Below are 54,916 nucleotides of genomic sequence, written 5' to 3'. Positions count from 1 at the left end.
TGCGTGTTCCGCAACGTCGCGCGCGCGACACGCGCGCTGTCGCGCTATGTCGACGCCCGCCTTGCGACCCGACGCATTCGCAAGCATTTCGGCGCACACGACGCCCCGACCACAACCCTCATTGAGGAGCATCTGGAATGAGCGATACCCTGAAACCCGGCCTGAGCCTCACCCGCAGGTACGACATCGACGCTGCGCGCACGATCGCATTCATGGGCGACGAGTGCAGGGTGTATTCGACCCCCGCGTTGCTGTACGACATCGAAGTCTGCTGTCGCGACCTGCTGCTCGCGCATATCGGGCCCGACAAGGACTCGGTCGGCACGCGGGTCGAACTCGACCATGTGGGCGCGACGCTGCTCGGCATGTGGGTGGAGATCACGGTCACGCTGGCCACGGTCGAGGGCCCGGCCGTGGTGTTCGAGTTCAGCGCCCGCGACGCGCTGGAGAAGGTCGCACACGGTCGTCACAGCCGCTTCGTGGTCAGAATCGAGAAGACCCGACAGCGTCTGCTGGCCAAGCTCGCGAAGGCGCAGGAGGGGTGAGGCTGTCTTTGGTGGCGTGGCGAACGGCACCCTCCCTTCGGTCGCCACGCCCCTCTTTTCACCCGATGACGGGCAACTGATACAATCGCGCCTTCCCGGACGACCGATGACCCGATTCGATGACGCGTGCGCGCAACAAGCCGAACGACAAGCCGCAGCCGGGCGCGATCGGCTACGGCATCCTTCCCGAGCTGATCGGCTACCGTGTGCGTCTCGCACAGGTCGCGATCTTCCGGGACTTCTGCACGCGCGTCGGCGATGCCGAGATCACGCCGACACTGTTCGGCGTGCTGGTGCTGGTCGATGCCAACCCCGGCATGATGCAGACCCAGCTCGCGAACGCGATGCACCTCGACCGTTCGAGTGTGGTCTCGATCCTGGACAAGCTCGAGGGCAAGCAGGTGCTGGAGCGGGTCCGTTCGCCGGACAACCGGCGCTCCAACGCGCTGCATCTGACCGACAAAGGCAGGCAGTGGCTCTCGCAGCTGCTGCCCGAAGTACGCGCACACGAGCAGCGTCTCACCAGCCGGCTCGGGCCGGACGAACTCGCCACGCTTCGCGACCTGCTCGACCGACTCGGCAGCGGCCTGCGCGGCTGATCGTCGCACCGCCGCGACACACAGCACGGGTCAACCGAGCGCTTGGCTGGCATACCGTCGGCGTTCCCCGACCTGACCCGAACCGAGGAGCCGATCGCGACCTTTGCGCGCGCAACGGCGGCATTTTCCGCGGTGTTGATCGTAATCAAAGCATTGCCGTCGTTGACGGTCAAAGCTGCACATGCTGGGTCCGGCAGGCAGCCGCGTCATCGAGAGGACCTGCCATCGGAACGGAATGACGGGTTCCGTTTCGAACGCATCACCCGTCGGGTGAGCATCGCTACGGTCCGAGCGCCCGTATCCAGAATCATTCAACTCCACGGAGGAGCCAAACCATGTCCATATCGAATGTCATGACCGACGATCATCGCGCCTGCGATGCCCTGTTCGCCGCGGCCGAGCGTGCCGCGAGCGATGGCGACTGGCCGGTCGCGAAGGCGCGGCTCGCACGCTTCATCGAGGCCCTGCTCGCGCATTTCGATGCCGAGGAAGGCGACGTCTTTCCGCGTTTCGAAGAGGCCACCGGGATGACCCAGGGTCCGACCCGGATGATGATGATGGAACATGCCGACATGCGTCGCATGCTGGACAGCCTCGCCGCGGCGGCAGAGGACGAGGACGAGGATGCATTCTGCGGCGAGGCGGAGACGCTGCTGATCATGATGCAGCAGCACAACATGAAGGAGGAGAACATCCTCTACCCGATGTGCGACGCGCAGCTTCCCGGCGGCGAGGGCAATCTTGCGGCCCGCCTGAAGGGCCACGAGACCCACTGAAGCCGGATGAACATGGGTGCCCACATGCTCGGCTACGATGCCGCGCCGCCCCTGTTCACGCCGGTACGCTTCTTCCTGACCGCGCCACTGTTCGGGCTGGCGGCCGGGCTTTTACTGCTGCTGCAGCCGGACCTGCTCGCGTCGCGCTGGACCCCCGGCGCGCTCGCGATCACGCATCTGATCACGGTCGGCTTCATGCTGATGGTCATGGTCGGCGCGCTGTTCCAGATACTGCCGGTGGTCGCCGGCGCCGCCGTTTTCCACGGGGCGCAGGTCGCGGCAGTGGTGCATGTCGCACTCAGCGGCGGAGCCGTCGCGCTGGCCTGGGGGTTGGCGACGATGTCCCCGGCGTTGCTGACATGGGCGGTGGGGCTGCTGGGCGGGGGCCTCGGCCTGTTCCTGCTGGTCGCCCTCCACGCGCTGTGGCGGGTTCCGACCGCGCAGGCGACGCCGCGCGACCTGCTGCTCGCAGTGGTCGGTCTGGCCATCGCGATCGTGCTCGGCCTGACCCTCGCGATCGTGCTGGCGCGTGGGCTGCCGCTACCGCTGTTAGAACTGCTCAAGCTGCATGTGGGCTGGGCCTGGCTCGGAGGCGCGGGCCTGCTGCTCGCAGCCACGAGCTGGATGGTCGTGCCGATGTTCCAGATCACGCCCAACTATCCGGGCGCGATGACCCGCCACTGGAGCAGGGTGATGATCGCCGCAGTGCTGGCCTGGAGCATTGCCGTGATGACCGCGCCGATGGCGGTCGAGCTCGGCTTGATGGTGGGCATGCTGCTGATCGCCGCGCTGTTCCCGGTCCTGACGCTGAAGATCCAGACGGGCACGCGGCGCTCCAAGCCGGACGGCGTGTTCCGTGCCTTCCAGTTCGGCATGCTCAGCTTCATCGCCGGCCTGATCAGTGCCGTTCCGGCCAGCCTCGGTGACCACGCGTTCTGGCCGGTCGCGTGCGGAATCCTGGTCCTGCATGGCGGTTTCGTCAGCGTGATCTCCGGCATGCTGTACAAGATCGTGCCCTTCCTGGCCTGGCTTAACCTCAACCAGGCACGCATCGGTGCCCCCAACATGAAGAAACTGCTGCCCGAGGCTCGCACCCGAAGGCAACTCCGGGTACATGCGTGCGCCACGGCCGGCCTGCTGCTGGCCGCGCTGGCCGGAACGACCTGGATCACGATGGCTGCCGCGCTGCTGGTCGTCGCCGAGTTCGTACTGCTCGGGCTCAACATCGTGCGCGTCGCGCGCGAATACCACCGGCTGTCGCACGCGCACGCAATTGCCTGAGCCGCCGCGCTCGGGCGCCGCGCACCCGCAGCGCAAACTCCGGGTCCAGCCGCCTTGCCGTGTCGATGGACTCACACCCGTCCGGACTCGCACCCGTCCGGACGTACGCACGAACGAACGAAAGATGTTGACCTTCGTCAACGTTTGTTATCAAACAGTTTGACTACAATCTAATTGCGTTCGATACTTCAAACGTCGGCGCAAGACGCCGTTGCATTCCGGAGATCGATATGAACACCGACATCGGCGCACGCGTGCAGCGATTGATCGCTCGCATGGAAGTCACTGCGCAGTATCCTGGCCAGGGCAAGGTGCTGTTCGTGGACCTCGAGCATCGCAGCGTGCGCAGCGCCTACCTGCCGATGGACATCGTGCGCCACTTCCTGGGCGGGCGCGGCGCCAACATGGTGCTGCTGTACAACCTGCTCGCAGACGGCCTATCGCCGCTCGACCCGGATGTGCCGCTGATCTTCGGCGTGGGCATGCTGACCACGACGCTGCCGTCCGCGACCCGCGGCAACTTCACCAGTTGCTCGCCGGACAGCCATGCGATCCTGGACGCCAGCGGAGGCGACTATTTTCCTGCCTTCCTGAAGCGCAACGGTTACGATCATCTGGTGCTGTACGGGCGCAATGCGCAGTGGACGCTGCTCGAGATCGACGCCGACCAGGTGCGCTTCCGCGATGCGACGCCCTATGTCGGCCTGGACAACATCGCGTTCGGCGCCGCGATCGAGCGCGACTTCGACTGCAAGGAGCGTGAGACCATGGCGATGGCGCGGATCACGTCGGCCGGCGAGAACCAGGTGCTGTGCAGCGGCATCATGGGTGGGCCCAAGGCGATCTGGGCGCGCGGCGGCGGCGGTGCGAAAATGGGATCTCTGCACCTGAAGGCCATCGTCGTGCGCGGCAAGGGCCGGCAGATCCCGGTGTCCAAGGATTACAAGCTGGGCGGCAAGGCGATCGGCCAGAAGATCCTGTCCACCAGCGTGATCCAGAATGCGCTGAAGCAGGTCGGCACCCCCTTCCTGTACAAGCCCAGCCGAACGCTGGGCGCGATCGGCACCCGCAACAACCAGGAAACCACCTGGTACGACACGCTCGACGCCGACAACTTCGATCCGTATCGACCCGGCATGGATGGCTGCTACCTGTGCCCGGTGCAATGCCGCGCGATGAACGATCTCACCCCTGACGGGAAGAGCGGATGGGGCACTGCGGCGCTGAAGGGGTTGGCCGGTAACGCCAGCTACGACAAGGCCCAGACCGAGATCGAACACCATCGGGAAAAGACCTACAAGGGCATCCGCGGCGACGGCCGATTCGACCAGTACGATCACGGCGACGGCCCGGAGTACGTGACCGTCGGCAAGTTCGGGCCGAACCTGGGCATCCGCGAACCCGAGCAGGTGCTGAGGCTCAACAACATCCTGAACGACCTCGGCCTGGACTCCGCCAGCACTGGCGGCGCCATCGGCTGGGCGATGGAGCTGTTCCAGCGCGGCATGCTGACCCGGCACGATACCGGGGGTCTCGACCTGAGATGGGGCAACTACGAGATCGTCGAGAAGCTGTTGTTCATGACCGCGCGGCGCGAGGGTTTCGGCAACGTGATCGCGGACTCCGGCCGCGCGGTCGAGAAAGGCCACTACCCGACCGATGCGCTGGCCTATCGCATGGCGGTCAAGGGCCTGTTCCAGTCGGACCCTCACGACGCGCGCATTCTGAAGGCGTTCGCGCTCGGCCTCGCGGTCGCCACGCGCGGCATGGATCACCTTCGCAATCGGGTCACGCTCGAGATCAATGCGCGCATCAACGACGACCCGGAATTCAAGACTGCCCTCTATGGTGGCTTCGTCGCGGCAGAACCGAACAGCTACATCGGCAAGGAGCATGCGGTTCGTCGTTGCGAGAACACGTTCGCCGTCGGGGATTCGGTGGGCATGTGCCGCTTCAATACCAAGCTGTTCAATTCGCCCAGCCTGCCCGACCTCGAGGACTTCAGCCGACAGTTGCACGAACTCGCAGGGCTGGATTTGCCAGCGGCCACGCTGGAAGCGTGCGGACGCGACATCATCGGGCTCGAGCGTCTGCTGAACTTCCGGCTCGGCCTGCGCGCAGCCGACGACACGCTGCCTGCACGCTGGTTCGAGGAGCCGATCCAGGTCGGGCCGTTCAAGGGCGAGAAGATCGACCGGGAGCAGTTCGAAGCCTTGAAGTCACGCTTCTACGCGGTCACCGGACTGGACCGCGACGGTCTTCCGACCCCGGACTGGCACGCCCGGCTCGCACAGGTGGTCACGGGTTTCGCGGTCAGCGTCAGGCTGCCGGGCAGCCCGGCACGCGTCGTGGTGCTGGATGAACCGGTGCGGAGCGTGGCCGAACTGCGCGATGCGCTCGCACTGCGGCTCGGCGCCGATGCCGACGCCGAAGGCCTGAGCGACCGCTCGGTGAACGTCGCGATCGATGGCTGCATGGTGATGTCGGGCGAAGCGAGCGCCGCAGTTCACAACGGCAGCGAAGTCGTGCTGGTCCCGGCGCTGGCCGGCGGCTGAACGGGAACCCCTGCCGCAGCCATCCACGGGCTTGGCGGCTTTCAGTCCGGAATCACCTGCAGACGGTCATCCACATAGCACTGCAGCACGTTGCTGATCGCGAACAATGTGCCACTCGATGCGGACGGACAGCCGCCACATGCACCTTTGTAGCGCACCGTCAGCGTGAAATCCTGAAGTCGCAGGATGTCCAGCCCGCCGCCGTCCCTGTCGAGGAACGGCCGGATGTGTTCGTCCAGAATCTGGTTCACGCGCATCAGCAGTTCGGCATCGTCGGTCTCGGTCTCGACCGCTGCATCCGGGTCCGACCGCGCCGCGGCGTGCATAGACCCGTCCGATCCCTGGGCCGACACGATATCGATGACCCGCTTCGGCTTCCAGGCTTCGATGCGGTCGATGACTTCGCCTTCGATGTCGTCCCATTCGGTGGTGAGCTTGCGCGTGACCGTGATGAACTCGCCGGTGCAATAGACCTCGGCCACGCCCGGCACCGAGAGAAGGCGCTCCCCGAGTTCGTCCGCAGTGCCGAGCCCGGCACGGAAATGTTTCGGCGCCCCCGAATGGAGCGGCTCATCGAGCATGAACTTCGATGCGAACGGATTCGGTGTGGGATGCACCGCAGTGACCTTTGCCATGACCGGGACTCCCGACTGGTGTTTCGACATACTAATTTGCGTTTACGTTAACGTCAATTATTTGCTTGCCGATGTGGGTATGGTTTCAGGGCGACTCGATGGATGAATCCATCGCCTCGCCCTGATGACACGGTCCGTCGATCGCTCGCGACCCGCGGCACAGGCAGACCGGCGGGATCGTCACCCTCGTCACAGCCTGTCCGGTGCGCGCAGCTCTTGCTCAGTCTCGCTTGCGTCGATCTGCATGCGCTTGCGCCTCGACATCGTGCGCAACGCATCCGTCTGCGCGGCATCGATCTCGCGCAGGATCTCGCGGATGTCCTGCATCTGCCGCTCGAGCAGGCGCCGTCGCTCGTCGAGCAGTTCGACAAAATGTGACAGTTGCGCCCCCTCGTCTGACGCGCTGTCATACAGGTCGAACAGTTCGCGCGTGTCGTTCAGCGAAAAACCGAGCCGCTTGCCTCGCAGAATCAGGCCGAGACGCACACGATCACGCCTGCTGTACACCCGCCGGTTGCCACGGCGTTTGGGCGTGAGCAAGCCTTCCGCTTCGTAGTGACGAATCGCGCGCGTCGTGATCTCAAACTCCTCGGCCAGATCGGAGATCGTAAAGGTCGTCGGGCCGGGCGCCGGCCGCTTCGCTGGCCTGACCTCGATCGAATTGCTTGTCATCATCCACTCCGGATCGGCCCGGTCGGGCCCGCTTTCCATGGGGCCGCAGATCGACTGCAGACAGTCGAGTGCAGAGGCACCCTCTCCTTCTTCGTGACAAGGGGTGCTCAAGCGGAATGATATTGGCGCATACGTGCACGTCAAGACAAATTTTCGACGATGCGGATCTGCCGGTGCCGCGCGGCGACCGACGATGCGGCGATGCGGAGGCGGGCAGCCCTGCGGATCAGACCCGCTCGATGACCATCGCGATGCCTTGTCCGACGCCGATGCACATGGTGGCCAGCCCGTAACGTCCGCCGCCGGCCTCGAGCTGACGCATCGCGGTCAGGACCAGCCGCGCGCCGGACGCACCCAGCGGATGACCGAGCGCGATGGCGCCGCCGTTCGGATTGACCTGGGCCGCGTCGTCGGGCAGGCCGAGCTGGCGCGTGACCGCCAGCGCCTGCGCGGCAAAGGCCTCGTTGAGCTCGATGACGTCCATCTGCGCCAGATCGAACCCCGTCTGCGCGAGCACCTTGCGCGTGGCCGGCGCCGGGCCGATGCCCATGATGCGCGGCTCGACGCCGACGGTGGCCATGCCGACGATGCGCGCGCGCGGCGTGAGCCCGTGACGCGCGGCGGCGGCCTCGTTCGCGAGCAGCAGCGCGACTGCGCCGTCGTTGGTGCCGGAGGCATTGCCGGCGGTGACCGAACCATCCGGCCGGACGACGCCCTTCAGTCTGGCGAGCGCCTCGAGCGAGGTCTCGCGCGGGTGCTCGTCCGCCTCCACCCGAACCGGTTCGCCCTTGCGCTGCGCAATCTCGACGGTCAGCAACTCGCCATCGAAGAATCCGCGCGCCTTCGCGGCCGCATAGCGTTGCTGGCTGCGCAGCGCGAACGCGTCCTGGTCGGCGCGCGCGATGCCGAAATCGGTCGCGACGTTCTCGGCGGTCTCCGGCATCGAGTCGGTACCGTACTTCCCCTTCATCAGCGGATTCACGAAACGCCAGCCTATCGTCGTGTCCTGCACCTGCACGCTGCGCGAAAACGCGGCGTCGGCCTTCAGCATCACGAAAGGCGCACGGCTCATGCTCTCGACCCCGCCGGCGATCATCAGCGAAGTCTCGCCCGCGCGGATCGCGCGTGCGGCCGTGCCGACCGCATCCATGCTGGAGCCGCACAGGCGGTTGATCGTCGAGCCCGGTACGTCGATCGGAAGACCCGCCAGCAGGCCGGCCATGCGCGCGACATCGCGGTTGTCCTCACCCGCCTGATTGGCGCACCCGTAGTAGATGTCCTCGAGCGCGGCCCAATCCACCCCTGGGTTGCGCTCGATCAGGGCTCTGATCGGCAGCGCCGCCAGATCGTCGGTACGCACACCCGACAAGGACCCGCCGTATCGGCCGATCGGGGTTCTGATGCCGTCACAGATGTATGCCTGGATCACGCTTCGTCTCCTGTGTGATATCGCCGCCTGCGGTCACGCGGTCAGCTCAGCGACTGCCGCATCGCGTTTCTTTCCTCGAGCGAGGGAATCGCTCAGTCCGTTCAGCCCGTTGAGCACGATCTGTGTGACCACCGGTGCCATGTCGGCGTAAGACAGCGGTCCGCCCACGCGCAACCACGTAAAGGTCCAGTTGATCATGCCGAACAGAATCATCGCCACGGCCTTGTCCAGGCGCTTCTTCTTCAGACCGGGCTCGACCGCCTCGATCACCTCGGCAAAGACGGCTACCACCCTGCGCTCCTTGGTCAGCACGATGTCGCGCTGTTCATCCTGCAGGAATTTCACATCCTGCACGAGCACCACATGCTGGCTCTGACTGTGCTCGTATTCCTCCATGAAGCCGGCGATCAACGCCTCCAGCTGCGCCCGCGGCGCCAGCCCGCGAACCTCCACCCCGGTTACGATCGCGAGCAGCTGGTCGATGTAGCTGTCCGCGATATCGAACAGGATGTGATCCTTGTCCCGGTAGTAGTGATAGAGCAGGGGCTTGGAAACCCCGCAGGCCTTGGCAAGTTCCGCCATCGACGCGTTGTGGTAACCCTTGTCGGCGAACAGTTGCGCCGCCGCCTGCAGAATTGCGGCCCGCTGCACCTCGAATGTCGCTGCCTTGCCTCTCGCCATGAATCCCTAACGCTCCATCAGGTTGAACGACCCGGTGCCCCGGCCACGCACTCAACGATCGTCGAAGCTGATCACGACCCGCTCGGTCAGCGGATGCGCCTGGCAGGTCAGCACATAGCCTGCATCGATATCCGGCTGTTCTAGCGTGAAGTTCTTGTCCATGCGCACCTGTCCTTCCAGAAGCTTGGCCCGGCAAGTCGAGCACACCCCGCCCTTGCACGAAAACGGCAGATCCATTCCGGCGCGCAGCGCGACGTCCAGAATCGACGGATCCTCAGCCCGGAATTCCATGTCGCGCCTGAGTCCGTCCGCGATGATGGTGATATGCGCCTGCGGGGCATCGCCGGGCTCGACATGGTGGGCCGGGCCGCTGTCCGGCACGCCGAAGCGCTCGAGATGGATATTCTCGGACGGCACGCCCCCGGCGAGCAATCCTGCCTCGACCTCGTCGATCATCTCACCCGGCCCGCACACAAAGGCTGCGTCGATGTCAGCGGCCGGAATCAGGGTCTCCAGAAAGCTCGCGACCCGGTCCCTGTCCAGACGACCGTTGAACAGCGGAACCTCCTGCTCCTCGCGGGAGAACAGGTTGTACATCACGAAGCGGGACAGGTAACGGTTCTTGATGTCCTCGAGCACCTCGCCGAACATCACGCTCGCCTGGCGGCGGTTGCCATACACCAGCGTGAAACGGCTCTTCGGCTCGGCGCGCAGCGTGGTCTTGATCAGGGACAGGATGGGCGTGATACCACTGCCGGCCGCGAAGGCGACATAGTGCTTCTCGTTGGTCGCATCGAGCGGCGTGTGGAATCGACCTTCCGGCGTCATCACTTCGAGCACCTGACCCGCCTCGATTGCGTCGTTGGCCCAGCCGGAAAAGCGACCGCCCGGGATCTTCTTGATCGCCACGCGCAGTTCGCCGTCATCCACACCGGCACAGATCGAATACGACCGGCGCAACTCCTCGCCATCGAGTTCGACCTTCAGGTTGACATGCTGGCCCTGGACGAAGCGGTAGTCCTCGGCCAGTTCGGCCGGCACGTCGAAGCGCAGACTGATCGCGTCGGCGGTTTCGCGCCGGACCTCTGCGACCTTGAGGGAATGGAATCGGGGCGTCATTGAAGGTCTCCACTGCCGCGCCTGGCGGCGGCTCAGATCGGTTTGAAATATTCGAAGGGCTCGAGGCAGTTCTTGCAGCGCCAGGTCGACTTGCACGCGGTCGAGCCGAACTCGGACAGACGCTCGGTATCGGTGGACCCGCAACGCGGGCAAGCCAGCTGCCGATGCATGAAGCGAATCGTCTGGACCGACGTCGCGGTGCTGCGCTCGCCCGGCGGCACGATGCCGTAGACACGCAGCTTCTCACGCGCTTCCGGCGCGATCCAGTCGGTGGTCCAGGCCGGTGCAAGCCGGGTCGAGACCTCGACGCGCCCGGCGCCCGCCGCCACCAGCGCATCGCGTATGCTGTCGGCGATGACCTCGGTGGCCGGACAGCCGGAATAGGTCGGCGTCACGACGACCTGCAGCCCGTCGTCGGTCAGCGCCACGTCACGCACGATGCCGAGCTCGGTGACCGAGATCACCGGGATCTCGGGATCGGGGACCGTCTCGAGCACCTTCCAGGCCTGCTCACGCGTCAACATGCTCGTGCTCCACAGTGTGCGCACGCGTCGCCACGCACTTGCCGCCGTAGGGGCGACGCAACCGAAGCGCCGACACAGGAAGCGGGTCGTGCTTCGAATGGCGTTCGCGCAGTCGGTCGGCCCACGGGTCGCCTCACCACTGCGCGCCGGGATAGGTGCGCTGCATGTACTGCATCGTCGCGAGCAGGTGGCCCATGTGTTCCGAGTGCCGGCCGAACTTGCCGTAGGACCTGAACGGTATGCGCGCCGGCACGATCAGCGTCGCCTCGTTCAGCACCGGCACCACGACCGCTTCCCAGGCCTGCTCGAGCGAACTCCAGGCCGGGCCGACGCCGGCAGCAGCGATCGCGTCGTCGGTCGGGGTCGCGGCGAAGAACTCGGCGGTGTAGGGCCACAGATAGTCCAGCGCCGCCTGGCTGCGCGCATGCGACTCGTCGGTGCCGTCACCGAGGCGGATCACCCAGTCGCCGGAATGCTGCTGATGGTAACGCGCCTCCTTCAGGCTTTTGGCTGCAATGGCCGCCAGCCCGCCGTCGCCCGACCCGGACAGGCGCGTCCACAGCAAGACCTGGAAACTGCTGAACAGGAAGTTGCGCACAGCGGTGCGCGCGAAATCCTCGTTCGGAAGTTCACACAGCGTGAAGTTGCGGTAGTGCTGCTCGGTGCGGAGAAAGGCGAGCTGGTCCTCGTCACGCCCCTCGCCCTCGAGGCTGCCCACATGGGTCAGCAGCATGCGCGCCTGTCCGATCAGGTCCAGCGCCATGTTCGCCAGTGCCATGTCCTCCTCGAGAACCGGCGCATGGCCGCACCATTCGGACAGCCGCTGACCGAGGATCAGCGTGTTGTCGCCGATGCGCAGTACGTATTCGATGTGTTCCTGCTTCGATGCCATTTATCGTCTCCGGGGACAACCTGGCGCGACCGGCGGCCCAGCGCCGCTGATCCGCCCGGGCGTCCGCCTCACATGTGGTTCACTTCATCCGGCAACTGGTAGAAAGTCGGATGGCGGTAAATCTTGTCCTCGGCCGGGTCGAACAGCTCCGGTTTCGCGTCCGGATCGGATGCGACGATGTCGGAGGCTTTCACCACCCAGATGCTCACGCCCTCCATGCGGCGGGTATAGACATCGCGTGCGACCTGCAACGCCATGCGCGAATCGGGTGCATGTACGCTGCCGCAATGCTTGTGGTCCAGCCCGTTACGACTGCGGATGAAGACCTCCCACAGCGGCCATTCCTTGCGTTCCATGTTCCTTGTCTCCTTGCCACCAGCGGTGGCGCTAATCACTCCTCCCCCTTCAAGGGGGAGGTGGGGAGGGGGATGGGTCCAGCTAACGGCTCACGCCGCCTGCTTGTCCCGCGCCGCCTGCTTGGCGGCATAGGCCAGCGCGGCCTCGCGAACCCACGCACCGTTGTCCCAGGCCTTGCCGCGCGCGGTGATGCGATCGACGTTGCACTGTCCATGGCCCTTGACCACGTTCCAGAACTCGTCCCAGTCGATCGCGCCGAAATCGTAATGGCCGCGTTCCGCATTCCACTTCAGATCCGGATCGGGCAAGGTGACGCCCAGAACCTCGGCCTGCTTGACGGTCGCATCGACGAACTTCTGGCGCAGGTCGTCGTTGGAGATGCGCTTGATGCCCCAGCGCGCCGATTCGACATGGATGCTGTCCCGGTCATGCGGCCCGAACATCATGATCGACGGCCACCACCAGCGGTTCACCGCATCCTGCACCATCTCGCGCTGCTCGGGCGTGCCCTTCATCAGCTGCAGCAGCGCGTCGTAGCCCTGGCGCTGGTGGAAAGACTCCTCCTTGCACACCCGGATCATCGCGCGGGCGTAGGGACCGTACGAACACTTGCACAGCGGGATCTGGTTCATGATCGCCGCGCCATCGACCAGCCAGCCGATCACGCCGATGTCGGCCCAGGTCAGGGTCGGATAGTTGAAGATCGAGCTGTACTTTGCCTGACCGGACAGCAGCGCCTCGGTCAGCTCGTCGCGCGACACGCCCAGCGTCTCGGCGGCCGCATACAGGTACAGACCATGGCCGCCCTCGTCTTGCACCTTCGCCAGCAGGATCGCCTTGCGTTTCAGACTGGGCGCGCGGGTGATCCAGTTGCCTTCCGGCAGCATGCCAACGATCTCCGAATGGGCATGCTGGCTGATCTGACGGACCAGCGTCTTGCGGTACTTCTCCGGCATCCAGTCCTTGGGTTCGATGAACTGGCCCGCGTCTATCTTGGCATTGAACTCGGCCTCGTAGGCCGCGTTCTCGACCGCACGCGGCCTGCGGTCGTCACCGTCATTCTGGGGAATGTCGAGCGCTTGGGTATACATGCCTGCCTGCTCCTTTGTCACTTGCTGCGCGAACGGAACACCCGCCGCGAATGAGTCGGAAATCCGACCGGTAAGGTCCGATCAGTCCTTGGGCCTGCGATCCACGACCCGCCTGGCCTTGCCGATCGTGACCCGCTCGATCGAGAACGGTTCGCCGACCAGCACCTTGGCGGATACCCCGATCAGACTCTTGATGTGGTGCGTCAATTCCCTGGCCAGTGCTTCCTTGTGCTCCGGATGACGCCCGACGTTGGCTTCCGGGTTGATCTCGACCCTGACCGTCAGCGTGTCCATGTGCCCCTGCTTGTCCACCTCGAGCAGATAGTGCGGCGCCAGCTTGGGCATCTTGCAGATCAACTCCTCGATCTGGGTCGGGAACACGTTCACGCCGCGAATGATCAGCATGTCGTCTGAACGCCCGGTGATCTTGGCCATGCGGCGCATGCTGCGCGCGGTCGGCGGCAACAGACGGGTCAGATCGCGCGTGCGATAGCGGATCACCGGCATCGCCTCCTTGGTCAGCGACGTGAACACCAGCTCGCCCTCCGAACCGTCGGGCAGCACCTCGCCGGTGGCCGGATCGATGATCTCGGGGTAGAAGTGGTCCTCCCAGACCACCGGGCCGTCCTTGGTCTCGATGCACTCGTTCGCGACGCCTGGCCCCATCACCTCGGACAGGCCGTAGATGTCGACCGCATCCATGCCGGAGCGGGCCTCCATCGCGACCCGCATCGCCGGCGTCCAGGGTTCTGCGCCGAAGATGCCGATCTTCAGCGAGGTTTCGCGCGGATCGATGCCCATGCGCTCCATCTCGTCCAGGATGGTCAGCATGTAGGAAGGTGTCACCATGATGATGTCCGGACGGAAGTCCTGGATGATCTGGATCTGCTTCTCGGTCTGGCCGCCGGACATCGGCACGACCGTGCAGCCCAGCTTCTCGGCACCGTAATGCGCGCCCAGGCCACCGGTGAACAAGCCATAGCCATAGGACACATGCACCATGTCTCCGGCACGTCCGCCCGAGGCCCGGATCGAACGCGCGACCACGGTCGCCCAGGTGTCGATGTCCTTCAGCGTGTAGCCCACCACGGTGGGTTTGCCGGTGGTGCCGGACGATGCATGGACCCGCGCCACTTTTTCGCGCGGCACCGCGAACAGGCCGAACGGGTAGTTGTCGCGCAGCTCGTGCTTGGTCGTGAAGGGAAACTTCGCCAGATCCTCGAGCGACTTCAGGTCGTCCGGATGAACGCCCTTGTCGTCGAAGGCCTTGCGGTAATGCGGCACGTTGTCGTACGCATGGCGCAGGCTCCATTGCATGCGCTGCAGTTGCAGGGCCCGCAGTTCGTCCTGGCTGGCCGTTTCGATCGGTTCGAGTTCGCCGGCAAGCGGCTTCTTCGATGTCATTATGTGGTCTCCTCCACCTTCGAATTCATGGGTTCGAGGTCTTTCGCCCCGGTTTCATCGCCTCCGCATGGCGGAAGCGCAAAGCTGGTCAAACAGGCCATTGTCCTACAACTCCACCACCGCACGCCCCTTCAGGCGATACGACTTGCCGCGCATCACGGCGACCAGTTCAGCTTTCTGGTTGGTCACGACGATGTCGTAGACGCCGGTCCGGCCCGCCACGAACACTTCCCGCGCCTCGGCCGTCAGCACATCGCCGGGGCGACCCGGTGCCATGAAATCCACGCTGATGCCGGACGCGACGGTCTGCTCGTTGTAGCTGTTGCACGACACCGCGAACGCGGTATCCGCGAGCGTGGTGATCAGCCCGCCATGGCAGATCCGGAAGCCATTGAGCATGTCCTCGCGCACCGTCATCGACACCTTCGCATAGCCGGGGCCCACGGCATCGAAACTGAAGCCCAGACCCCGCGAGGCCTGATCCTTCTCGACCATGTCGTCGCGCACCCGCTCCGACAGCGTCTGAGGGTCCAGACCGGACGTCAGATCACGAAAACCCGCTTCACTCATGAAAGGATGCTCCGCTGATGGATAGTCGCTGCAACAGCGGGGAGACGCGATAACGCTCCTCGCCATAGTGGTCGCGCATGTGTGCGAGCACCGTCACGACGAACGCCGCACCGAGTTCGTCCGCCCAGGCCAGCGGGCCCTTGGGATAATTGGTGCCGAAGCGCATCGCGGTATCGATGTCGGCCGCCGAACCGATGCCGGCGAGCACCGCGTCCGCGCCCTCGTTGGCCAGCATCGCGACGGTACGCAGCGCGACCATGCCCGCGACATCATCGATCCGTCCGATCGCCACGCCGGCCTTCTGCAGCGTGCCGACCGCGGACGCCCACGCGCCGGGCCCGCATTGATCGGCGCGCACCAGCGTCAGCCGCGGGGTCGTGGCGAAGTCCAGACACAGGTCGAACAGGATCAGGTCCGGAACGCCCTCGTCGGCAGCCCGGCGAGTGGCACTGCGACCATCGCTGAGCGCAACGCGCGCGTCGCCGATCTCCAGCCAACCATGCACTGCGCCGGCTGCCGGCCGACTCGCGTCGACGCGTCGAACCGTCATGCCGCCGGCCTCGAGACGCCCGATCAACGCTGCGGCCACACCCAGGTCGCCGACCACCGAAACCACGGCCTCGGCAGGTAAGACGGCCTCGACCCGCGCGGCCGGCCTGTCCGCACCCTCGCGATAATCGTAGAAGCCCCGCCCGCTCTTGCGCCCGAGACGTCCGGCCAGAACCAGTTCCTGCTGGATCAGGCTGGGGGTGAAGCGACGATCGCCGAAATACGCATCAAACACCGACTTGGTGACCGCGAAATTCACGTCGTGCCCGATCAGATCCATCAGTTCGAACGGTCCCATCGGAAAACCGCAGCCCTCACGCAGCGCCGCATCCAGCGTGGCCGGGTCGCCCCCCCCTTCGGCCAGCACCCGTTGCGCCTCGGCGTAGAAGGGTCGTGCGACACGATTGACGATGAAGCCAGGCGTGGACCTGGCATGGACCGCCACCTTGCCCCAGGCCGTGGCGGTGGAATGAAGCGTCTCGGCGATCGACGGATCGGTGGCCAGGCCGGACACGATCTCGACCAGCTTCATGCGCGGCGCCGGGTTGAAGAAATGCATGCCGGCCAATCGCTCGGGACGTGCGAGCGCGGCCCCCATCGCGGTGATCGACAATGACGAAGTATTGGTGGCCAGGATCGCATCTTCGCCGAGCAGGACCTCGAGCTCAATGAAGAGGCTTTGCTTGATGTCCAGGTTCTCGACGATGGCCTCGATCGCGAGCGCGGCACCCCGCGCTTCGGTGAGTGACGTGATGCCGGTGACCCGGTCCAGCGCGGCATCTGCATCGCGCTGCGACATCCTGCCCTTGCCCGCCAGGAAGTTCAGATCCTTCGCGATGCCTGCGAGACCGCGCTCGATCGCGTCGGCCTGCATGTCGAACAGATAGACCCGATGCCCGGCGACCGCCGCGACATGGGCGATGCCACTCCCCATCGCGCCTGCGCCGATGACCAGAACCTCATTGTCGCAAGACAGCGCCGGCATGCGTCAATCTCCCCTGAACTGCGGCGTGCGTTTTGCCATGAAGGCGGCCACGCCTTCGCGATAATCGTTGGAGCGACCGCACACCGTCATCATGTTGCGCTCCAGCTCGAGTTGCTGTTCGAAGTCGTGTGTGGAACTCGCCCAGATGGCTTTCTTGGTCTGCGCGAAGCCGAAGGTCGGACCTTTCGCGAGCTGCGCGGCAAGCTGGGTGACGGTCGGCATCAGCGCGTCGTCGTCCAGGCACTTCCAGATCAGGCCCCATTGCTCGGCCTGCTCGGCCGACAGCTTGTCACCGAGCAGCGCCAGCCCCATCGCACGCGCCGGACCGACCAGACGCGGCAGGATCCAGGATCCGCCCGTGTCGGGAATCAGACCCAGCTTGGAGAAGGACTGGATGAAGCTCGCGGAACGGGCGGCGAACACGAGGTCGCACGCCAGTGCGACATTGGCCCCCGCGCCCGCAGCCACGCCGTTGACCGCCGCGATGACCGGCAACTCCAGCGCACGCAGCGTCATCACCAGCGGCTTGTAGTTCTTCTCGATCGAGGCCCCCAGATCGAGCGGCGCATCGCCCGGTGCGACGGCCCGGTCCGACAGATCCTGTCCCGCACAGAAACCCCGCCCGGCACCGGTCAGGAGCAGCACACGCACCGAACCATCCCGACGACCGGATTTCACCGCGTCCAGGGCCGAACGAACCTCCTCGTGCATGCGGTCGGTAAAACTGTTCAACCTGTCAGGGCGATTCAGCGTCAGCGTCGCGACTGCGTCGACGACCTCGAAGCGGATGGTTTCGAACTCCGTGCTCATGTCTCCTCCGATCAGACCCGGATCCTTGCTCTCGCAGCGAGCGATGGCCGGTAGCACCCTCGGCCGTTGCCACGTTTCCGTGCAAGAATCGCATTCTTTTGTATTTTTTTCCGAGTTCAAGCGCAAGCTTGTCTAGTATGCGCTCACCCGGCAGCCGATTAAACCAGAATTTCCGATGAAAGACATGATGTTTGACCGACCGGTCAATCAATAGTAATCTTGATCCAGATCAAAAAACAAGTGTTTTTTTGTTGACTGCACGCTGCTTGCGACACCCCGGCAGCACTGCGCTGCCGGCGCAAGCGAGACCACCCATGAATTCGGAGGAGACGATGACCCACCCGCTGTTCGAAAAACACCAGACCACCCTGGAATCCGCCATCGATGCGATCCATACGCGCGGCTTCTGGACACGGTTTCCCGAGATGCCCAGCCCCAAGATCTATGGTGAGACGGCCAATGACGATGGCAGGAAGGCGGTCGAAGCCTGCTTCGGTTCGGACTTCACGCTCGACCAACCCGGTCAGACAGGTACCACCGCATCCGAGCGCTCGCCCTACGGCGTCGAACTGGCGGTGCGCTACCCGGTCTGCTCGGTCGACGCGCTGGTCGCCGCCGCGCAGGCGGCCCAACCCGGTTGGCAGCGAATCGGCCCGCAGGGGCGCGTCGGCGTGTGCCTCGAGATCCTCGAGCGCCTCAACAAGCGCAGCTTCGAACTCGCGCATGCGGTGATGCTGACCACGGGTCAGGGCTGGATGATGGCCTTCCAGGCGGGTGGCCCGCATGCTCAGGATCGCGGGCTGGAGGCGGTCGCTTATGCGTGGGACGAGATGAGCCGCGTGCCGGCCGAAGCGATCTGGGAGAAGCCTCAGGGCAAGCTCCCACCGCTGAAGATGAAGAAGCATTTCGAGATCGTCGGGCGCGGCGTCGCGCTGGTCGTCGGCTGCGGCACCTTCCCGACCTGGAACACCTATCCGGGCCTGTTCGCTGCGCTCGCGACCGGCAATCCGGTCATCGTGAAGCCGCACAGCAACGCGGTCCTGCCGGCCGCGATCACCGTCCGGATCATCCGCGAGGTGCTGGCCGAGCAGGGCCTCGACCCGAACCTGGTCAGTCTCGCGGTGCTCGACAAGCGCACCGACACCCAGGCGCTCGCGACGCACCCGGCGGTGAAGTCGATCGACTTCACCGGTGGCAACGTCTTCGGCCAGTGGTTGATCGACAACGCCAGGCAGGCCCAGGTCTATGCCGAACTCGCCGGCGTGAACAACGTCGTCATCGAATCGACCGACAGCTACAAGGCGTTGCTGCGCAACCTCGCGTTCACTCTGTCGCTGTATTCCGGTCAGATGTGCACGACGACGCAGGCGATCATCGTCCCCGCCGACGGCATCGACACCGATCAGGGCCACAAGACCTTCGACGAGGTCGCGTCCGACCTCGCCGCGTCGATCACGAAGTTCCTGTCGGACGAGAACGTCGCCACTGCGGTACTCGGCGCGATCCAGTCGGACGCAACGCTGGATCGGATCGCCGAAGCGGGCGAGTACGGCCGCATCGTGCTGGAATCGAGGAAGATCGCCCACGCCGAGTTCCCGAAGGCCGAAGTCCGCACACCGGTGCTGCTCACCTGCGATGCCGCGGACGAGAAGAGCTACATGGAGGAGCGCTTCGGACCGATCTCCTTCGTCGTCAAGGCAGCGGATGCCAAGGCCGCGATCGCGCTGTCCGAGCGACTGGTCACCGAACACGGCGCCCTGACCGTCGGCATCTACTCGACCAAGGCGGAAGTCATCGACGCAATGACCGAAGCGACCTGGCGTGCAGGCGTGGCGCTGTCGATCAACCTGACCGGCGGCGTGTTCGTCAACCAGTCCACGGCCTTCTCCGACTACCACGGCGTAGGCATGAACCCGGCCGCGAACGCGAGCTACTCGGACGGCGCCTTCGTGGCCAACCGCTTCCGGGTCGTGCAGCGCCGCTATCACGTCGATTGAGCCGGCCATGCCCTGCTACGAAATCGACGGCCGCAAACCCGTCATCGATCCGAGCGCCTTCGTCCACCCGGACGCGGTGCTGATCGGTGACGTCATCATCGGCCCGCGCTGCTATGTCGCACCGCTCGCCAGCCTGCGCGGAGACTTCGGCCGGATCGTGCTCGAGGAGGGCTCGAACGTGCAGGATAGCTGCGTGATGCATGGCTTCCCCGGGACCGACACGGTCGTCGAGGTCGACGGCCATGTCGGACATGGAGCCGTTCTGCATGGCTGCCATGTCGGTCGGAACGCATTGATCGGCATGAACGCGGTCGTCATGGACAACGCGATCGTCGGCGACAGCGCCATGGTCGCCGCCTGCGCCTTCGTCAAGGCCGGCATGGAAGTGCCACCGCGCATGCTCGCTGCCGGCATGCCGGCCAAGATCCTGCGGGAACTGTCGGAGCAGGAACTCACGTGGAAAGTCGACGGCACGCGCTGTTACCACGATCTCACCCTTCGCAACCTGTCGACGCTGAAACCCTGCGAACCATTGACGGAAATCGACGCCGACCGAAAGCGATTCGACTTCCCGGGCGTCATACCGCTGATGGACGTCAAGCGGGCACAGCAGGCCTAGGAGGCTGTCGGACTTGAGCGATCGTCACGAGCCGGGTGGGAAAGCGAGGACAGCTCTGGTCGATTTTGAGGCGCATAGTGGTTCTATGCAACGAAAAATCGGGCAGATATGGACCGCCTGACGCGAACCAAGACCAAGCGGTGCTCGACAGCTCAAGCCATCAATACATCATGGAGCTTCGCGATCTGGTCGCGCGCACCGGTCGGCAGCCTGTCGCGCAGATCGGACAACACCGTTTCGACAAACGGCTTGACCATTGCCGGAGAGATGCCGAGCGACTGAAAATGTCCGCCCAACCGCGCGAATGCATCCAGCTTGCCTCCGGCCACATTCCCGAAAATGCCGTCCAATATGCCCATCGCGCCTTCACTGCGCTCGGGAGACAACTCCATCCACGCCTGGGCATCGGGCAACAGCACGTTGACCGCATCGAACGTCTGGGGCGCGACCTGATCCCGAATGACGAACAGCAACGCTCCCACGCCCCCCTTTGCCTGCCCTTCGTTGACCTTGAGTTCGCTCACAAGCCGTTGAATCAGTTCCATGATCGGTCTCCTCGTCACGTAATTGGTCAGGCATTTACCCGACTCCCTTTTACCATTCTTGCATCTGCTCGACAGTGACGCAACGTCGAGTCTCAGCCGGACCGCCCATTCGCTGAAGAACCGGAAGCGGCCGGGCGGCGCCTCGTCGCGGCTTCCCAGACGACGCGTCAGACGCACACTCGAGTACGTCCAACTGCGGCTTCCCGGTTTATGGCAAAGTAACGCGATCCGACCTACAGGTTTTGCCTCCCATGAGACCCGCCGTCGCCCGCATCGACCTGGCTGCCCTGCGTCACAACTACGCCCTCGCCCGCAAACGCCACGGCGGTCGGGCGCTGGCGGTGATCAAGGCCAATGCGTACGGACATGGCGCCGTACACTGCGCACGCACGCTGATGCCGGACGCCGACGGCTTTGCGGTCGCGATCTTGGAAGAGGCGTTGCAACTGCGGGAAGCCGGAATCGACAAGCCGATTCTGGTGCTCGAGGGCGTGTTCGACGCGGATGAGCTCGCGCTCGCACGGGCGCAGTCGCTGTGGCTGGTGGTGCATCACGAGGCGCAGATCCGCATGATCGAAACCACCGACTTCGGCGGCCAGATCACGGTCTGGCTCAAGCTCAACAGCGGCATGAACCGTGCCGGACTCGAACCGGCCGCAGCGAGTGCCGCCTGGCTACGCCTGAACGCGACCGGCAAGGTGAGCGAGATCGTGCTGATGACCCATCTCGCCCGCGCCGATGAACCCCAGGTCATCATGACGGACGAGCAGCTGGCCACCTTTGATCAGGCCACGCGCGACCTGCCGGGTGCGCGCAGCCTCAGCAACTCGGCCGGCATCCTCGGCTGGCCGGGGGCGCATCGGGATTGGGCGCGCCCGGGCATCCTGCTCTACGGCGCCGACCCGATGCCGGGCGATCCGAACGGTCTGAGGCCGGTGATGACGCTCGAAAGCGCCGTCATGGCGGTGCGCGAGATCCCGACCGGCGCCCCGGTCGGCTATGGGGCCCGCTTCCGCGCAGACCGTCCGACACGGGTCGGACTTGTCGCACTGGGCTATGCGGACGGCTATCCGCGCAGCGCGCCCGACGGCACGCCGGTTGCCGTCGATGGTACCCGCACCCGCCTGATCGGCCGTGTCTCGATGGACATGATGACGATCGACCTGACCGACCTTCCCGACGCGGGCGCCGGCAGCCGCGTCGAACTGTGGGGCAGCAACATCCCGATCAACCGGGTCGCCAGCGGCGCAGGCACGATCGCGTACGAACTGCTGTGCAACGTCAAGCGCGTGCGCTTCGAGTATATGGAATAGGGACGGGTGAGCCGCTTACTCGCGCACCCGATCGATCACGACTTCGACGCCTGCTCCGTCCGTGGCGACCGGCGCGCTTGCGCCCTCGAGGTCTCCTGGGCGCGCGGTCGCGTCGCCCCCGCGTGACAGCCGCGCCGCCACGATCACCTGCTCGGGCAGCGGTGCTTCGCTCATCAGGCGCACGCCGTCGAAATCGAAGCTCAGCGGTAACTCACCCGCGCGAAACCGCAACGCCGCCACCGGAATGCCGCCTCCGACCGGACGCACGAACACGAACACCACCTCATCCGGCTTAACATCGGCTGCGAGTGCAGGCGACAGGCTGACCGTGCCCGTTACGGCAAGACCTGACGACGCCGGCTCAGTGGCGGCAGGCGCAGCAAGTGAGGCTGTGGCGACCGGATCGAGCCGGGGCAAGCCGGCGCGGGAGCGCGCCTCATTCACACTGCTCAGCACGCTCCTGTAGGTGTCGCTCTCCGGGGGTATCTGGTCGAGGATCAAGGTCCATTTGCGCTCGGCTTCGACGTAATCCGCGCGCTGGAAGCTGGCCGTGCCCGACAGGGCGAGCGCCTTGAAATTGTCCGGCTGAAGTTCGAGCGCGCGCGCAATCAACCGGTCGGGTTCACCTGCGAAGTTCCCGTCCTGTGCGCCGACCAGGATATCGGCCCAGTCGGCCAGCACGTCGGCATCGTCCGGCGCCTTGTCGCCGATCCGCCGCCAGGTCGTGGCCGCCCCCTCGAGATCGCCCAGCATCGCGTAGGAGCGGACCAGCATCACCCAGCCCATCGGATCGCTCGGATCGCGTTCCAGCCGGTCGGCAAGCTGGGCAACCAGCCCGACCATCTGATCGGGCGTGATCTGATGCCCCTGGTCCGTGCCTGCCACCTTGTCCGGATCCAGCGCGTCCGGTTCGCCGATGTTGAGATAGGTCAACACCGCCAGCGCGGGAATGACGACCATCAGTCCAACCGCCCACAGCGACGCAGGACGGGCATCCGAACCATCGACGGCCGCACGGCCCTCATTTAGCGCGCGCAGTTCGAGTTCGTCACGCGAGCGCGCATGTTCCGCCTCGGTCAACTTGCCTGCGGCAAGATCCGCCTCGAGTTCGGCGAGCTGCTCGCGCAACACCACCAGCGCGGTGTCGGCCTGACGCTGTCGCGCGGCGTGGGCACGGCGCCGGCGGCCGAAACCCAGCATCGGCGGGATGACAAGCAGCAGCGCACCGGCCACCAGAATGGCGGCCAGAATCGAAAAACCGGTCACGGATGTTGCTCCTCGGAATCAGCAGGTGCGCCCTCGAGCAGGGCGCGGGCGCGCTTGCGCTCGTCATCGGTCAATTGGAGGGGGGCCTCGCGTTCGCGGCTGCGAAGACGCAACACCAACCAGCCCAGCCCACCTACGAGCAAGACGACCGGACCGAGCCACAGCAGCGCGGTGGAGGCCTTGAACGGTGGCTTGTACAGCACGAAATCACCGTAGCGGGACACCATGAAATCGATCACCTGGGATTCGGACTTGCCGGATCCAAGCTGATCGCGCACCTGGGCGCGCAGATCGACCGCCAGTGGCGCACGGGACTCGGCGACCGACTCGTTCTGGCACACGAGACAGCGCAGGTTCCGCGTCAACGCCTGGACCCGTCCCTCGAGTTCGGGATTCTCGGCGACCGGTGTCGCCTCACCCGCTGCGCCGGAAAAGGTCGGCAACAGGAGGGCGAGCACCACCGACAGCACCATCAGCCCGACGTGCAGCGGACCGTAAGCTCGATCAACCCGCACTGGACAGCTCCGAGATCATGGGCATCAACACCTTCTGCAGCGTGTCCCGGTTCATCGGGCCGATGTGCTTGTAGCGGATGATACCGTCCTTGTCGATCAGGAAGGTCTCAGGCGTGCCATAGACACCGTACTCGATGCCGATGCGTCCGTCCGGATCGGTGACGGTGGCGAGATAGGGGTCGCCCTGACCGCGCAGCCAGCCGATCGCGGCGTCGCGCTCATCCTTGTAGTTCAGGCCGATGACCGCCACCCGGCCGGTGCGAGCCAGCTCGACCAGATACGGATGCTCCTGACGGCAGGATACGCACCAGGATGCCCACACGTTCAGCAGCCATACCTGGCCGCGCATGTCGTCCACACCGAACAGCTGATCGGGAGCTTCAAGTCTGGCCAGTTTGAAATCCGGCGCGGGCTTGTCGATCAGTGGCGACGGTACGACCGACGGATTGAGGGTCAGCCCAAACCCCAGGAAACCCGCGAGCGCCAGAAAAATGGCCAGTGGTATCAGAAACTTTGCTTTCATAAGATTTGTTCAACCCACCTGTCGTGCAGCGCCGGCCGGCGCACTGCGCTCGGCCAGCCTGCGATAGCGGCGATCGGACGCGGCGAAGATGCCCCCGAGCCCCATCAGGATGCAGCCCGCCCAGATCCAGCTGATAAACGGCTTGATATAGACATTGACCAGCCAGGTGTCGCTGTCCAGCTGGTCACCGAGCGAAACGTACAGATCACGGAACGGCCCGATGTGCAGGGACACCTGCGTCATCGGCATCGCGCTGGCGACATAGGCACGCTTCTCGGGCGTCATGTGGGTCAGCAGACGATCACCGCGATAAACGTCCATCTGCGCGCGCGCAGCCTCGTAGTTGGAACCCTGCACGGTATCCACGCCGCGGAGGACGAAGGTGTACTTGCCCAGCTGGACTGTCTGCCCGTCGCGCATGCGCACGTCCACATGGGACTCGAGGCTGCCGATCATCGTAACACCGATGATGAAGATGCCGACGCCGAGGTGGGCGAGCCACATGCCCCACCATGCGGTGGTGATGCCGCGCAGGCGCGCAGCGATCGCGGCGCCCGGACGCTCCGCAAGACGCGACCACAGCAACTGCGCGCTGCCGAGCAGCACCCACGCCGCCAGACCCAGGCCCAGCAAGGTGCGCACCGTGACATGGTCGATCGCATAGGCCACCACCACGGCCAGCACCACGCTCGCGATCATCGCCGGGGCAAGCTTGCGCAGCACGCGCGACAGCACGTCGCGCTTCCAGCGGATGAAGGGCGCGATCACCATCAGGATCACCGCCGGCGCCATCAGCGGCACGAAAACAGCCTCGAAATACGGCGGTCCGACCGATATCTTGCCGAGATTCAGCGCGTCCAGGAACAAGGGATAGAGCGTGCCGAGCAGGACCGCAGCGGTGACCACCGCCAGCAGCACATTGTTCGCCAGCAGGCCGGAGTCGCGCGACACCAGATCGAAGCTTCCGCCACCGGCCAGCCGGGGCGCACGCCATGCGAACAGGACCAGCGAAATGCCGATCACGAGCACCAGCAGCGCGAGAATGTAAAGGCCGCGTGCCGGATCGACCGCAAACGCATGGACCGACGTGATCACGCCGGAGCGCACCAGGAAGGTACCGAGCAGCGACAGCGAGAAGGCACCGATCGCTAGCAGGATCGTCCAGCTGCGGAACGCGCCGCGCTTTTCGGTGACTGCCAGCGAATGGATCAGAGCAGTGCCGAGCAGCCAGGGCATGAAGGACGCGTTCTCGACCGGATCCCAGAACCACCAGCCCCCCCAGCCGAGCTCGTAATACGCCCATCCGGAGCCCACTGCGATACCTGCGGTGAGGAACACCCAGGCCACCGTCGTCCACGGGCGCGACCAGCGCGCCCACGCGGCATCGAGTCGACCGGTGAGTAGTGCGGCGATCGCAAACGCGAACGCAACCGAGAATCCGACATAGCCCATGTAGAGCAACGGCGGATGTATGATCATGCCCGGATCCTGCAGCAACGGATTCAGATCACGCCCTTCCGCCACTGCCGGGAGCAGGCGCTCGAACGGGTTGGACGTGAACAGCGTGAACGAGATGAAGCCGGCGCTGATCCAGCCGAGCACGCCGAGCACGCGCGCCAAGAAGGCCTCCGGCAGGTTGCGGCTGAACACGGTCACCGCCACCGTCCACAGGGACAGCGCAGTCGCCCACAGCAGCAGCGAGCCCTCGTGGTTACCCCATACGCCGGTGATCTTGTAGATCAGCGGCGTGGCCGAGTGCGAGTTGGCGGCGGCCAGCCGCACCGAGAAATCGCTGGTGATGAAGGCGTAAGTCAGACATCCGAACGAAATGACCAGGAACACCAGTTGCCCCTGTGCCGCCGGTCGGCCCACCGACATCAGCGCGATCCGGTTGCGATGGGCGCCGATCATCGGCACGATGGCCTGCACCAGCGCCAGCACGAGCGCCAGGATCAGCGCGAAATGACCGAGTTCGGCGACCATCAGTACTGCACCGTCTGGTTGGCCTGGGCAGCCTTGTCGACCGCGTACTGCGCCTCGACCGGCATGTAGTTCTCGTCATGCTTGGCGAGCACTTCGGATGCGACGAAAAGGCCGTTCGCATCGAGCTTGCCCTGTACGACCGCACCCTTGCCTTCCTGGAACATCGCCGGCAGCGTGCCGCGATAGGTGACCGGAATGACCTGCGCCGTATCGGTGATCGCAAAGCGCACCGTGTACCCATCCTCGGCCCGGGCGATCGAACCTTCCTCGACGAGTCCCCCGACACGGAAGGCCCGCTCGACCGGCGCCTTGCCTTCGGCGACCTCGGTGGGCGTGTGAAAGAAGACCAGATTCTGCTGGAAGGCGGACAGTACCAGCGCGACTGCGCCGACCAGCAGGGCAACCGCACTGCCCAACAGGACAAGTCTCTTGCTACGGGGTTTCATCACACCATCTCCTCAGTCATGCGCCTGGCGCCATTCGCCTGCGGAGCCGCACGGCGCAGCTTCAACAGACGGCGCACAGTCTCCTTTCGACGCTGCAACACCAATACAAGTTCCACCGCGATCAGCACTGCAGTCACCAAATAGCTGCCCCAAACGAACGGGGCCGCGCCACCCATATCCCAGAAGGCACTCCAAGACTCCCACTGCATCACGAACGCCCTCCCTGCACCTCGAGTTCGGCGCCCACCCAGTCGGTGTGGCGTTCACGCTCCAGGATCAGGGAACGCACCCGCCAGAAGGCCACCGCAAACGTGTAGGCCCACGCCGCCAGGGCCATGATCAGCATCCCGGCAAGCATCGTCGTTGCCATTGACGGTGCCCGAGTCAGACTGACCGACGCCCCCTGATGCAGCGTGTTCCACCATTGCACCGAGAAATAGATGATCGGGACGTTGATCGCGCCGACCAGCGCGATGATCGCGCCAGCCCGATCGGCGCGGCGCGAATCGTCGATCGCACGGGTCAGCGCGATGAAACCGAGGTACAGGAACAGCAGCAGCAACTGCGAAGTCAGGCGGGCGTCCCATACCCAGTAGGTGCCCCAGGTCGGCTTGCCCCACAGCGCACCGGTCCACAATGCGACGAAACAGAACATCGCGCCGGTCGGCGCCAATGCCTGCGACATCATGAACGACAGTCGCGTATTCATCACCAGACCGACCGCCGACCAGAATGCCATCACCAGATAGATGAACATCGACATCCAGGCGGCCGGCACGTGGATGAAGATCACGCGGTACACCTCGCCCTGCTGGAAATCGGTGGGTGCGACGAAGAAACTTATCCACAGACCGACCGCAGTCAGCGCCGCGGCGACCCATGCGAACCAGGGCGCGAGCCGTCCGGCAAGCGGATAGAAGACCTGCGGCGACGCAAAGCGGAGGAGGCTGCGTCCGCGTTCTGCCTTCTCGATGGTATTGGTCATCATTCAACTGCAATCCTGAGGGCAGCCGCACATGCGAACGGCGCCAGTGCCAATGCTCCGAGCAATCCGCCCGCAAGCAACAACAGATGGGCATCCGCGCCCGTTCCACCCAGATGGGCATCGACCGCGCCGGCACCAAAAATGAGCACCGGAACGAACAAGGGCAGCACCAGCAACGCCAGCAGCACGCCGCCACCCCGCAAACCCAGCGTCAGGGCTGCGCCCACCGCACCGAGCAACGCAAGAATCGGCGTACCCAGAGCCAAGGATAATATAAGGACGCCCAGAGCGCCTTGCTCCACGTCAAACAGCAAGGCAAGGCCGGGCGCCGCGAGTACCAGCGGCAAACCGGTGACGATCCAGTGGGAGAGCACCTTCGCCGTCACCCACAACGACGTCGGCTCAGGAGACAACAACAACTGCTCGATGGTTCCGTCGCTATGGTCCTGGGCGAACAGGCGATGCAGCGACAGCAGCGTGGACAGCAGTGCGGCGACCCACAGCACGCCCGGCGCGATCGTCCGCAATTGATTGGTCTCCGGTCCGACCCCGAACGGGAACAGACAGACCACGACGACAAAGAATGCGAGCGTGACCAGCACGTCCGCACGACCGCGCCACGCGAGCATCAGATCTCGGCGCATCACCGCCAGGAACGGCCCGAGCAGACTGTTCAACAGGCCACCTCGGCAAGATCGAGCACGGCCGGCGGCTTCGCGAACGGCGCGTCCTGGTGCGTGGTCAGGATCACCACGCCGCCTGCGTCGCAATGCGCGGACAGCGTCGCGGCGAGATCCGCGACCGCGGCCACGTCGAGCGCGGTGAACGGTTCGTCCAGCACCCACAGCGGGCGCGCGGCCGACAGGAACAGGCGCGCCAGGCCGACGCGCCTGCGCTGCCCCTGCGACAATACCCTTGCCGGCAGGTCGATCTGCGCGCCCAGGCCGATTCGTTCGAGCGCGGTGACGCAGTCCGCCTCGCGCGCGGCATCACCGCCTGCACTGCACGCGAAACGCAGGTTCTCGAGCGGCGTCAACAAGTCGTTTTGCGCTGCCGAGTGGCCCAGATAAAGCAGTTCCCGATGGAAATGTTCGCGGTCGCGCCGCGTGTCCCGGCCCTTCCACAGCACGCTGCCAAATTCCGGCATCGACAACCCGCACAGGATACGAAGCAGGCTGGTCTTGCCCACGCCGTTCGGCCCGGCGACGCGCAGCATATCCCCGGATGCCATGCGCTGGGACAATCCACGGAACAGCAGGCGGTCACCCTTCAGGCAGGCGAGGTTGTTGGCTTCGAGCATCGGGCGCAATTAAACCACACACGGCCTTTCTTTGGGCGGCACGCCGGTGGGCCGGCCGAAAAAATGTCCCCTCGCGGGGACGGCTGCAGCGCGCCTGCCCGACCGGTCGAACGGGGTTCGCCCCGTCGACCGTTCGAGTTGTCCGCGATCAGTTCGGCAACGGACGGAACATCTCGATCGGGATCGCACCATCGACCCCGATCCCGATGTCCTGCTGGATCGGTGGCAGGGAGTGCGCGATACCCTTGTGGCAGTCGATGCAGGTCAGCCCCTGTTGCAGGCCTGTCTGATGCGCCTGGTTGGAGCGACGGCCCTGCACCGAGTAGTCGAAGTATTCGAAGCCGTGGCAATTGCGACACTCGCGCGAGTCGTTGGCCTTCATGCGGCGCCATTCACGTTCAGCCAGTTCCAGACGCTTGGCCTCGAACTTCTCGGGCGTGTTGATCGTACCCATGACCTTCCCATACAGCTCACGGCTGGCCTGGACCTTGCGCACCATCTTGGGCCCCCACTCCTTGGGCACATGGCAGTCGGAGCAAACCGCCCGAACGCCGGTTCGGTTCTGATAGTGAATCGAGTGCCGATACTCCTGAAAGACGTGATTCTCCATCTCGTGGCAGGACAGGCAGAACTTCTCGGTGTTGGTCGCCTCGACCGCCCAGTTGAAGCCGCCCCAGAAGATCACGCCGGCGGCGAACAGCACGACAATGCCGAGCCATCCCATCGAGCGCATCCGCTGCCACAAACTCTTCTTGTTCACTTCAGTCATGTCGTTCCCCGTTAGTCCATCTCGTCATGGCTTCGGCTCAGCGAACACCGGTGGCGGGCTGGAAGGTGTTTTCGACCAAGGGTCTGGCATCGGTCATCGGCACATGGCACTGCAGGCAGAAGTAGCGGCGCGGCGAGATGTTGGACAGTTCGTTCGCATCGCGGTCCCTGAAGTGCGTCAGACTGACCTTGGTCGCGCCGGCCGCGCGGTAACGCGTCCACGAATGGCAGTCCATGCACTTGTTGAAGTTCATCGACACCTCGTAACCATCGACCTTGTGCGGCACCATCGGCGGCTGCTGCACGTAGTCGCGCGGAATCGGAGGCCCGTCCGGCAGCATCCTATACATGCCCGGCGTGAGTTCCCGGTCGGCGACATCGGCGCCACGCACGCTGGAGACGGTCTGGCCGATCGCCTGCGGCACTGCCATTGCGCCGATGCCCAGCGCCGCGACCAGCGCAAAAACGAGATTACGGGTCTTCCTGTTCATGACTCGCTCCTATCAAATCGGGTCGTAATACGAAATACATCCTTGCCGCATACATCGACGCAGCGGCCGCAGGTCGTGCAATCCTGATCGAGAATGACGGGGTGGTCCTGTCCGGCCGCCTTCAGCGCCGGACGAATCACCTGGGGCTCGGGACAGACCGCGAAGCAGTCCATGCAATCGTTGCATGCGCGGCGCTTGTCCGCGCTCACGCGCAGCAGCGCACTTTTGCCGAGCAGGCCGTAGAAGGCCCCCACCGGACACACATGTCCGCACCAGCCGCGACTCGCGATCAGCAGGTCGTACAGGAACACGCCGCCGACGATGCCCCATGCGAGGCCGAAGCCGAAGATCAGTCCGCGGTGGAACATCGACACCGGATTGACCCACTCCCAGGCCAGCGAACCGGTCCCGAACGCGATCACCAACACGAAGGCCAGCAACCAGTAGCGTGTACGCGCATCGGGCGCCTTGCCACCCTTCAGTCCGAGCCTGCGCCGCAGCCACGCCGCCGCATCGGTGACCATGTTGACCGGGCAGACCCAGGAGCAGAACAGGCGACCTCCGAGGATCAGGTAGAAAGCCAGCACGATGCCGCCGCCGAGCAGGGCCTCCTTGTACGGAACGACGCCAGCGGCGAACGACTGTGCCAGCACGAACGGGTCGGTCAGCGGCAGCACGCCCAGCGTCAGGCTGGACGACAGGTTGCCCTTGACGATCCAGATGCCGAACCATGGTCCGATCAGGAACAACGCGAGGATGCCCAGTTGCGACGCGCGCCTCAGCAGCAGCCATTTGTGCGCACGCAGCCAGCCCTTGGTCTGGCGCGCCTCCAGGCCGGGCCGCGCGATCGTGCCGCGCATCGCGGCCCCGCGCACGCTGCTTTCGGGGACGCCGCCCGGCGTCGTCGCAGGCGTGGGTGAATGCGCACTCATGGCCGCCACCCCGATTCCAGCCCGCCCGGCGCAGCCCCGGGCCCCGTGGGCGGCTCGCCCGGCGCCGTGCCGGGTCGCAGGCGCGTGTCTCCATAGGCCTGCCCCTCCATGCCGCGCACCGGCAGTTCGATCTGGTCACCGATCAGCGAGCCGCCTGCCGCCTCGCGCTCTTCCCAGCCCCGCAGGTAGTGTTCGGCGCGGGAGCCCTGCGCCAGCTGGATCGGCAACACCTTGATCGCGGCCTCGCCCGGCAGCACGCAGGCCTGTTCGCACTTTCCGCAACCGGTGCAGTGATCGGAATGCACGGTGGGCAGAAACAGCGCGTGCCGGTCGGAACGCGGGTTGTGCATGCGCTCCAGCGTGATCGCCTGGTCGATGACCGGGCACACCCGGTAGCAGACGTCGCAGCGCAGGCCGAGGAAGTTCAGGCAGGTCTCCTGGTCGATCAGCACCGCCAGACCCATCCGTGCGTCCTCGATGTCGGTCAGCGCCCGATCGAGCGCACCGGTCGGACATGCGACCACACACGGGATGTCGTCACACATCTCACATGGAACCTTGCGCGCCTCGAAGTAGGGTGTGCCGGTGGCGACGCCGTCGCCGAGTTCGGCGAGCTTCAGCGTGTCGTAGGGGCAGTCACGCACGCACAGACCGCAGCGCACGCAGGCGCCGAGAAACGCCGGCTCCTCGAGGGCGCCTGGCGGGCGCAAGGCGGTAGACGGCAACGCCGAAGCCTGCCGCGTGTACAGTCCGACACCGACCGCCAGCAGACAGGCGCCACCCGCGACCCCGGCCGATTCCTTCAGGAATCGACGACGGGACGGCGTCCCCTGCCTGGTCAGCTGCTTTTTGGTCGTGTCGTTCATTTCCGTTCATCCTGACCCCACCGGCCGGTGGAATCACGGGTTGTCATGCTTGGTCTTCGCACCCCCGACCTGTCCGGCCCCGGCCGCCTGCCCCGTTTCCGGGGGCAGACGCTCCGAACCGGAACCGGGACGGGTCGCGCCGCGCTCAAGCGCGCATGACCTTCACCGGGCACTTCTTGAAGTCGGTTTCCTTCGAAATCGGGCAGGTCGCATCCTCGATGAGCTTGTTCACCAGCCGCCCCTCGTCGAAGAACGGGATGAAGATCAGCCCCTTGGGCGGCTTGTTGCGGCCACGGGTCTCGAGTTGGGCCACCATCTCGCCGCGCTTGGACACGACCTTCACCGCCATGCCGCGCTGCAGTCCGCGTTTCTGCGCATCCTCCGGGTGCATGAAGATCTGGGCTTCCGGCACCGAGCGATGCAATTCGGTAACGCGCCGTGTCATCGATCCGGTATGCCAGTGCTCCAGCACCCGACCGGTGCACAACCACATGTCGTATTCGGCATCCGGCTTGTCATGCGGATCCTGGTAGGGCAGCGCGAAGATGATCGCCTTGCCGTCCGGGTTGCCGTAGAAGTTCCAGTCCTCGCCAGCCTTCACGTACGGGTCGAAGCCTTCCTTGTAGCGCCACAGCGTCTCCTTGCGATCGACGACCGGCCAGCGGAAACCGCGTGCCTTGTGATAATCGTCGAAGTACGCGAGGTCATGGGCCTTGCCGCGGCCAAAGCGCGCATATTCCTCGTACAGGCCCTTCTGCAGGTAGTAGCCGAGTTCCTGGGACTCGTCGTTCATGTAGCCTTCCCAGGCATGCGCATTGACGGTGGCGACCTCGGACAGCGGGTACTTGTCGACCTCGCCGTTCGCGAACAGGATGTCGTACAGCGTCTTGCCGCGGAACTCGGGTTTCTTCGCAAGCAGTTCCTCCGGCCAGACCTCATCGACCTTGAAGCGCTTCGAGAACTCGATGTACTGCCACAGGTCGCTCTTGGCCTGGCCGGGTGCCTTGACCTGCTGGCGCCAGAACTGCCCGCGCCGCTCGGCGTTGCCGAAAGCGCCTTCCTTCTCGGTCCACATCGCACACGGCAGGATCAGGTCGGCCGACAGCGCGGAGACGGTCGGATAGACATCCGATACGACGACGAAAGCTTCAGGGTTGCGCCAGCCGGGATAGACCTCCTCGTTGATGTTTGGACCGGCCTGCATGTTGTTCGTGGTTGACGTCCAGTAACACTTCAGCACGCCGTCCTTCAGCGCGCGGCTCTGAGCGACTGCGTGCAGGCCGACCCAGTCCGGAATCGTGCCTTCCGGCAATTGCCACACGTTCTCCGCATATTCGCGGTGCTTGGGATTGGTCACGACCATGTCCGCCGGCAGGCGATGGGCAAAGGTGCCGACCTCGCGCGCGGTGCCGCAGGCGGAAGGCTGGCCGGTCAGCGAGAACGGGCTGTTGCCCGGTTCGGAGATCTTGCCCACCAGCAGGTGAACGTTGTAGATCATGTTGTTCACCCAGGTACCGCGGGTGTGCTGGTTGAAGCCCATGGTCCAGAAGGACGTGACCTTTCTGTTCGGATCGGCATAGACTTCGGCCATGCGGCGCAGGTTGGATTCCGGCACTCCCGAAAGTTTGGACACCTTCTCGAGCGTGTACTCGGACACGTACTCGGCGAACTCCTCGAAGGTCATGTCCTCGGACTTGCCCGGATTGCCCTTCCGTTGGCCGTCCGCGCCGGGATAGCCGTTGTTCGTCGCGGCCTGCTCGAGCGGATGGTTCGGGCGCAGGCCGAAACCGATGTCGGCCTCGCCGCGCTTGAACCTGACGTGCTTGCTGACGAAATCCTCATTGACCCGACCGGTCGAGATGATGTGATGGCAGATGTAGTTCAGCATCGCCAGGTCGGTATGCGGATGGAAGATCATCGGGTTGTCGGCCAGTTCATAGGACCGGTGCTCGAAGGTCGACAGCACATGGACTTCGCAAGCGGGATGGGTCAGGCGACGGTCGGTGATGCGGCTCCACAGGATCGGATGCATCTCGGCCATGTTGCTGCCCCACAGCACGAACACGTCCGCATTCTCGATGTCGTCGTAGCAGCCCATCGGCTCGTCCATGCCGAAGGTGCGCATGAAGCCCGCCACCGCGGACGCCATACAGTGGCGTGCGTTCGGGTCGATGTTGTTGGTGCGGAAGCCGGCCTTGTGCAGCTTCGCCGCGGCATAGCCCTCCCACACCGTCCACTGGCCGGAGCCGAACATGCCGACCGAACGCGGACCGTGCTCCTTCAGCGCGGCCTTCCATTTCTCGGCCATGATGTCGAAGGCCTGATCCCACGAGATCGGCGTGAATTCGCCGTCCTTCGCGTACTGACCGCCACGCATGCGCAGCATCGGCTGGGTCAGGCGGTCCGCCCCGTACATGATCTTCGACAGGAAATAGCCCTTGATGCAGTTCAGGCCGCGATTGACCGGCGAATCCGGATCACCCTGGGTCGCGACCACACGGTTGTCCTGCACGCCGACCAGCACCGAGCAACCGACGCCGCAGAAGCGACAGGCCGCCTTGTCCCAGCGCACCCGCGTGCCCGTCGCGCCGGCCTGCTGGGCCTGCGCGACCACCGGAATGCCGATTCCCGCCGTCGCAGCGGCCGCCGCCACCGCGTTCGTCTTGATGAAGTCACGTCGATTCATGCTCATTTCATGCCTCCTGTAATTCGAGACCTTCGTCGGTATATTCGTATGCGAGCGTGAGGCTCAGCACATGCCTGTTCAGATTGACCGCGAGGATGGAATCGGTCATGGAATAGCCTTCGCCATCCTCGACCGTCACGATCAGACGCCCGGTTTCGGCCGATTCTCCGTGCAGTTCGACACCGGGAATCGTGCGCAACGCGTCCTTCAATTCGGGAAAGCTTTCAGATTTCGCTCTCAACACCAGACTTGCAATCTTCATTGATGCATCTCCATCGCTATCGCCCCGACCGGGCAGGGTGCAACACAAGCGCCGCATCCGGTGCAACGCGCCACGTCCGGTTCCGGCTCGGACACGCCACCCAGCCTTGGGCGAAACCGGATCACCGAGGCCCCGCAGCATTCCCCGCATACCCGGCATTCGACGCCTTGCCGTGCAAGACAGCTTTCGGCGATCGAGAGCTTCAGTGCCCACGGCCCCTGTCCCTCGACCCGCCGCAGCGCACCGGGCTCGCAGACCGTCACACAATCACCACAAAACGTGCATTCACCGGCGCCGAAATCGACGATCGGGTAAGCGCCCTCGCCCGACTTGATGATCCCCGTCGGACAGGCCTCGGTGCAGTCTCCACAGCGCGTGCAGCACTGTTCGAATTCACCGGCCGCCTTCGCCCAGGGCGGGCGTAGCGCACCCTCCGAGGCCCGGAACCTGCCTCTCAGGAAGCTGCGACGTGAAACCGACATCTGTGGCATCGGATGAAATGAAGACTCTGTGTTTATTGCAGTGCATTAAACACCTTCGACGCCGTGGGTATGTTGACCGGTGTCAAACTGCGAATGAATCGCAATCAAGGCGCTCGCGGCGACACCTGTACGCCTGAAAAGGCGAGCGAGCTGCGCCCAGGACGGGTCCAGCTCAGGATTCGCGTCGGCTGGCGAAGTACGCCGCGATCTGCGCATACCCCATGACGGTCACGATCGGAAACAGGCACGCGAACGCGATCAGGCCGAACCCATCGATCAACGGGTCGCGGCCAGGCACGGCCTCGGCCAGCCCCAGGCCCAGCGCAGCGATGATCGGCACCGTCACCGTGGAGGTGGCGACACCGCCCGAGTCGAACGCCAGCGGCACGATCCAGCGCGGTGCGCGCCAGGTCTGGATCACGACGAGGGCATAGGCGGCGACGATGAACCACTGGATCGGTGCGCCGGTGATGATCCGGAACGCCCCGATCGCGATGCCGGTGGCCACGCCGAGCGCGACCGCGACGCGCAGCGTGGTCGCATCGATCGCACCGACCGAGATGTCGCTCGCCTTCATAGCGACCGCGATCAGCGCCGGTTCGGCCAGCGTCGTCGCGAACCCGATCGCGAAGGCGAAGATCAACACCCAGTGGTAATCGCTCCACACAAGCGACGACGCTTCGACCGCATCTGCGCCCCGCAGGAAATCCGGTGCTGTCAGTTGCCCCGCCATCAGACGGCCGATCGGAAACAGCGCGCGCTCGAGCCCGACCAGAAACAGCGTCAGTCCGAGCACCACGAAAACCGCGCCAACCGCCGCCCGTCGTGCGTTCGAAATGCGACGTCGCAGGATCACGAACTGGAACACGAACAGAACCAGCGCGATCGGTAGCACGTCAGTCAGCGTGGAACCCAGCGTATCGAATAGCGCGTGGATCCAGTTCATGCGGTCAGAATCCCGTAACCCATCACGAAGATCATCGGCGTCAGCGATGCGAAAGCGATGATCCCGAAACCGTCCAGCATCGGATTGCGCCCCCGGATCGACGAGGCCAGCCCCACGCCCAGCGCCGTCACGAGTGGCACCGTGATCGTCGAGGTGGTCACTCCGCCCGAGTCGAACGCGATACCGACGACCTCTGCCGGTGCGAAAGCGGTCATCACGACCACGATCAGGTAACCGCTGATGATCAGGTGATGGATCGGCCAGCCCCGTACGATGCGCATGACGCCGATCACGACCGCGGTCCCGACCGCGAACGCGACGGTCAGACGCAGACCCAGCGCATAGGCGGCAACCGCATCGGCCGTATCGTCCACGACACCGGTCTGCGCCGCCATTCGACCCGCCTCACCCGCGACTGCGATCAACGCCGGTTCGGCGATCGTCGTCGCGAACCCGAGCGCGAACGCGAACGCGATCAGCAACGGCAGGCTGCCCCGGCTCGCAAACGCGTTCGCGATGCTCTCGCCGACCGGAAACAGACTCATCTCCAGCCCATAGACGAAGAGCGTCAGGCCCACCACCACCAGCAGCCCGCCGAGCAGGAAGTCCCCGAAATCCGGCATCGGCTGGCGCAACACGACAAGCTGGAAGAACCCGATCACCGCAACGAGCGGAAGCAGATCCAGCCCGCTGCGCAACAAGGAGCCGAGAAAGGAACGGATCGGTCCAGCCAAGGGCGAAAACCTCCAGGGGCACGCATGCATTCAAGATGCGTTCATTGTCGCACACGGCACTGTCGCACACGGCACGCCCGGAGGCAGTCGCTGGAGCCGGATGGCGCATGCTCGCGCAGCGCCGGCGACGCGGCATTAGAATGTCTCACGCCTGCACGCTTGACCGAAAACGTCGCTTGGACGATAAACCCGGCATGACCGACACCCCCGACACCCCCTCCCCCGCGCCCCGCCGCATCGGCTGCTTCGCGGTCTCGGCCCTGCTACTGTTCGCGGTCGCTGCGAGCGTGCTGGTCACGCTTTTCGTCGCGCGCACCTGGTTGTTTCCGAAGCCTTTCCAGCCGGTGACGTTGAGCACCACCGAACGGCTCACGCTGGAGCACAAGCTGGACGCGTTGGCCCGAACCGACGAACCCGGCATCGCGCCGGCCGACCCGGAGCCGGGTGACGGCCCGCTGCGCCCGGAACGCTACCGCGAACGCCCGGAAGACCGGGTCATCCATTTCAGCCAGCGTGAGCTCAACGCGATGATCGCGCGCAACCCGGATCTGGCCGACCGGCTGGCATTGCACCTGTCGGACGATCTGCTGTCGGCGACGATGCTGATCACGCTGCCGCACGACCTGCCGGTGATGGCAGGGCAGACGGTGCGGGTCGCGACCGGCTTGCGACTGAGGCACGAGCAGGGACGACCGGTCGTCGTCATCGATGGCGTGAGCGTGATGGGCGTGCCCTTGCCGTCGGCGTGGCTGGGTGGCCTCAAGGGCCGGGACCTGGTCGGTCTGCAGAGCGGCGGCGGAGGCTTCTGGAGCTCGTTCGGCGACGGCGTTCGCGACCTCCGCATAGAAGATGGCCAGCTCAGGGTAGAACTGGCCGACTGATCAACGGCCGGCGCCGCGCAGTCTGCGCCGCGTCGCGATGACCGCGAGGCCAAGCAGCCCGGCGCTGGCCAGCATCGCCAGCGGGTGATCCTTTCCATCGAACAGGTGTGCGAGAAGTATCGACAGCCCGCTGGCCGAGTCGTGGCCCGGATGCGCGAATGCCGAGGCGGCGGACAGGGCCAGTGGCAGCGCGACGCACGGTTTGAGCAGTTTCATGATCTTGTCCTTGTGAAGTGCGGGTCAGTGCAGCAGACCCTGGGTCTCGATGAAGGCGATGATGTCGTCCAGGCCCTGCCCGGTTTTCTGGTTGGAGAACACGAAAGGCCGTTCGCTGCGCATCTTGCGCGCGTCGCGATCCATGACCTCGAGCGACGCGCCGACCAGCGGCGCGAGGTCGATCTTGTTGATCACGAGCAGGTCGCTGCGGGTGATGCCCGGCCCGCCCTTGCGCGGGATCTTATCGCCCGCCGACACGTCGATCACGTAGATAGTGAGGTCCGACAGTTCCGGTGAAAAGGTCGCTGCGAGATTGTCGCCGCCGGACTCCACGAAGATGATGTCCAGCCCCGGGAAGCGCCGGTTGAGCCGGTCCACCGCCTCGAGGTTGATCGACGCGTCCTCGCGGATCGCGGTGTGCGGACAGCCGCCGGTCTCGACACCGATGATGCGGTCGGCCGCGAGCGCCTCGTTGCGCACCAGAAACTGGGCATCCTCGGCGGTGTAGATGTCGTTGGTGACCACCGCGATGTCGTACTTGTCGCGCAGCGCGAGGCACAGTGCCAGCGTCAATGCGGTCTTGCCGGAGCCGACCGGGCCGCCTATGCCGACCCGCAGCGGTTGGGAATGTGTCGTCATGATCTGAACAGTCTCGTGTATTGGGTTTCATGCCGGGCGCTCGCGATCGCCAGTCCCAGCGTAAAGTTGTTCCAGTCGGAGCGGGGCAACACCAGTGCCTCTTCCACCAGCGCCGGCACTCGCGCACCCAGTTCGGCCAGCATGCGCTGGCCCGCGCTCTGGCCGAGCGGGACCGCCTTTACCGCCGCCATCACCTGATTTTCGAGCCAGGCCCACAGATAAGCGGCGAGGCCCTGGTCCGCCGGTATGCGCCAGGCCGCGGCGGCGGCCGACCACGCGGTCGGAAACGCGGGCTCGTCCAGTCGCGTCAGCCGCTCGCGCCACCCGGGCAGGCATTCGAACGCATCCAGGTCGCGCAGCAGGCGCACCAGCGAGTGCCCCATCTGTAACGTTTCGGCGCGCAGCTCGCTGGTCTCGCGGCTGGCCACGAAGATGCGGTCGAACTCGACCACAGCGTCGTCGTCACCGTCGCGCCAGGCCCTCATCTGCGCCGCCAGCAAGGGGGCCTCGAAGCGCGCGACGTTCCATTGCAGCGCGTCGCCTATCCAAGCCAAGGTGCCAGCCTCGCCGCGGATCGCGCCCGACTCGACCGCCCACTCCAACCCCTGCGAGTAGGTATAGGCACCGACCGGCAGAGCCGGACTGGCCAGTTGCAGCAGGCGTATCAATGGCAGCATCGGGATCGCACCCTCAGGCTGGACTCATCATATGGATCCGCGCCGCGCTGGATCCCTCACCCGGATGCTGATGGCCCGGCGCATAGGCCCCCGCCTCCGGTTCGAACGGCGCACTGACCGGTCGGACGTCAGCGCCGAGCCCGATCAACATCCCTTCCAGCACGTGATCGGCCTGTATGCGCAGCCAGCCGTCGCCGATCTCGACCGCGACATGGCGGTTACCGAGGTGATAGGCCGCGCGGGCGAGCTCGAGGCTGTCGGAGCAGCGGACCTCGAGCAGGTCCTCCGGCGCGGCCACGATCTCGACGATGCGGCCGTCCTTGGCAAGCAGTTTCTGGCCGCCGCGCAGGATCGAGCCGCGCGGCAGGAACAGCCCTACCTCCCGGCCGGAGGGCATCCGGGCGCGCAAGCGGCTTTTCGTACGGCGATTGAAATCGAGTTCGAGCCACTCGGTGGCGGGTTCGCCACCGTCGTACAGAGATTCGATCAGCAGCATCGCGACCTCGCGAACGGGCGGGCACTCGGCCCGGCTGGGGTGAATGAGTTGCATCGCGTGCTCAGAACAGAAAGTAACGCTGCGCCATCGGCAGCACGTCGGCCGGCTCGCACACCAGCAGTTCGCCATCGGCCCGTACCACGTAGGTCTCGGGATCGACGTCGATCACCGGCGTCGCACCGTTGTGAATCATGTCGGACTTCTTCACGCTGCGGCAGCCCTTGACCGCTTCGAGCGGCTTCATCAGGCTGAGCGCCGCGACCGCAGGATTCGCGAGCGCGGTCTGCGACACGAAGGTGACCGAAGTCTTCAGCGCCTTGCCGAAACTGCCGAACATCGGCCGGTAATGCACCGGCTGCGGCGTCGAGATCGACGCGTTCGGGTCGCCCATCGCCGCCGCCGCGATCGCGCCGCTCTTGATGATCAGGCTGGGTTTCACCCCGAAGAAGGACGGTTTCCACAGCACCAGATCGGCGAGCTTGCCGACCTCGATCGACCCGACCACATGCGAGATGCCGTGGCAGATGGCCGGGTTGATCGTGTATTTGGCGATGTAGCGCTTGACCCGGAAATTGTCATTCCTCTCACTCGCCTGCACCGCAGGCGACACGACGCTCCCCTCTCCCGCCCCGGGAGAGGGGCTGGGGGTGAGGGTGGCCCCGGGGCTGGGGGAGAGGGTGGCCCCGGGGCTGGGGGAGAGGGTGGCCCCGGGGCTGGGGGAGAGGGTGGTCCCGGGGCTGCGGGTGAGGGTGGCCCCGGGGCTGGGGGTGAGGGCAGGCTCCGGAGGCGCCAGCCACCCGCGCTGCACCTTCATCTTGTGCGCGGTCTGCCAGGTACGGGTGATCACCTCGCCGACCCGGCCCATCGCCTGCGAGTCGGACGCCATGATCGAGAACGCACCAGTGTCGTGCAGGATGTCCTCGGCCGCGATCGTCTCGCGGCGGATACGGGATTCGGCGAACGCGACGTCCTCGGCAATCGCCGGATCCAGATGGTGGCACACCATCAACATGTCCAGATGCTCGTCGATGGTGTTGACGGTGTAGGGCCGGGTCGGGTTGGTCGAGGACGGGATCACGTTGGGCCGACCGATCGCCTTGATGATGTCCGGTGCATGGCCGCCGCCCGCGCCCTCAGTATGGAAGGTATGGATGGTGCGATCCTTGAACGCGGCAATCGTCGTCTCGACGAAGCCGGATTCGTTCAGCGTATCGGTATGGATCGCGACCTGCACGTCGTATTCCTCGGCCACGGAGAGGCAGTTGTCGATCGCGGCCGGCGTCGTGCCCCAGTCCTCGTGCAGTTTCAGCCCGATCGCGCCGGCCTCCACCTGTTCGCGCGCCGGATCCGGTAGCGACACGTTGCCCTTGCCGAAGAAACCGAGGTTCATCGGAAACGCATCGGCCGCCTCCAGCATGCGGTGGATATGCCAGGGCCCAGGCGTGCAGGTGGTGGCCAGCGTGCCGGTGGCCGGACCGGTACCACCACCGAGCATGGTGGTGATGCCGCTCATCAGCGCTTCCTCGATCTGCTGCGGGCAGATCCAGTGGATGTGCGCGTCGATGCCGCCCGCGGTCAGGATCATGCCTTCACCTGCGATCGCCTCGGTGCCGGCGCCCACCGGAATCGTCACGCCGGACTGGACGTCGGGGTTGCCCGCCTTGCCGACACCCCATATGCGACCGTCTTTGATGCCGACGTCGGCCTTCACGATGCCCCAGTGGTCGACGATCAGCGCATTGGTGATGACGGTGTCGACGACGTCGGCCGACACGCGCTGGCTCTGGCCCATGCCATCGCGGAGGACCTTGCCGCCACCGAACTTGACCTCGTCGCCATAGACGGTGAAGTCCTTCTCGACCTCTATCCACAGCTCGGTGTCGGCCAGGCGCACCCGGTCGCCGGTGGTGGGGCCGAACATCTCCGCGTAGGCGCGGCGGGAAATCCTGGTACTCATTTCAAAGGGCCCCCATCACGTCGCCATGGAATCCATAGACCTTGCGCTCCCCGGCCAGCGCGACCAGCTGCACGGTGCGACTCTGCCCGGGCTCGAAGCGCACCGCAGTGCCGGCCGCGATGTCGAGCCGGAAGCCCCGCGCCGCGGTGCGATCGAAGTCGAGCGCGGTGTTGGTCTCGGCGAAGTGGTAGTGCGAGCCGACCTGCACCGGACGGTCGCCGGTATTGGTCACTTTCAGCGTGACGGTCTCGCGGCCGGCGTTGAGCTCGATGTCGCCATCGAGCGTGTCGATTTCTCCGGGAATCATGTTCGGCAAGCTCCTCAGATGATCGGGTTGTGCACGGTCACCAGCTTGGTGCCGTCCGGAAAGGTCGCCTCGACCTGGATCTCGGGAATCATCTCGGGCACACCTTCCATGACCTCGTCGCGGGTCAGGATGGTCGTACCCTCGCTCATCAGGTCCGCGACCGAGCGCCCGTCACGCGCGCCTTCCAGGATCGCGCAGCTGATCAGCGCCACCGCTTCCGGGTAGTTCAATTTCACACCGCGGGCACGTCGCCGTTCGGCGACCAGTCCGGCGGTAAATAGCAGCAGCTTGTCTTTCTCGCGAGGTGTCAGTTCCATTCATCGTCTCCCGCCGGCCCAGTCGAACCGGCATGTCGTTGTGCGCATTCAGGTACGCCAGATTCGCGGGGCCATCATGGCCCGCCCGCCGGTCAGCGCGGGTCGAAGGCACGCCCATGCCCGCTCGAACCATTCCCGGCCGGGTTCGCAGGCCGGGCCCAGCCAGCGTGCCACCAGCACTCCGTCCGGCAGCAGGGTCACCGCCCCACTGCCGACCGGGCACGCGACCTCGCGGCATGCGTCGCGCAAGCCCTCGTCCACCTGCGGCCCGATCGCGATCAGCGTGCCGCAGACCGGCTCCCCGGCGAGCCCGACCGCCGAGTCCAGCAACGCACTGCCCCCGACGATCCGACCCTGCTCCAGCCACAGCCGCCGCCGGTCGCGGCGCACATCGGTCGCGATCGACAATTCACCCCGGCTGAACCGCTCGCCCGAGCCGGTCCGGCCCAGGCACAGCATCTCGAGGCCGATGAAGCGCGCATCCGCATCGAGCGCGATCTCGGTACGCATCCGCCCGATCGCGCCATCGAACACGATGCTCTCCTGCGGCAGCCATTCGCACACCGCGTCCTTCTCGACCGCGATGCGCTGCGACCACTGCGCCATCCGGCCATCGCTGCGATACCACTTGCCCGCACCCGGCGTGGTCAGCAGCGCATGCGCGCCCCGGCCCACCGTCACCAACACGTCCAGGCTGTCACCACCGACGATGCCCGCCGGCGGATGCAGCACGATCGCGTGACAGACCGCATCACCCTCGGGGTAAAGCGGTTTCTGCAGCCGCAGCGGACCGAAATGCCGATTGCTGGCCAGCACCGTCCGATCGCCGCGACGCTCGAACGCGAGCGACAAGCCGGCACGCCACCCGGGGGCGGCCACGCCATCGGGCGTGTTCGCTGCGCGCAGATCGACGGGTTCGGTAACGACGGTCATGCCCTTCGTCTAGCGAAAGCCGTGCCAGGCTTACGGCACCCGGATCGATCAGATTGTCAAGTCACCTGAATGGTCTCGGCAGCGGGCCATCAGGGCCACACTTGGCCGACGTCGCGCACCTGCGAAAAGCATTGGCCTGGATCCGGATGCACCGTCCTGGCGCACCACCTCATGGATTTGATGTTGGTTGCACCATCTTGGTGCAATCGGTCAATCCATCAGCGCGACCGACTTGATCAGCGCAAAAACTTGCTGACCCGGCACAAGGCCAAGCTGGGTGACCGACCACGGCGTGACTTCGGCCAGCAGCAGTTGCGCGTCGGCCAGGCGGCAGGCGACCAGTGCCCGGCCCGAAGCGACCGCGTCGATTCGCTCGATGGTGACCCGCAGATGATTCTGGATACTGATGCGCGAAGGGTCGTCGAGCGCCAGGGCGACGTCCCGCGCGACGATGCGCAATCGGCGCACCGCGCCGTCGGGCGTCTGCCCACCCGCCGCAGAGGTTGAAAGCCATAGCCTCGCGGTTTCGTTACCGAATGGCCGCAGCCCGTGTCGATTGGCTTCGCCGATGGTCCCCTCGATCACGGATACCGCACCTTCGTCGTCGAACAACGGCGAGTCCGGGCGGGACAGCGCTTCACGCAGTGTCTCGATCCGGTCGATCCGCCCTTCGCGCATGAACACGACCCGATCGGCCAGACGTTCGACCTCGTCCGGTGCATGGCTGATCATGATCATCGGCACGCCCGACTCGCTGGCCAGGCACGACAGAAAGGGCATGATCTCGCGCTTGGTCTGGGTGTCGAGGGCAGACAGGGGTTCGTCGAGCAGCAGCAGGCGGGGACTGGTGAGCAGGGTACGGCCCAGCGACACGCGCTGGCGCTGGCCACCGGAGAGCCGGTCGATCGAGCGGTCGAGCAAGTCGGCTATGCCCAGCAGCGCGGCGACTTCGGCCAGGTGCAGGCGGCGTTCCGCCTGCGGCGTCCGCCTGTAACCGTAGAGCAGGTTGTCCCGCACCGACAGATGCGGCAACAGGCTGTGCTCCTGGAACACCAGTCCGATGCGGCGCCGATGCAGCGGCACGAAAAGCCGGCCCTGCTGCCACGGTTGCCCGCCGAGCGACACCTCGGCACCGTGCAGGCGTTCCAGACCGGCGATGACGCGCAGCAGGCTGGTCTTGCCGCAGCCGGAGCGGCCGAACAACGCGGTCACGCCTTCGGCCGGAAGTTCGAAATCCACGTCCAGTTCGAACGCGTCGCGACGCCAGTTGGCACGGACCTTGAGCGTCATGGCCTGGCGATCTGAAAACGGCGGTTGATGCCATAGACCACGAACAGGGTCAGGAACGAGAACACCAGCAGCATCAGCGACAGGCGGTGGGCCGCCTCGTAGTTCATCGCCTCGGCATGATCGTAGATCAGCACCGACAACACCTTGGTCTCACCCGGAATGCTGCCGCCCAGCATCAGGATGACGCCGAACTCGCCCAGCGTGTGCGCAAAGGTCAGCGTCGCCGCGACGACGAAGCCACCCCGGGTGAGCGGCAGGATCACGGTGACGAAGCGGTCGAACAGATTGGCCCCGAGCGCGCTGGCGACTTCGACATGGCGACGGCCCAGATTCGAGAACGCCTCGTTCAAGGGCTGCACCGCGAACGGCATCGAGTACAACACCGAGGCGACCAGAATGCCCTCGAACGAAAAGGCGAGGTGGGTCAGACCGATGCTTTCCAGCGTTTGCCCGACGAAACCGCGCGGGCCGAGCGTGATCAGCAGGTAAAAACCCAGCACCGTCGGCGGCAGCACCAGCGGCAACGCGACCACCGCCTGCACCACGACGCGCAAACCGGATCGTCCGCTCGACAACCACCAGGCCAGCGGCGTGGCGATGACGAGCAGGATCACGGTCGTATAGAGGCAGAGCCTGAACGTGACCTCGATGGCCTGCCAGTCCTGAGGGCTGAGTCCGAGCACGATGCGGGTTGTCCGGCTGGAGGATGCGTTTTGACTACGCCGACCCTGATCTCTGCGATCACGGTCGGCGACTGATGGGTCTCAAGACCAGAATTCAGCGTTTGGGCATCACGAATCCATAGCGCTCCATGATCTCGTGTGCCGCGTCGGTTTCCATGAAGGTTGCGAAATCCATCACACCGGGCTTGTCGACACCACGCGAGGTGACGATGTAGCCCTGCGTCAACGGGTTGTGCAGATTCTCGTCGATCAGATGATGCCCGTGTTGGGCCAGGGTCGGAAACTTGGCCAGCGACAACGCGATGATGCCGACTTCGGCCGCCCCCGACTCGACCATCTGTGCGGTGTGGGCAATGTTCTCGCCGAACACCAGCCTGTCTTGCACCGCCTCCCACACACCCGCCGCCTGCATCGCTTCCTGCGCGCGCAGTCCGTAAGGCGCATGCGAGGGTTGCGCGATCGCGATGCGGCGAATGCGCGTGTCGGTCGGCAGGTCGGCAAGTGTGAGGGCCGACGCGTCCAAGGTGTTGCTCCAGATCACGATCCGACCAATCGCGTACACTGCCGGCTCGGTCGCCGCGAAGCCCTCGGCGCGCAGGCGCTCGGGAAAGGAGATATCGGCCGAGAAAAAGATATCGTACGGCGCGCCATTCATGATCTGCGTCGTCATCTTGCCCGACGAACCATAGATCACTTCAATCTCATGATCCGGGTGGGCTTCGCGATAAATGTCGATCACGTCGTCCAGCGCGAAGCGCAAGTCGGACGCGGCAGCAATCGTGAACTTGGCCGCCTGGGCCAAACCAGCCGACGTCATAATGGCCAGCGCCAAAAGGAAGAGGCGAAATCGTGTCATGGCTCTCCAATCCGATGCGATCGCCCCGGATCGACCAGAATCACCCGGGGCAAGTTCAATGGTGCGCTGAAGGCAAGCACCGACTACGGCCTCCAAACTATGTTCCGTACGACGCCATTACAACTTCATGTCGAAGGACGGTGCGACGATGGGCGCTTGTAAAGCAGCACGACGTTGTCTGCCGGAAACACGCAATGCCAGCCATGAATGCTCGCGAGCTGGTGAAAAGTCTCCCGCCGGTAAAAGATCACATGGGTCGGATCGCGCCGGTAATACCAGTTGGCGAAGCGGGCATCGTCGGTCTGGAAATTCGTCATGATCGCGAGGCAGCCGCCCGGACGAAGCAAGCGATCGAGCTTGCGGAATTCTTCGGCGGGTCGGTGGAAGTGTTCGACCACCTCGGTGCAGGTGATGAAATCGTAAGACCGTAACAGAACTTCCGGGTAGTTGAAGAAGGCCGGATCGAACACCGCCATGTCGTGCCCGGCCTCACGCATCATCGACGCGAGCGCCGGGCCCGGACCGCATCCGTAGTCGAGGCCGGATCGTGGGGTGGCCATTGTCGCTAGCAGGGGTTGGGCGAGTCGCCCCAGAAATCGTCGATAATGCGCATCATCGACGTCGTTCTGATGCAGCGCATACTGCGCCCGCTCCGTCTCGCGGTCCGGAAGCTGCGCCGGATCGAGAAAGGTCGCCATGCAGTGCGCGCAACGCCAATAATGGCGCCCTTCGACTTCCATGAAGCGGGTTGGGGCGCTGGCTTCGCACAGGGGACACTCGATGATCATAAGAACAGCGCACATTTGAACAAGGACAATCCGTGCAGATCGAATTCGAAGAACTGGATTATCGCACCACACCGATCGGCGACCTGAGTGTTCGCCGGCGCACCGAGGTCAGGCTGGGGGTGATCGTGTATGAGATCAAGCTCAATGACGAATTCCTGATGTCCAGCCTGTTCACCGCCAGCGAAATCGCGCTGGCGCGCCTGGGTCTGGCCGATCTGGTGGGAGACGATCTCACCGTCGCGGTCGGCGGACTGGGCCTCGGCTACACCGCAGCGACCGTGCTGGAACACGCCAAGGTCGGCAGCCTGGTCGTCATCGACTATCTGTTGCCGGTGATCGAGTGGCACCAGAGCGGTCTGCTACCGCTCGGCAAGACTTTGACCACCGATTCGCGCTGCCGGTTAGTGCATGGCGACTTCTTCAAGCTGGCCTGTTCCACCGACGGACTGGTGCCGGACGCGCCGAATACTAAGTTCGACGCCATCCTGGTAGATATCGACCATTCCCCCCGGCATGTGCTCAGTCCGACGCATGCCGCCTTCTATTCACGCGAGGGGTTGGACGCAATGGCTGCACACCTGATTCCGGGCGGCGTGTTCGGCTTGTGGTCCAACGATCCGCCGGACGAGGCCTTCGTCGCCTCCCTTGGCGAAGTATTCGACACGGTCGAATCCCATGTGGTCAGTTTTCACAATCCGTACCTTGACAGCGACTCGGCCTGCACGGTTTACGTGGCGCACAAGGCGAGCTGAGGCATGAGTACCATCGAACACGAGGAGCGCGAGCGACTCGCGCATTGCATTGGCCGCATTCGCCACGCACTGGACGACATCGACGACCGTGTGGACGACTACGCTCGGGAGATCCAGTCGCGCAAGGAGTATCTGTGGGAGGCGCGCCGCGACATGGACCACATCGAGAAGATCGCGGTGCGCCAGACCATCGAGCAGACGCTGGACTCGGCCGAAGTGCTGAAGGCGCAGCAACACAAGCTGGTCAAGCTGATGCAATCGCCCTACTTCGGCCGCTTCGACTTCGTGCGCGAGGGCGAGACGGGTGGCGCCCCGTTCTACATCGGCGTGCATCACTTTCGCGACGAAGCCGAGCGGCAGACATTGATCTACGACTGGCGTGCGCCGATCGCTTCGATGTTCTACGACTTCGAGACCGGTCCGGCTTCGTATGTCGCGCCCAGCGGCAAGGTCGCAGGCCAGCTCACCCGCAAGCGCCAGTTCCGGATCCGGGACGGGCACCTCGAGTTCGTGCTCGAGTCGGGCGTGAATATCGTCGATGACGTGCTGCAGGAAGAGCTGAGCCGCGCCAGCAGCGACGAAGGGATGAAGAACATCGTCGCCACCATACAGCGCGACCAGAACGCCATCATCCGCAACGACGAGGCACACACGCTGATCATCCAGGGTGTGGCCGGTTCGGGCAAGACCTCGATCGCGCTGCACCGCATCGCTTACCTTCTTTACCATTTCAAGGACACGCTGCGCTCCGAGGACATCCTGATCATCTCGCCCAACCGGGTATTCGCCGACTACATCGGCAACGTACTGCCGGAACTGGGCGAAGAACAGGTCAACGAGATCGGCATGGAAACCCTCGCGGCCGAACTGCTCGATCACCAGTACCGATTCCAGACCTTCTTCGAGCAGACCACCCAGTTGCTGGAACACGACGACCAGGACCTCAAGGCCCGGAACGCAGTCAAGGCGTCGACCGCGTTCCTGCGCGACATCGACCGTTACGCCGAACATCTGGAATCGGAATCCTTCCAGCCAGCGGAATGGCGCGCCGGGCGCAAGATCGTACCGGACTGGTTTTTCGCCGAAACGTGGCAAAAGCACCGTGGCGTGGCGTTGACCGAGCGTATCGCGCGGGTGGTCTCGGCGACCGAACAGCAGATCGGCCACCACTACCACTACGACCTCGAAGTCGAAGAGCGTCGGTCCCTGCGCGAGGCGGTGCGCGACATGGTCCGCAAGGTCACGCTAAGACAGGCCTACCAGGGCCTGTTCGACTGGCTGGGCAAGCCAGAACTGTTCAAACCGGCAGGCGGCAAACTGGAGTATGCCGACGTCTTTCCGCTGATCCACCTGAAGCTGCGCCTGGAGGGCGTCGCCAACCCGCGCAAGGGCGTCAAGCACCTGCTGGTAGACGAGATGCAGGACTACACCCCAGTTCAATATGCGGTACTCGGCCGGCTGTTCTCGTGCCGAAAAACCATCCTCGGCGACGCGTCGCAGTCGGTGAATCCCTACACCAGTTCCACCGCCGAAACGATACGCGACAGCCTGCAGTCGGCCACCAGCGTCAAGCTCACCAAAAGCTACCGCTCAACCTGGGAGATCATGGAATTCGCGCTGTCGATCTCACCCAATCCGGAACTGGAGGCGATGAAGCGGCATGGCCAAGCGCCCGAGGTGGTCGTATGCAGGAAACCCGCGCAGATGATCGTGCGTATCGGACAGGAGATCGAAGCGCTGCTTACATCGACGCATCAGAGTCTTGCCATCATCGCCAAGACCCAGAAGCAGGCGATCAAGCTCCACAAGGCGCTGGTTGCGGCGGGCAACGACGCGCACCTGCTCGACACCGACAGCGTGGGACTCTCGGGCGGGGCCATCGTGTGCACCGCCCATCTGGCCAAGGGCCTGGAGTTCGACCGGGTCATCGTCGCCGATGTCAGCTCCGGGAACTACCGCACCGAGATGGAACGCAACCTGCTCTACGTGGCCTGCACGCGGGCGATGCATCGGCTGACGCTGATCGCGGTGGGCGCGCCATCGGCGCTGCTACCGGCATGATCGATCTCCACGAGACCCGTCTCGAAGTCATCACCGCGCGGCTGCTCGCCTCGGGTGCACGGTCGGTGCTCGATCTCGGCTGCGGCCCGGGCGAATTGCTGCTGCGGCTGGCCGAGCACGACGCATTCGAGCGCATCCTCGGCATCGACGTCTCCGGGCCGGCGGTGGCCGAGGCACGGCAGCGCCTGACGCTGTCGACCGCAGCCGCGGCAGGGCGGGTGGAGGTGTCAGTCGCCTCCTTCACCGAGCCCGAACCGGCACTGGCCGGTTTCGATGCAGCAGTGATGCTCGAAACGATCGAGCACGTCGACCCGAACCGCCTGTCCCGGGTGGAAACGACCGTATTCGGTTGCTTCCGCCCTGGCCTGGTGTTGATCACGACGCCCAATGCCGAATACAACCCGATTCACGGTCTGGGCCCCGACATGTTCCGCCACCCCGATCACCGCTTCGAGTGGGACCGGGCACGATTCAAGCGCTGGAGCCGTGGCGTGGCCCAGCGCCACGCCTATCGCGTGTCGTTCGCCGACATCGGCGAGTTCGACGATGCACTCGGGGCATCGACGCAGATGGCGGTTTTCGAATTGGCATGACGCCGAACCGCCACAACGGGGGTCAGCCCTGACCCTCGCTTGCGGCCTCGCGCTCGGCCATGCAGTCGGCGCAAAACACGGCTGAAGGGTCATGACGCAGACGCTCCGCCTCCAGTTCGGCCCCACACTGACAGCACAGACCGAATTCGCCTGATTGGACCCTGGCCAATGCAGCCTGCAACTTCCTGCGCCGCACATCGAGGCGAGTCATAATACCCTGCGCCATCGCCTGTTGCTGCATCGCATCCATGCGCGACAGTCGTCCGACGCTGGACTGGTCGAGCACCACGGTTCCGGCTGCCTGCTTCGCCTCTATCAGATCGTCGTGCACGCTCGCGAGTTCGTCGGTCAGACGCTGCCGATATTCATCCAGATCGATTTTCACTGATTACTCCTGTCAATATCCCCTGCCAACTCGCCAAATTCCCGCCCTGTCGTCGCAACCACGCCGGCTTTTGCTGCATTGCAGCATTGTAGCGGTTCAAGTATAGTCGGGCACTCATTCGATTCTCCCACGGCATCATTCCCTTGTAAGCGCTCACACCTCCTCTCCGACTTCGCCCGACCCAAATTCGCTCGAAACACCGAACGCGCGCCACCCCTGCAACCCTCCCGTTCGCCGCCGGAACACGCCGACCCCTTATCGCGGCCCCGCCTGAGGCATCGCGTCACCTGCGCCGAGTCTGCCCCACTCGCCCACAAGGCGAAAGAAAACGGATAACACAAAAATGTCCCCCAACCGACTCCGCCAGGACTGGTTCTCCAATGTCCGCGGCGATGCGCTGGCCGGCATCGTCGTCGCGCTGGCGCTGATTCCCGAAGCCATCGCCTTTTCCATCATCGCCGGCGTCGACCCCAAGGTCGGCTTGTACGCGTCATTCTGCATGGCGTTCGTGATCGCGTTCACCGGCGGCCGACCCGGCATGATCTCGGCCGCGACTGCGGCGATGGCATTGCTGATGGTTACGCTGGTCAAGGAGCACGGGCTCGAATACCTGCTCGCCACGACCGTGCTGACCGGCATCCTGCAGATCATCGCCGGCATCGTGCGGCTGGACGTCTTGATGCGTTTCGTGTCGCGCTCGGTCGTGACCGGCTTCGTCAATGCGCTGGCGATCCTGGTCTTTCTGGCGCAACTGCCCGAGCTGACCAACGTCAGCTGGATCGTCTACGCGATGGTAGCAGGCGGGCTGGGCATCATCTACCTGCTGCCCTACCTGACCCGTGCCGTACCGTCGCCCCTGATCTGCATCGTCGGCCTGACGATCCTGTCGATGTGGCTGGGGCTGGATGTACGCACCGTGGGCGACATGGGCGCACTGCCGGACAGCCTGCCGGTGTTCCTGATCCCGAACGTGCCGTTCAACTTCGAGACGCTCGCGATCATCTTCCCTTACGCCATGACGCTGATGGTGGTCGGCCTGCTCGAATCCTTGCTGACCGCCACGATCGTAGACGACCTCACCGATACCAAGAGCGACAAGAGGCGCGAGTGCATCGGCCAGGGTACGGCCAACATCGCCTGCGGCTTCATCGGCGGCATGGCCAGTTGCGCGATGCTGGGTCAATCAGTGATCAACATCAAATCCGGTGGCCGCGGTCGCCTGTCCTCATTGCTGGCAGGCGTCTATCTATTGGTGATGGTCGTGTTCCTCGGCCAATGGGTCGCGCAGATACCGATGGCCGCGCTGGTCGCGGTGATGATCATGGTGTCGATCGGCACCTTCAACTGGGGCTCGATCCGCGACCTGAAAAAGAACCCGCCGCACTCCAGCATCGTGATGGTCGCAACGGTCCTGGTCGTGGTGCTGACCCACGATCTGGCCAAGGGCGTGCTGGTCGGCGTGCTGCTGTCCGGCCTCTTCTTCGCCACCAAGGTGGGGCGCTTCATGCATGTCGGTTCGCGTTCTGTTGACGAAGGACGCATCCGGGAATACCGGGTCGTCGGCCAGGTGTTCTTCGCGTCATGCGACGCCTTCGTCAATGCCTTCGACTTCAGGGAGGTGGTCGACAAGGTCGTCATCGACTTGTCGCGCGCGCATTTCTGGGACATTTCCGCGATCTCGGCGCTGGACAAGGTCGTGGTCAAGTTCCGTCGCGAGGGCACCGAGGTGGAGATCCTGGGCCTGAACGAGGCCAGCAAGACGATGCTCGATCGCTTCGGCATTCACGACAAACCCGACGCCGCCGAGCGGCTGATGAGCCACTGAGGAGGAACGCGACATGAACATGAGCAGCAGAAAGATCGTCGCCTGCGTCGACGGCACAGCGGCCTCGGCTGCGGTGACCGCGTACGCCGCCTGGGCCTCGCGCCAGCTCGGCTGCCGTCTGGAGTGCCTGCACGTGCTGGATCGTCACCCGGAGAAGGCCGAGGGCGGCGACTACTCGGGCAACCTGGTGGCCGATTCGCAGGAAAACCTGTTGCAGCAACTGTCGGACAAGGACGTCGCTCGCAGCAAGCTCGCGAAGGAACGAGGCCGCGCCGTGCTGGAAGCCGCCAAGGCCGAGGCGCGCGCAGCCGGCGCCGATGAACCGGACGGGCGTCTGCGCCACGGCAGCCTGATCGAAGCGCTGACCGACATGGCCGCCGACCTGGAGATGGTCGTGCTCGGCCAGCGCCATCACGCCGATGCGCCCGCCAAGCTGCACCTGGATCGCACGCTGGAGAGCGTGATCCGCGGGCTGAAGTGCCCGGTGCTGGCGACGCTGGAGAAATTCAGCACACCGGGCAGGCTGATGATCGCGTTCGACGGCAGCCCGACCAGCCGCGCCAACGTCGAACGCCTCGCCAAGCACCCGTTGGTGCGGGGCATGCAATGCCATGTCGTGATGGCGAACGACCGCAAGGAACCGTTGATCGACAAGATGCTCGCGTGGGCGCGCGACACGATGGAAGCGCAAGGTCACGAGACCGTCACCGATGTCGTGATCGGCGAGCCGATTCCGGTGCTGCGCGATTACGCCAAGAACAACGCGATCGACCTTATGGTGACCGGCGCGTTCGGCCACTCGACGATCCGGCAACTGATCTTCGGCAGCACCACCGCGACGCTGCTCAGGACCAGTCCGGCGCCGGTGCTGGTGCTACGCTGACGCGGCCTGGAATCGAACGACGCACGGGCCGCTATTCGCTGGCCGCCACCGAGACGATCCACGGCTCGAGCCGCCGGCCGAATGCGACCTCGGCACTGAACGCATGCTCGCTTACCCCTCGCCGCATGCCGACCCTCCGCTCGATCGTGCCTAGGACATCGCGATAGGCGAACGGCACGTTGATCGAGGCGATGTGCAGCCGGCGGATGAAGCCTCTCGGGCCACCCGGGTAAGCATCGTTGAGCCATGGCGTGATCTGGCCGCGCACGATGATGTGACGATTGCGGTCTGGATAGGCGAGGCGCAACGCTGCGTGCCGCATGCCGGCATCGACGACGAACAGGCGGCTGGCGTTCTGCTCCTCCGTCCTGAGGCGCTCGCGCGCGTTCGCGGCGCGCCGCGTGAACTCGTCACTGTCGGGATTCGATTCGAGCAACGCGATCTCGGCCTCGGCGTGGCGCCGGACATGATCGAGGCTGTGGCGATAGGCCGGACCATCGAACTCCAGCACCAGCAGGACCTCCCCGCTCTGCAACCGATGGCGACGCCAGCGATCCGGGTCTTCCGCAGCGGTCGCGGGGAACACGAAGCCGAGCGACTCCATCTTGGCCTGATCCAGCCATTCCGGCGCCACGCCCACGCTGGAACGGAACCAGCCCGGTCCATCAGCGGCGGCGGGCGGCGCGATCCGCCAGTCCAGCGTGAGCGCCATACCGCTGTTTTCGCGGTCGAACCGGACGAACGGTCTGCGCAATTCCCGCTCGCTCAACACCAGCACGCCGTCCGGCTCGCCCGCACGGTTCCATGCGACTCCGGCAAGGGCCACCGCATTGGTGATCGCGATCAGCGCAATGCCAAGGATCGGCGTGAGCCGCCGTGACAGCCTCATGCGTCCGCCTCCGCGTGACCGGCCTGGCGCAGCCGCTTGATGACCAGCAGGATCAACACTGCGACCAGGCCGAGCACCATAAAGAACAGGTACTTGGGCATCGGCTCCCACCACCAGTCGAAGAACTTCGTATACAGAAAGATCACGAAGAAGGTGATCCCGGCATTGACAGTCTCCGGCCACTGCCTGCGCAGGCCTAGCCAGACCGCCGCCGCGCTCAGCGCGAAACCGCACAGCTGGTAGAAGGCCTCGATCACCCCCACCGGCCACGGCAGGTAGCTGATGCCGCCCCAGTTGGCGAGCACCAGCGCGGGCAGCAGCAGCGACACCAGGCCGAAGACGCGATAGACCGGCG

Annotated in this window: 62 protein-coding genes (2 of these 62 running past the window's edge); 15 read left to right on the top strand and 47 right to left on the bottom strand. The window is 64.9% G+C overall.

From position 1 onward, the window contains the following. The 6 genes from ACKVEX_RS00845 to ACKVEX_RS00820 form a co-directional block, all read left to right on the top strand. A protein-coding gene (locus tag ACKVEX_RS00845; protein ID WP_473213779.1) for a CoA-binding protein crosses the window boundary here: on the top strand, positions 1-141 show its 3' portion. Its footprint begins 2,028 nt before the window's first position; the window shows 141 of its 2,169 coding nt (coding positions 2,029-2,169); the start codon falls outside the window, past its left edge; the stop codon is at positions 139-141. After that, the gene (locus tag ACKVEX_RS00840; protein ID WP_473213778.1) at positions 138-545 is read left to right on the top strand and encodes a thioesterase family protein; all 408 of its coding nucleotides are present in this window, start codon (positions 138-140) and stop codon (positions 543-545) included. The genes ACKVEX_RS00845 and ACKVEX_RS00840 overlap by 4 nt, the downstream gene beginning before the upstream one ends. A 119-nt stretch (positions 546-664) precedes the next feature. Next, on the top strand, positions 665-1,144 hold the full coding sequence (locus ACKVEX_RS00835) for a MarR family winged helix-turn-helix transcriptional regulator (protein ID WP_473213777.1): 480 nt from the start codon (positions 665-667) through the stop codon (positions 1,142-1,144). A gap of 335 nt (positions 1,145-1,479) precedes the next feature. Beyond that, positions 1,480-1,920 (top strand): hemerythrin domain-containing protein, encoded by a 441-nt coding sequence (locus ACKVEX_RS00830; RefSeq protein ID WP_473213776.1) that lies wholly within the window; start codon positions 1,480-1,482, stop codon positions 1,918-1,920. A 6-nt stretch (positions 1,921-1,926) separates the two neighbouring features. Beyond that, positions 1,927-3,201, top strand: a complete 1,275-nt coding sequence (locus ACKVEX_RS00825) for a hypothetical protein (RefSeq protein WP_473213775.1) — start codon at positions 1,927-1,929, stop codon at positions 3,199-3,201. A gap of 230 nt (positions 3,202-3,431) precedes the next feature. Then, positions 3,432-5,756, top strand: a complete 2,325-nt coding sequence (locus tag ACKVEX_RS00820) for an aldehyde ferredoxin oxidoreductase C-terminal domain-containing protein (RefSeq protein WP_473213774.1) — start codon at positions 3,432-3,434, stop codon at positions 5,754-5,756. A 41-nt stretch (positions 5,757-5,797) separates the two neighbouring features. Here the strand turns inward: ACKVEX_RS00820 and ACKVEX_RS00815 are convergent, their stop codons facing one another. The 13 genes from ACKVEX_RS00815 to paaG form a co-directional block, all read right to left on the bottom strand. Continuing rightward, positions 5,798-6,391: a NifU family protein gene (locus ACKVEX_RS00815; RefSeq protein WP_473213773.1), complete on the bottom strand. Its 594-nt coding sequence runs from the start codon at positions 6,389-6,391 to the stop codon at positions 5,798-5,800. Positions 6,392-6,580: 189 nt separating this feature from the next. After that, on the bottom strand, positions 6,581-7,066 hold the full coding sequence (locus ACKVEX_RS00810; protein WP_473213772.1) for a MerR family transcriptional regulator: 486 nt from the start codon (positions 7,064-7,066) through the stop codon (positions 6,581-6,583). Positions 7,067-7,289: 223 nt separating this feature from the next. Beyond that, positions 7,290-8,492 (bottom strand): 3-oxoadipyl-CoA thiolase, encoded by a 1,203-nt coding sequence (gene pcaF, locus ACKVEX_RS00805; protein ID WP_473213771.1) that lies wholly within the window; start codon positions 8,490-8,492, stop codon positions 7,290-7,292. Between the two features lie 33 nt (positions 8,493-8,525). Beyond that, positions 8,526-9,173 (bottom strand): TetR/AcrR family transcriptional regulator, encoded by a 648-nt coding sequence (locus ACKVEX_RS00800; RefSeq protein WP_473213770.1) that lies wholly within the window; start codon positions 9,171-9,173, stop codon positions 8,526-8,528. Positions 9,174-9,224: 51 nt separating this feature from the next. Further along, positions 9,225-10,292, bottom strand: a complete 1,068-nt coding sequence (paaE, locus tag ACKVEX_RS00795) for a 1,2-phenylacetyl-CoA epoxidase subunit PaaE (RefSeq protein ID WP_473213769.1) — start codon at positions 10,290-10,292, stop codon at positions 9,225-9,227. Positions 10,293-10,324: 32 nt separating this feature from the next. Further along, positions 10,325-10,816 (bottom strand): 1,2-phenylacetyl-CoA epoxidase subunit PaaD, encoded by a 492-nt coding sequence (paaD, locus tag ACKVEX_RS00790; protein WP_473213768.1) that lies wholly within the window; start codon positions 10,814-10,816, stop codon positions 10,325-10,327. 133 nt (positions 10,817-10,949) lie between these two features. Next, entirely contained in the window at positions 10,950-11,708 is a 759-nt protein-coding gene (gene paaC / locus ACKVEX_RS00785) for a 1,2-phenylacetyl-CoA epoxidase subunit PaaC (RefSeq protein ID WP_473213767.1), read from the bottom strand. A 68-nt stretch (positions 11,709-11,776) separates the two neighbouring features. Next, positions 11,777-12,064 (bottom strand): 1,2-phenylacetyl-CoA epoxidase subunit PaaB, encoded by a 288-nt coding sequence (paaB, locus tag ACKVEX_RS00780; RefSeq protein ID WP_473213766.1) that lies wholly within the window; start codon positions 12,062-12,064, stop codon positions 11,777-11,779. A gap of 90 nt (positions 12,065-12,154) precedes the next feature. Beyond that, the gene (gene paaA / locus ACKVEX_RS00775; protein WP_473213765.1) at positions 12,155-13,156 is read right to left on the bottom strand and encodes a 1,2-phenylacetyl-CoA epoxidase subunit PaaA; all 1,002 of its coding nucleotides are present in this window, start codon (positions 13,154-13,156) and stop codon (positions 12,155-12,157) included. An 81-nt stretch (positions 13,157-13,237) separates the two neighbouring features. Then, positions 13,238-14,560 carry a phenylacetate--CoA ligase PaaK gene (paaK, locus tag ACKVEX_RS00770; RefSeq protein WP_473213764.1) on the bottom strand — a complete coding sequence of 441 codons (1,323 nt, stop codon included), beginning with the start codon at positions 14,558-14,560 and terminating at the stop codon, positions 13,238-13,240. 105 nt (positions 14,561-14,665) lie between these two features. Next, positions 14,666-15,130, bottom strand: a complete 465-nt coding sequence (gene paaI / locus ACKVEX_RS00765) for a hydroxyphenylacetyl-CoA thioesterase PaaI (RefSeq protein ID WP_473213763.1) — start codon at positions 15,128-15,130, stop codon at positions 14,666-14,668. Then, entirely contained in the window at positions 15,123-16,664 is a 1,542-nt protein-coding gene (gene paaH / locus ACKVEX_RS00760) for a 3-hydroxyacyl-CoA dehydrogenase PaaH (RefSeq protein ID WP_473213762.1), read from the bottom strand. Before paaH ends, paaI begins: the two co-directional genes overlap by 8 nt. A gap of 3 nt (positions 16,665-16,667) precedes the next feature. Continuing rightward, on the bottom strand, positions 16,668-17,474 hold the full coding sequence (gene paaG, locus ACKVEX_RS00755) for a 2-(1,2-epoxy-1,2-dihydrophenyl)acetyl-CoA isomerase PaaG (RefSeq protein ID WP_473213761.1): 807 nt from the start codon (positions 17,472-17,474) through the stop codon (positions 16,668-16,670). A 332-nt stretch (positions 17,475-17,806) separates the two neighbouring features. On the opposite strand from paaG, the gene paaN reads away from it, so the two are divergent. Next, the gene (gene paaN, locus ACKVEX_RS00750) at positions 17,807-19,471 is read left to right on the top strand and encodes a phenylacetic acid degradation protein PaaN (RefSeq protein WP_473214270.1); all 1,665 of its coding nucleotides are present in this window, start codon (positions 17,807-17,809) and stop codon (positions 19,469-19,471) included. 7 nt (positions 19,472-19,478) lie between these two features. Further along, the gene (gene paaY / locus ACKVEX_RS00745) at positions 19,479-20,090 is read left to right on the top strand and encodes a phenylacetic acid degradation protein PaaY (protein ID WP_473213760.1); all 612 of its coding nucleotides are present in this window, start codon (positions 19,479-19,481) and stop codon (positions 20,088-20,090) included. A 152-nt stretch (positions 20,091-20,242) separates the two neighbouring features. Here paaY and ACKVEX_RS00740 read toward each other — a convergent pair whose 3' ends face one another. Next, positions 20,243-20,812 (bottom strand): DUF2780 domain-containing protein, encoded by a 570-nt coding sequence (locus ACKVEX_RS00740; RefSeq protein ID WP_473213759.1) that lies wholly within the window; start codon positions 20,810-20,812, stop codon positions 20,243-20,245. Positions 20,813-20,886: 74 nt separating this feature from the next. Between ACKVEX_RS00740 and alr the strand changes: the two genes are divergently transcribed. Continuing rightward, positions 20,887-21,948: an alanine racemase gene (gene alr / locus ACKVEX_RS00735; RefSeq protein WP_473213758.1), complete on the top strand. Its 1,062-nt coding sequence runs from the start codon at positions 20,887-20,889 to the stop codon at positions 21,946-21,948. Between the two features lie 15 nt (positions 21,949-21,963). Here the strand turns inward: alr and ccmI are convergent, their stop codons facing one another. The 18 genes from ccmI to ACKVEX_RS00645 form a co-directional block, all read right to left on the bottom strand. After that, the gene (ccmI, locus tag ACKVEX_RS00730; RefSeq protein WP_473213757.1) at positions 21,964-23,214 is read right to left on the bottom strand and encodes a c-type cytochrome biogenesis protein CcmI; all 1,251 of its coding nucleotides are present in this window, start codon (positions 23,212-23,214) and stop codon (positions 21,964-21,966) included. Beyond that, positions 23,211-23,729 (bottom strand): cytochrome c-type biogenesis protein, encoded by a 519-nt coding sequence (locus tag ACKVEX_RS00725; RefSeq protein ID WP_473213756.1) that lies wholly within the window; start codon positions 23,727-23,729, stop codon positions 23,211-23,213. Before ACKVEX_RS00725 ends, ccmI begins: the two co-directional genes overlap by 4 nt. Beyond that, positions 23,719-24,252: a DsbE family thiol:disulfide interchange protein gene (locus ACKVEX_RS00720; protein ID WP_473213755.1), complete on the bottom strand. Its 534-nt coding sequence runs from the start codon at positions 24,250-24,252 to the stop codon at positions 23,719-23,721. The genes ACKVEX_RS00725 and ACKVEX_RS00720 overlap by 11 nt, the downstream gene beginning before the upstream one ends. A gap of 9 nt (positions 24,253-24,261) precedes the next feature. Next, positions 24,262-26,235, bottom strand: coding sequence for a heme lyase CcmF/NrfE family subunit (locus ACKVEX_RS00715; protein ID WP_473213754.1), 1,974 nt, complete (start codon positions 26,233-26,235; stop codon positions 24,262-24,264). Further along, a complete protein-coding gene (gene ccmE / locus ACKVEX_RS00710) occupies positions 26,235-26,681 on the bottom strand; it encodes a cytochrome c maturation protein CcmE (RefSeq protein WP_473213753.1) in 447 nt (148 codons plus the stop codon). Before ccmE ends, ACKVEX_RS00715 begins: the two co-directional genes overlap by 1 nt. After that, positions 26,681-26,890 (bottom strand): heme exporter protein CcmD, encoded by a 210-nt coding sequence (gene ccmD / locus ACKVEX_RS00705; RefSeq protein ID WP_473213752.1) that lies wholly within the window; start codon positions 26,888-26,890, stop codon positions 26,681-26,683. The genes ccmE and ccmD overlap by 1 nt, the downstream gene beginning before the upstream one ends. Further along, on the bottom strand, positions 26,890-27,654 hold the full coding sequence (ccmC, locus tag ACKVEX_RS00700; RefSeq protein ID WP_473214269.1) for a heme ABC transporter permease CcmC: 765 nt from the start codon (positions 27,652-27,654) through the stop codon (positions 26,890-26,892). The genes ccmD and ccmC overlap by 1 nt, the downstream gene beginning before the upstream one ends. Positions 27,655-27,665: 11 nt before the next feature. Beyond that, complete coding sequence (gene ccmB / locus ACKVEX_RS00695) at positions 27,666-28,334, bottom strand: heme exporter protein CcmB (RefSeq protein ID WP_473214268.1); 669 nt, start codon at positions 28,332-28,334, stop codon at positions 27,666-27,668. Positions 28,335-28,339: 5 nt separating this feature from the next. Then, positions 28,340-28,966: a cytochrome c biogenesis heme-transporting ATPase CcmA gene (gene ccmA, locus ACKVEX_RS00690; RefSeq protein WP_473213751.1), complete on the bottom strand. Its 627-nt coding sequence runs from the start codon at positions 28,964-28,966 to the stop codon at positions 28,340-28,342. A 148-nt stretch (positions 28,967-29,114) separates the two neighbouring features. Beyond that, positions 29,115-29,735, bottom strand: a complete 621-nt coding sequence (locus tag ACKVEX_RS00685) for a NapC/NirT family cytochrome c (protein ID WP_473213750.1) — start codon at positions 29,733-29,735, stop codon at positions 29,115-29,117. A 37-nt stretch (positions 29,736-29,772) separates the two neighbouring features. Further along, a complete protein-coding gene (locus tag ACKVEX_RS00680) occupies positions 29,773-30,225 on the bottom strand; it encodes a nitrate reductase cytochrome c-type subunit (protein ID WP_473213749.1) in 453 nt (150 codons plus the stop codon). Continuing rightward, entirely contained in the window at positions 30,222-31,157 is a 936-nt protein-coding gene (napH, locus tag ACKVEX_RS00675; protein ID WP_473213748.1) for a quinol dehydrogenase ferredoxin subunit NapH, read from the bottom strand. Before napH ends, ACKVEX_RS00680 begins: the two co-directional genes overlap by 4 nt. Next, the gene (napG, locus tag ACKVEX_RS00670; RefSeq protein WP_473213747.1) at positions 31,154-32,023 is read right to left on the bottom strand and encodes a ferredoxin-type protein NapG; all 870 of its coding nucleotides are present in this window, start codon (positions 32,021-32,023) and stop codon (positions 31,154-31,156) included. The genes napH and napG overlap by 4 nt, the downstream gene beginning before the upstream one ends. A 145-nt stretch (positions 32,024-32,168) precedes the next feature. Continuing rightward, a complete protein-coding gene (napA, locus tag ACKVEX_RS00665; protein WP_473213746.1) occupies positions 32,169-34,715 on the bottom strand; it encodes a nitrate reductase catalytic subunit NapA in 2,547 nt (848 codons plus the stop codon). Between the two features lies 1 nt (position 34,716). Continuing rightward, positions 34,717-34,971: a chaperone NapD gene (locus ACKVEX_RS00660; protein WP_473213745.1), complete on the bottom strand. Its 255-nt coding sequence runs from the start codon at positions 34,969-34,971 to the stop codon at positions 34,717-34,719. After that, the gene (napF, locus tag ACKVEX_RS00655; protein ID WP_473213744.1) at positions 34,968-35,453 is read right to left on the bottom strand and encodes a ferredoxin-type protein NapF; all 486 of its coding nucleotides are present in this window, start codon (positions 35,451-35,453) and stop codon (positions 34,968-34,970) included. Before napF ends, ACKVEX_RS00660 begins: the two co-directional genes overlap by 4 nt. Before the next feature lie 172 nt (positions 35,454-35,625). Beyond that, complete coding sequence (locus tag ACKVEX_RS00650; RefSeq protein WP_473213743.1) at positions 35,626-36,399, bottom strand: DUF1538 domain-containing protein; 774 nt, start codon at positions 36,397-36,399, stop codon at positions 35,626-35,628. Then, complete coding sequence (locus ACKVEX_RS00645) at positions 36,396-37,133, bottom strand: DUF1538 family protein (protein WP_473213742.1); 738 nt, start codon at positions 37,131-37,133, stop codon at positions 36,396-36,398. The genes ACKVEX_RS00650 and ACKVEX_RS00645 overlap by 4 nt, the downstream gene beginning before the upstream one ends. Positions 37,134-37,327: 194 nt before the next feature. Here ACKVEX_RS00645 and ACKVEX_RS00640 point away from each other — a divergent pair, with 194 nt between their 5' ends. Next, on the top strand, positions 37,328-38,014 hold the full coding sequence (locus ACKVEX_RS00640) for a hypothetical protein (protein ID WP_473213741.1): 687 nt from the start codon (positions 37,328-37,330) through the stop codon (positions 38,012-38,014). Here the strand turns inward: ACKVEX_RS00640 and ACKVEX_RS00635 are convergent, their stop codons facing one another. From ACKVEX_RS00635 to ACKVEX_RS00580, 12 genes are all read right to left on the bottom strand, one after another. Continuing rightward, on the bottom strand, positions 38,015-38,230 hold the full coding sequence (locus ACKVEX_RS00635) for a HupE/UreJ family protein (RefSeq protein ID WP_473213740.1): 216 nt from the start codon (positions 38,228-38,230) through the stop codon (positions 38,015-38,017). A gap of 24 nt (positions 38,231-38,254) precedes the next feature. Continuing rightward, a complete protein-coding gene (gene ureG / locus ACKVEX_RS00630; protein WP_473213739.1) occupies positions 38,255-38,869 on the bottom strand; it encodes an urease accessory protein UreG in 615 nt (204 codons plus the stop codon). Beyond that, complete coding sequence (locus ACKVEX_RS00625; protein ID WP_473213738.1) at positions 38,866-39,546, bottom strand: urease accessory protein UreF; 681 nt, start codon at positions 39,544-39,546, stop codon at positions 38,866-38,868. The genes ureG and ACKVEX_RS00625 overlap by 4 nt, the downstream gene beginning before the upstream one ends. Positions 39,547-39,559: 13 nt before the next feature. After that, positions 39,560-40,096 (bottom strand): urease accessory protein UreE, encoded by a 537-nt coding sequence (ureE, locus tag ACKVEX_RS00620; protein ID WP_473213737.1) that lies wholly within the window; start codon positions 40,094-40,096, stop codon positions 39,560-39,562. Positions 40,097-40,103: 7 nt separating this feature from the next. Further along, a complete protein-coding gene (ureC, locus tag ACKVEX_RS00615) occupies positions 40,104-41,999 on the bottom strand; it encodes an urease subunit alpha (protein ID WP_473213736.1) in 1,896 nt (631 codons plus the stop codon). A 1-nt stretch (position 42,000) separates the two neighbouring features. After that, positions 42,001-42,306 carry an urease subunit beta gene (locus ACKVEX_RS00610; RefSeq protein ID WP_473213735.1) on the bottom strand — a complete coding sequence of 102 codons (306 nt, stop codon included), beginning with the start codon at positions 42,304-42,306 and terminating at the stop codon, positions 42,001-42,003. 14 nt (positions 42,307-42,320) lie between these two features. Next, a complete protein-coding gene (ureA, locus tag ACKVEX_RS00605; RefSeq protein ID WP_473213734.1) occupies positions 42,321-42,623 on the bottom strand; it encodes an urease subunit gamma in 303 nt (100 codons plus the stop codon). Positions 42,624-42,671: 48 nt separating this feature from the next. Continuing rightward, entirely contained in the window at positions 42,672-43,556 is an 885-nt protein-coding gene (locus ACKVEX_RS00600; RefSeq protein WP_473213733.1) for an urease accessory protein UreD, read from the bottom strand. 210 nt (positions 43,557-43,766) lie between these two features. Beyond that, a complete protein-coding gene (gene modC / locus ACKVEX_RS00595) occupies positions 43,767-44,846 on the bottom strand; it encodes a molybdenum ABC transporter ATP-binding protein (RefSeq protein WP_473213732.1) in 1,080 nt (359 codons plus the stop codon). Then, complete coding sequence (modB, locus tag ACKVEX_RS00590; RefSeq protein WP_473213731.1) at positions 44,843-45,529, bottom strand: molybdate ABC transporter permease subunit; 687 nt, start codon at positions 45,527-45,529, stop codon at positions 44,843-44,845. The genes modC and modB overlap by 4 nt, the downstream gene beginning before the upstream one ends. Before the next feature lie 94 nt (positions 45,530-45,623). Beyond that, positions 45,624-46,385, bottom strand: a complete 762-nt coding sequence (gene modA / locus ACKVEX_RS00585; protein ID WP_473213730.1) for a molybdate ABC transporter substrate-binding protein — start codon at positions 46,383-46,385, stop codon at positions 45,624-45,626. Positions 46,386-46,510: 125 nt separating this feature from the next. After that, the gene (locus tag ACKVEX_RS00580) at positions 46,511-47,188 is read right to left on the bottom strand and encodes a class I SAM-dependent methyltransferase (protein ID WP_473213729.1); all 678 of its coding nucleotides are present in this window, start codon (positions 47,186-47,188) and stop codon (positions 46,511-46,513) included. 17 nt (positions 47,189-47,205) lie between these two features. On the opposite strand from ACKVEX_RS00580, the gene ACKVEX_RS00575 reads away from it, so the two are divergent. The 3 genes from ACKVEX_RS00575 to ACKVEX_RS00565 are packed head-to-tail and all read left to right on the top strand — an operon-like array spanning position 47,206 to position 50,579. Beyond that, on the top strand, positions 47,206-47,925 hold the full coding sequence (locus ACKVEX_RS00575; RefSeq protein WP_473213728.1) for a polyamine aminopropyltransferase: 720 nt from the start codon (positions 47,206-47,208) through the stop codon (positions 47,923-47,925). 3 nt (positions 47,926-47,928) lie between these two features. Next, positions 47,929-49,986 (top strand): HelD family protein, encoded by a 2,058-nt coding sequence (locus ACKVEX_RS00570; RefSeq protein ID WP_473213727.1) that lies wholly within the window; start codon positions 47,929-47,931, stop codon positions 49,984-49,986. Continuing rightward, positions 49,983-50,579 carry a methyltransferase domain-containing protein gene (locus ACKVEX_RS00565; RefSeq protein ID WP_473213726.1) on the top strand — a complete coding sequence of 199 codons (597 nt, stop codon included), beginning with the start codon at positions 49,983-49,985 and terminating at the stop codon, positions 50,577-50,579. Before ACKVEX_RS00570 ends, ACKVEX_RS00565 begins: the two co-directional genes overlap by 4 nt. Positions 50,580-50,601: 22 nt before the next feature. Here the strand turns inward: ACKVEX_RS00565 and ACKVEX_RS00560 are convergent, their stop codons facing one another. Beyond that, positions 50,602-50,964, bottom strand: coding sequence for a TraR/DksA family transcriptional regulator (locus ACKVEX_RS00560; protein WP_473213725.1), 363 nt, complete (start codon positions 50,962-50,964; stop codon positions 50,602-50,604). Between the two features lie 343 nt (positions 50,965-51,307). Between ACKVEX_RS00560 and ACKVEX_RS00555 the strand changes: the two genes are divergently transcribed. Continuing rightward, entirely contained in the window at positions 51,308-52,789 is a 1,482-nt protein-coding gene (locus tag ACKVEX_RS00555) for a SulP family inorganic anion transporter (protein ID WP_473213724.1), read from the top strand. 13 nt (positions 52,790-52,802) lie between these two features. Next, a complete protein-coding gene (locus ACKVEX_RS00550; RefSeq protein ID WP_473213723.1) occupies positions 52,803-53,672 on the top strand; it encodes a universal stress protein in 870 nt (289 codons plus the stop codon). A gap of 31 nt (positions 53,673-53,703) precedes the next feature. Here the strand turns inward: ACKVEX_RS00550 and ACKVEX_RS00545 are convergent, their stop codons facing one another. Next, the gene (locus ACKVEX_RS00545; RefSeq protein WP_473213722.1) at positions 53,704-54,561 is read right to left on the bottom strand and encodes a DUF4824 family protein; all 858 of its coding nucleotides are present in this window, start codon (positions 54,559-54,561) and stop codon (positions 53,704-53,706) included. Next, positions 54,558-54,916: the 3' portion of a DUF2157 domain-containing protein gene (locus ACKVEX_RS00540; protein ID WP_473213721.1), read on the bottom strand. Its footprint extends 712 nt past the window's final position; the window shows 359 of its 1,071 coding nt (coding positions 713-1,071); its start codon lies off the right edge, out of view; its stop codon occupies positions 54,558-54,560. The genes ACKVEX_RS00545 and ACKVEX_RS00540 overlap by 4 nt, the downstream gene beginning before the upstream one ends.

The sequence above is a fragment of the Denitraticella aggregata genome, from assembly GCF_048158365.1.
Taxonomy (GTDB): Bacteria; Pseudomonadota; Gammaproteobacteria; order Burkholderiales; family Rhodocyclaceae; genus Azoarcus_F.
The sequence above is the reverse complement of the archived record's forward strand: the minus strand, read 5'-3'. Positions and strand labels throughout refer to the sequence as shown.

Excerpts from the sequence above, each read along its gene's own strand:
- ACKVEX_RS00840 (WP_473213778.1), top strand. The coding sequence starts at position 138 with ATGAGCGATACCCTGAAACCCGGCCTGAGCCTCACCCGCAGGTACGAC.
- ACKVEX_RS00835 (WP_473213777.1), top strand. The coding sequence starts at position 665 with ATGACGCGTGCGCGCAACAAGCCGAACGACAAGCCGCAGCCGGGCGCG.
- ACKVEX_RS00830 (WP_473213776.1), top strand. The coding sequence starts at position 1,480 with ATGTCCATATCGAATGTCATGACCGACGATCATCGCGCCTGCGATGCC.
- ACKVEX_RS00825 (WP_473213775.1), top strand. The coding sequence starts at position 1,927 with ATGAACATGGGTGCCCACATGCTCGGCTACGATGCCGCGCCGCCCCTG.
- ACKVEX_RS00820 (WP_473213774.1), top strand. The coding sequence starts at position 3,432 with ATGAACACCGACATCGGCGCACGCGTGCAGCGATTGATCGCTCGCATG.
- ACKVEX_RS00815 (WP_473213773.1), bottom strand. The coding sequence starts at position 6,391 with ATGGCAAAGGTCACTGCGGTGCATCCCACACCGAATCCGTTCGCATCG.
- ACKVEX_RS00810 (WP_473213772.1), bottom strand. The coding sequence starts at position 7,066 with ATGATGACAAGCAATTCGATCGAGGTCAGGCCAGCGAAGCGGCCGGCG.
- ACKVEX_RS00800 (WP_473213770.1), bottom strand. The coding sequence starts at position 9,173 with ATGGCGAGAGGCAAGGCAGCGACATTCGAGGTGCAGCGGGCCGCAATT.
- paaE (WP_473213769.1), bottom strand. The coding sequence starts at position 10,292 with ATGACGCCCCGATTCCATTCCCTCAAGGTCGCAGAGGTCCGGCGCGAA.
- paaD (WP_473213768.1), bottom strand. The coding sequence starts at position 10,816 with ATGTTGACGCGTGAGCAGGCCTGGAAGGTGCTCGAGACGGTCCCCGAT.
- paaC (WP_473213767.1), bottom strand. The coding sequence starts at position 11,708 with ATGGCATCGAAGCAGGAACACATCGAATACGTACTGCGCATCGGCGAC.
- paaB (WP_473213766.1), bottom strand. The coding sequence starts at position 12,064 with ATGGAACGCAAGGAATGGCCGCTGTGGGAGGTCTTCATCCGCAGTCGT.
- paaA (WP_473213765.1), bottom strand. The coding sequence starts at position 13,156 with ATGTATACCCAAGCGCTCGACATTCCCCAGAATGACGGTGACGACCGC.
- paaK (WP_473213764.1), bottom strand. The coding sequence starts at position 14,560 with ATGACATCGAAGAAGCCGCTTGCCGGCGAACTCGAACCGATCGAAACG.
- paaI (WP_473213763.1), bottom strand. The coding sequence starts at position 15,130 with ATGAGTGAAGCGGGTTTTCGTGATCTGACGTCCGGTCTGGACCCTCAG.
- paaH (WP_473213762.1), bottom strand. The coding sequence starts at position 16,664 with ATGCCGGCGCTGTCTTGCGACAATGAGGTTCTGGTCATCGGCGCAGGC.
- paaG (WP_473213761.1), bottom strand. The coding sequence starts at position 17,474 with ATGAGCACGGAGTTCGAAACCATCCGCTTCGAGGTCGTCGACGCAGTC.
- paaN (WP_473214270.1), top strand. The coding sequence starts at position 17,807 with ATGACCCACCCGCTGTTCGAAAAACACCAGACCACCCTGGAATCCGCC.
- paaY (WP_473213760.1), top strand. The coding sequence starts at position 19,479 with ATGCCCTGCTACGAAATCGACGGCCGCAAACCCGTCATCGATCCGAGC.
- alr (WP_473213758.1), top strand. The coding sequence starts at position 20,887 with ATGAGACCCGCCGTCGCCCGCATCGACCTGGCTGCCCTGCGTCACAAC.
- ACKVEX_RS00720 (WP_473213755.1), bottom strand. The coding sequence starts at position 24,252 with ATGAAAGCAAAGTTTCTGATACCACTGGCCATTTTTCTGGCGCTCGCG.
- ACKVEX_RS00715 (WP_473213754.1), bottom strand. The coding sequence starts at position 26,235 with ATGGTCGCCGAACTCGGTCATTTCGCGCTGATCCTGGCGCTCGTGCTG.
- ccmE (WP_473213753.1), bottom strand. The coding sequence starts at position 26,681 with ATGAAACCCCGTAGCAAGAGACTTGTCCTGTTGGGCAGTGCGGTTGCC.
- ccmD (WP_473213752.1), bottom strand. The coding sequence starts at position 26,890 with ATGCAGTGGGAGTCTTGGAGTGCCTTCTGGGATATGGGTGGCGCGGCC.
- ccmA (WP_473213751.1), bottom strand. The coding sequence starts at position 28,966 with ATGCTCGAAGCCAACAACCTCGCCTGCCTGAAGGGTGACCGCCTGCTG.
- ACKVEX_RS00685 (WP_473213750.1), bottom strand. The coding sequence starts at position 29,735 with ATGACTGAAGTGAACAAGAAGAGTTTGTGGCAGCGGATGCGCTCGATG.
- ACKVEX_RS00680 (WP_473213749.1), bottom strand. The coding sequence starts at position 30,225 with ATGAACAGGAAGACCCGTAATCTCGTTTTTGCGCTGGTCGCGGCGCTG.
- napH (WP_473213748.1), bottom strand. The coding sequence starts at position 31,157 with ATGAGTGCGCATTCACCCACGCCTGCGACGACGCCGGGCGGCGTCCCC.
- napG (WP_473213747.1), bottom strand. The coding sequence starts at position 32,023 with ATGAACGACACGACCAAAAAGCAGCTGACCAGGCAGGGGACGCCGTCC.
- napA (WP_473213746.1), bottom strand. The coding sequence starts at position 34,715 with ATGAGCATGAATCGACGTGACTTCATCAAGACGAACGCGGTGGCGGCG.
- ACKVEX_RS00660 (WP_473213745.1), bottom strand. The coding sequence starts at position 34,971 with ATGAAGATTGCAAGTCTGGTGTTGAGAGCGAAATCTGAAAGCTTTCCC.
- napF (WP_473213744.1), bottom strand. The coding sequence starts at position 35,453 with ATGTCGGTTTCACGTCGCAGCTTCCTGAGAGGCAGGTTCCGGGCCTCG.
- ACKVEX_RS00650 (WP_473213743.1), bottom strand. The coding sequence starts at position 36,399 with ATGAACTGGATCCACGCGCTATTCGATACGCTGGGTTCCACGCTGACT.
- ACKVEX_RS00640 (WP_473213741.1), top strand. The coding sequence starts at position 37,328 with ATGACCGACACCCCCGACACCCCCTCCCCCGCGCCCCGCCGCATCGGC.
- ACKVEX_RS00635 (WP_473213740.1), bottom strand. The coding sequence starts at position 38,230 with ATGAAACTGCTCAAACCGTGCGTCGCGCTGCCACTGGCCCTGTCCGCC.
- ureG (WP_473213739.1), bottom strand. The coding sequence starts at position 38,869 with ATGACGACACATTCCCAACCGCTGCGGGTCGGCATAGGCGGCCCGGTC.
- ACKVEX_RS00625 (WP_473213738.1), bottom strand. The coding sequence starts at position 39,546 with ATGCTGCCATTGATACGCCTGCTGCAACTGGCCAGTCCGGCTCTGCCG.
- ureE (WP_473213737.1), bottom strand. The coding sequence starts at position 40,096 with ATGCAACTCATTCACCCCAGCCGGGCCGAGTGCCCGCCCGTTCGCGAG.
- ureC (WP_473213736.1), bottom strand. The coding sequence starts at position 41,999 with ATGAGTACCAGGATTTCCCGCCGCGCCTACGCGGAGATGTTCGGCCCC.
- ACKVEX_RS00610 (WP_473213735.1), bottom strand. The coding sequence starts at position 42,306 with ATGATTCCCGGAGAAATCGACACGCTCGATGGCGACATCGAGCTCAAC.
- ureA (WP_473213734.1), bottom strand. The coding sequence starts at position 42,623 with ATGGAACTGACACCTCGCGAGAAAGACAAGCTGCTGCTATTTACCGCC.
- ACKVEX_RS00600 (WP_473213733.1), bottom strand. The coding sequence starts at position 43,556 with ATGACCGTCGTTACCGAACCCGTCGATCTGCGCGCAGCGAACACGCCC.
- modC (WP_473213732.1), bottom strand. The coding sequence starts at position 44,846 with ATGACGCTCAAGGTCCGTGCCAACTGGCGTCGCGACGCGTTCGAACTG.
- modA (WP_473213730.1), bottom strand. The coding sequence starts at position 46,385 with ATGACACGATTTCGCCTCTTCCTTTTGGCGCTGGCCATTATGACGTCG.
- ACKVEX_RS00580 (WP_473213729.1), bottom strand. The coding sequence starts at position 47,188 with ATGTGCGCTGTTCTTATGATCATCGAGTGTCCCCTGTGCGAAGCCAGC.
- ACKVEX_RS00570 (WP_473213727.1), top strand. The coding sequence starts at position 47,929 with ATGAGTACCATCGAACACGAGGAGCGCGAGCGACTCGCGCATTGCATT.
- ACKVEX_RS00565 (WP_473213726.1), top strand. The coding sequence starts at position 49,983 with ATGATCGATCTCCACGAGACCCGTCTCGAAGTCATCACCGCGCGGCTG.
- ACKVEX_RS00555 (WP_473213724.1), top strand. The coding sequence starts at position 51,308 with ATGTCCCCCAACCGACTCCGCCAGGACTGGTTCTCCAATGTCCGCGGC.
- ACKVEX_RS00550 (WP_473213723.1), top strand. The coding sequence starts at position 52,803 with ATGAACATGAGCAGCAGAAAGATCGTCGCCTGCGTCGACGGCACAGCG.
- ACKVEX_RS00545 (WP_473213722.1), bottom strand. The coding sequence starts at position 54,561 with ATGAGGCTGTCACGGCGGCTCACGCCGATCCTTGGCATTGCGCTGATC.